At 65.8% G+C, this 55,560-nt stretch carries 51 protein-coding genes and 2 pseudogenes (2 of these 53 running past the window's edge); 25 read left to right on the plus strand and 28 right to left on the minus strand.

Annotated elements, in window-relative coordinates; genetic code table 11:
- From astD to AC1DOQ_RS09855, 6 genes are all read left to right on the plus strand, one after another.
- Positions 1 to 704: the final stretch of a succinylglutamate-semialdehyde dehydrogenase gene (astD, locus tag AC1DOQ_RS09830; protein WP_477362639.1), read on the plus strand. It extends 778 nt beyond the left edge of the window; the window shows 704 of its 1,482 coding nt (coding positions 779-1,482); its start codon lies off the left edge, out of view; its stop codon occupies positions 702 to 704.
- A 16-nt stretch (positions 705 to 720) separates the two neighbouring features.
- Positions 721 to 2,064: an N-succinylarginine dihydrolase gene (gene astB, locus AC1DOQ_RS09835; RefSeq protein ID WP_477362641.1), complete on the plus strand. Its 1,344-nt coding sequence runs from the start codon at positions 721 to 723 to the stop codon at positions 2,062 to 2,064.
- Between the two features lie 198 nt (positions 2,065 to 2,262).
- Positions 2,263 to 6,975, plus strand: coding sequence for an NAD-glutamate dehydrogenase domain-containing protein (locus AC1DOQ_RS09840; RefSeq protein WP_477362643.1), 4,713 nt, complete (start codon positions 2,263 to 2,265; stop codon positions 6,973 to 6,975).
- A gap of 4 nt (positions 6,976 to 6,979) precedes the next feature.
- Entirely contained in the window at positions 6,980 to 7,975 is a 996-nt protein-coding gene (locus tag AC1DOQ_RS09845; protein ID WP_477362645.1) for a succinylglutamate desuccinylase, read from the plus strand.
- A gap of 52 nt (positions 7,976 to 8,027) precedes the next feature.
- Positions 8,028 to 9,143, plus strand: a complete 1,116-nt coding sequence (locus AC1DOQ_RS09850) for an NADH:flavin oxidoreductase/NADH oxidase (RefSeq protein WP_477362647.1) — start codon at positions 8,028 to 8,030, stop codon at positions 9,141 to 9,143.
- Between the two features lie 99 nt (positions 9,144 to 9,242).
- Positions 9,243 to 10,106, plus strand: a complete 864-nt coding sequence (locus AC1DOQ_RS09855) for a head GIN domain-containing protein (RefSeq protein ID WP_477362649.1) — start codon at positions 9,243 to 9,245, stop codon at positions 10,104 to 10,106.
- 75 nt (positions 10,107 to 10,181) lie between these two features.
- On the opposite strand, the gene AC1DOQ_RS09860 is transcribed toward AC1DOQ_RS09855, so the two are convergent.
- Positions 10,182 to 10,928, minus strand: coding sequence for a nidogen-like domain-containing protein (locus AC1DOQ_RS09860; protein WP_477362651.1), 747 nt, complete (start codon positions 10,926 to 10,928; stop codon positions 10,182 to 10,184).
- Between the two features lie 356 nt (positions 10,929 to 11,284).
- Between AC1DOQ_RS09860 and AC1DOQ_RS09865 the strand changes: the two are divergent.
- Positions 11,285 to 12,230, plus strand: a pseudogene (locus AC1DOQ_RS09865) (IS1595 family transposase).
- Positions 12,231 to 12,250: 20 nt separating this feature from the next.
- On the opposite strand, the gene AC1DOQ_RS09870 reads toward AC1DOQ_RS09865, so the two are convergent.
- Both AC1DOQ_RS09870 and AC1DOQ_RS09875 read right to left on the minus strand, forming a co-directional pair.
- The gene (locus tag AC1DOQ_RS09870) at positions 12,251 to 13,423 is read right to left on the minus strand and encodes a globin domain-containing protein (RefSeq protein WP_477362653.1); all 1,173 of its coding nucleotides are present in this window, start codon (positions 13,421 to 13,423) and stop codon (positions 12,251 to 12,253) included.
- An 89-nt stretch (positions 13,424 to 13,512) separates the two neighbouring features.
- Entirely contained in the window at positions 13,513 to 13,992 is a 480-nt protein-coding gene (locus AC1DOQ_RS09875; protein WP_477362655.1) for an RrF2 family transcriptional regulator, read from the minus strand.
- Between the two features lie 161 nt (positions 13,993 to 14,153).
- On the opposite strand from AC1DOQ_RS09875, the gene AC1DOQ_RS09880 reads away from it, so the two are divergent.
- Entirely contained in the window at positions 14,154 to 15,656 is a 1,503-nt protein-coding gene (locus AC1DOQ_RS09880; RefSeq protein WP_477362657.1) for an APC family permease, read from the plus strand.
- 168 nt (positions 15,657 to 15,824) lie between these two features.
- On the opposite strand, the gene AC1DOQ_RS09885 is transcribed toward AC1DOQ_RS09880, so the two are convergent.
- Positions 15,825 to 16,925: an NADH:flavin oxidoreductase/NADH oxidase gene (locus AC1DOQ_RS09885; RefSeq protein WP_477362659.1), complete on the minus strand. Its 1,101-nt coding sequence runs from the start codon at positions 16,923 to 16,925 to the stop codon at positions 15,825 to 15,827.
- 124 nt (positions 16,926 to 17,049) lie between these two features.
- Between AC1DOQ_RS09885 and AC1DOQ_RS09890 the strand changes: the two genes are divergently transcribed.
- Positions 17,050 to 17,322: a GNAT family N-acetyltransferase gene (locus AC1DOQ_RS09890; protein ID WP_477362661.1), complete on the plus strand. Its 273-nt coding sequence runs from the start codon at positions 17,050 to 17,052 to the stop codon at positions 17,320 to 17,322.
- Positions 17,323 to 17,391: 69 nt separating this feature from the next.
- On the opposite strand, the gene AC1DOQ_RS09895 is transcribed toward AC1DOQ_RS09890, so the two are convergent.
- The 3 genes from AC1DOQ_RS09895 to AC1DOQ_RS09905 form a co-directional block, all read right to left on the minus strand.
- Positions 17,392 to 19,560, minus strand: coding sequence for a S46 family peptidase (locus AC1DOQ_RS09895; protein WP_477362663.1), 2,169 nt, complete (start codon positions 19,558 to 19,560; stop codon positions 17,392 to 17,394).
- A gap of 104 nt (positions 19,561 to 19,664) precedes the next feature.
- Positions 19,665 to 20,942, minus strand: a complete 1,278-nt coding sequence (gene cls / locus AC1DOQ_RS09900) for a cardiolipin synthase (RefSeq protein ID WP_477362665.1) — start codon at positions 20,940 to 20,942, stop codon at positions 19,665 to 19,667.
- A gap of 70 nt (positions 20,943 to 21,012) precedes the next feature.
- Positions 21,013 to 21,282: a GlsB/YeaQ/YmgE family stress response membrane protein gene (locus AC1DOQ_RS09905; protein ID WP_036170652.1), complete on the minus strand. Its 270-nt coding sequence runs from the start codon at positions 21,280 to 21,282 to the stop codon at positions 21,013 to 21,015.
- 285 nt (positions 21,283 to 21,567) lie between these two features.
- Between AC1DOQ_RS09905 and AC1DOQ_RS09910 the strand changes: the two genes are divergently transcribed.
- Positions 21,568 to 23,067 carry a hypothetical protein gene (locus tag AC1DOQ_RS09910; RefSeq protein WP_477362667.1) on the plus strand — a complete coding sequence of 500 codons (1,500 nt, stop codon included), beginning with the start codon at positions 21,568 to 21,570 and terminating at the stop codon, positions 23,065 to 23,067.
- Between the two features lie 68 nt (positions 23,068 to 23,135).
- Here the strand turns inward: AC1DOQ_RS09910 and AC1DOQ_RS09915 are convergent, their stop codons facing one another.
- Genes AC1DOQ_RS09915 through AC1DOQ_RS09925 form a run of 3 tightly spaced genes read right to left on the minus strand, consistent with a single transcriptional unit; the run spans position 23,136 to position 24,878 of the window.
- Positions 23,136 to 23,708, minus strand: coding sequence for a YceI family protein (locus AC1DOQ_RS09915; protein WP_477362668.1), 573 nt, complete (start codon positions 23,706 to 23,708; stop codon positions 23,136 to 23,138).
- 50 nt (positions 23,709 to 23,758) lie between these two features.
- Positions 23,759 to 24,307, minus strand: a complete 549-nt coding sequence (locus tag AC1DOQ_RS09920; RefSeq protein ID WP_477362670.1) for a YceI family protein — start codon at positions 24,305 to 24,307, stop codon at positions 23,759 to 23,761.
- A 10-nt stretch (positions 24,308 to 24,317) separates the two neighbouring features.
- Positions 24,318 to 24,878 carry a cytochrome b gene (locus AC1DOQ_RS09925; protein WP_477362672.1) on the minus strand — a complete coding sequence of 187 codons (561 nt, stop codon included), beginning with the start codon at positions 24,876 to 24,878 and terminating at the stop codon, positions 24,318 to 24,320.
- 242 nt (positions 24,879 to 25,120) lie between these two features.
- On the opposite strand from AC1DOQ_RS09925, the gene AC1DOQ_RS09930 reads away from it, so the two are divergent.
- On the plus strand, positions 25,121 to 27,094 hold the full coding sequence (locus AC1DOQ_RS09930; protein WP_477362674.1) for a TOL_0244 family TonB-dependent receptor: 1,974 nt from the start codon (positions 25,121 to 25,123) through the stop codon (positions 27,092 to 27,094).
- Between the two features lie 105 nt (positions 27,095 to 27,199).
- On the opposite strand, the gene purB is transcribed toward AC1DOQ_RS09930, so the two are convergent.
- Positions 27,200 to 28,579: an adenylosuccinate lyase gene (gene purB, locus AC1DOQ_RS09935; RefSeq protein WP_477362676.1), complete on the minus strand. Its 1,380-nt coding sequence runs from the start codon at positions 28,577 to 28,579 to the stop codon at positions 27,200 to 27,202.
- 161 nt (positions 28,580 to 28,740) lie between these two features.
- Between purB and AC1DOQ_RS09940 the strand changes: the two genes are divergently transcribed.
- The gene (locus tag AC1DOQ_RS09940; protein ID WP_477362678.1) at positions 28,741 to 29,358 is read left to right on the plus strand and encodes a glutathione S-transferase N-terminal domain-containing protein; all 618 of its coding nucleotides are present in this window, start codon (positions 28,741 to 28,743) and stop codon (positions 29,356 to 29,358) included.
- Positions 29,355 to 30,338 (plus strand): PfkB family carbohydrate kinase, encoded by a 984-nt coding sequence (locus tag AC1DOQ_RS09945; RefSeq protein ID WP_477362680.1) that lies wholly within the window; start codon positions 29,355 to 29,357, stop codon positions 30,336 to 30,338. Before AC1DOQ_RS09940 ends, AC1DOQ_RS09945 begins: the two co-directional genes overlap by 4 nt.
- On the opposite strand, the gene bfr is transcribed toward AC1DOQ_RS09945, so the two are convergent.
- From bfr to AC1DOQ_RS09960, 3 genes are all read right to left on the minus strand, one after another.
- Positions 30,325 to 30,804 carry a bacterioferritin gene (bfr, locus tag AC1DOQ_RS09950; protein WP_477362682.1) on the minus strand — a complete coding sequence of 160 codons (480 nt, stop codon included), beginning with the start codon at positions 30,802 to 30,804 and terminating at the stop codon, positions 30,325 to 30,327. The two genes, AC1DOQ_RS09945 and bfr, sit on opposite strands and share 14 nt — an antisense overlap.
- 64 nt (positions 30,805 to 30,868) lie before the next feature.
- Complete coding sequence (locus AC1DOQ_RS09955) at positions 30,869 to 31,558, minus strand: PepSY-associated TM helix domain-containing protein (protein ID WP_477362684.1); 690 nt, start codon at positions 31,556 to 31,558, stop codon at positions 30,869 to 30,871.
- A 183-nt stretch (positions 31,559 to 31,741) separates the two neighbouring features.
- Positions 31,742 to 31,960, minus strand: a complete 219-nt coding sequence (locus AC1DOQ_RS09960) for a (2Fe-2S)-binding protein (RefSeq protein WP_477323215.1) — start codon at positions 31,958 to 31,960, stop codon at positions 31,742 to 31,744.
- A 217-nt stretch (positions 31,961 to 32,177) separates the two neighbouring features.
- Between AC1DOQ_RS09960 and AC1DOQ_RS09965 the strand changes: the two genes are divergently transcribed.
- Genes AC1DOQ_RS09965 through AC1DOQ_RS09975 form a run of 3 tightly spaced genes read left to right on the plus strand, consistent with a single transcriptional unit; the run spans position 32,178 to position 34,611 of the window.
- On the plus strand, positions 32,178 to 32,444 hold the full coding sequence (locus AC1DOQ_RS09965) for a FeoA family protein (protein WP_477362686.1): 267 nt from the start codon (positions 32,178 to 32,180) through the stop codon (positions 32,442 to 32,444).
- Between the two features lie 12 nt (positions 32,445 to 32,456).
- Complete coding sequence (feoB, locus tag AC1DOQ_RS09970) at positions 32,457 to 34,349, plus strand: ferrous iron transporter B (protein WP_477362688.1); 1,893 nt, start codon at positions 32,457 to 32,459, stop codon at positions 34,347 to 34,349.
- Position 34,350: 1 nt separating this feature from the next.
- Positions 34,351 to 34,611 carry a DUF6587 family protein gene (locus tag AC1DOQ_RS09975; RefSeq protein ID WP_477362690.1) on the plus strand — a complete coding sequence of 87 codons (261 nt, stop codon included), beginning with the start codon at positions 34,351 to 34,353 and terminating at the stop codon, positions 34,609 to 34,611.
- Positions 34,612 to 34,727: 116 nt separating this feature from the next.
- On the opposite strand, the gene AC1DOQ_RS09980 is transcribed toward AC1DOQ_RS09975, so the two are convergent.
- Positions 34,728 to 35,594 (minus strand): DUF72 domain-containing protein, encoded by an 867-nt coding sequence (locus tag AC1DOQ_RS09980; RefSeq protein WP_477362692.1) that lies wholly within the window; start codon positions 35,592 to 35,594, stop codon positions 34,728 to 34,730.
- A gap of 149 nt (positions 35,595 to 35,743) precedes the next feature.
- On the opposite strand from AC1DOQ_RS09980, the pseudogene AC1DOQ_RS09985 reads away from it, so the two are divergent.
- Positions 35,744 to 35,896 (plus strand): annotated as a pseudogene (locus AC1DOQ_RS09985) (Txe/YoeB family addiction module toxin); the annotation flags it as partial.
- Here AC1DOQ_RS09985 and AC1DOQ_RS09990 read toward each other — a convergent pair.
- Both AC1DOQ_RS09990 and AC1DOQ_RS09995 read right to left on the minus strand, forming a co-directional pair.
- Positions 35,890 to 36,096, minus strand: a complete 207-nt coding sequence (locus AC1DOQ_RS09990) for a hypothetical protein (RefSeq protein ID WP_477362694.1) — start codon at positions 36,094 to 36,096, stop codon at positions 35,890 to 35,892. The pseudogene AC1DOQ_RS09985 and the gene AC1DOQ_RS09990 sit on opposite strands and share 7 nt — an antisense overlap.
- A gap of 97 nt (positions 36,097 to 36,193) precedes the next feature.
- Entirely contained in the window at positions 36,194 to 38,110 is a 1,917-nt protein-coding gene (locus tag AC1DOQ_RS09995; protein ID WP_477362696.1) for a CocE/NonD family hydrolase, read from the minus strand.
- Between the two features lie 118 nt (positions 38,111 to 38,228).
- On the opposite strand from AC1DOQ_RS09995, the gene AC1DOQ_RS10000 reads away from it, so the two are divergent.
- From AC1DOQ_RS10000 to AC1DOQ_RS10010, 3 genes are read left to right on the plus strand one after another with little or no spacing between them, the layout of a single operon-like run.
- A complete protein-coding gene (locus tag AC1DOQ_RS10000) occupies positions 38,229 to 38,900 on the plus strand; it encodes a glutathione S-transferase (RefSeq protein WP_477362698.1) in 672 nt (223 codons plus the stop codon).
- Between the two features lie 6 nt (positions 38,901 to 38,906).
- Positions 38,907 to 39,683: a 5'-3' exonuclease gene (locus tag AC1DOQ_RS10005; RefSeq protein WP_477362700.1), complete on the plus strand. Its 777-nt coding sequence runs from the start codon at positions 38,907 to 38,909 to the stop codon at positions 39,681 to 39,683.
- A gap of 19 nt (positions 39,684 to 39,702) precedes the next feature.
- Positions 39,703 to 40,086: an ANTAR domain-containing response regulator gene (locus AC1DOQ_RS10010; protein ID WP_477362702.1), complete on the plus strand. Its 384-nt coding sequence runs from the start codon at positions 39,703 to 39,705 to the stop codon at positions 40,084 to 40,086.
- Between the two features lie 38 nt (positions 40,087 to 40,124).
- Here AC1DOQ_RS10010 and AC1DOQ_RS10015 read toward each other — a convergent pair whose 3' ends face one another.
- From AC1DOQ_RS10015 to AC1DOQ_RS10030, 4 genes are all read right to left on the minus strand, one after another.
- Positions 40,125 to 41,795 carry a methyl-accepting chemotaxis protein gene (locus tag AC1DOQ_RS10015; protein ID WP_477362704.1) on the minus strand — a complete coding sequence of 557 codons (1,671 nt, stop codon included), beginning with the start codon at positions 41,793 to 41,795 and terminating at the stop codon, positions 40,125 to 40,127.
- A gap of 82 nt (positions 41,796 to 41,877) precedes the next feature.
- Entirely contained in the window at positions 41,878 to 42,354 is a 477-nt protein-coding gene (locus AC1DOQ_RS10020) for a chemotaxis protein CheW (protein WP_477362706.1), read from the minus strand.
- A 155-nt stretch (positions 42,355 to 42,509) separates the two neighbouring features.
- On the minus strand, positions 42,510 to 43,619 hold the full coding sequence (mnmA, locus tag AC1DOQ_RS10025; RefSeq protein WP_477362708.1) for a tRNA 2-thiouridine(34) synthase MnmA: 1,110 nt from the start codon (positions 43,617 to 43,619) through the stop codon (positions 42,510 to 42,512).
- Between the two features lie 2 nt (positions 43,620 to 43,621).
- Entirely contained in the window at positions 43,622 to 44,128 is a 507-nt protein-coding gene (locus AC1DOQ_RS10030; RefSeq protein WP_477362710.1) for an NUDIX hydrolase, read from the minus strand.
- Between the two features lie 257 nt (positions 44,129 to 44,385).
- On the opposite strand from AC1DOQ_RS10030, the gene AC1DOQ_RS10035 reads away from it, so the two are divergent.
- From AC1DOQ_RS10035 to AC1DOQ_RS10045, 3 genes are read left to right on the plus strand one after another with little or no spacing between them, the layout of a single operon-like run.
- Positions 44,386 to 45,507: a Re/Si-specific NAD(P)(+) transhydrogenase subunit alpha gene (locus AC1DOQ_RS10035; RefSeq protein ID WP_477363003.1), complete on the plus strand. Its 1,122-nt coding sequence runs from the start codon at positions 44,386 to 44,388 to the stop codon at positions 45,505 to 45,507.
- A gap of 19 nt (positions 45,508 to 45,526) precedes the next feature.
- Complete coding sequence (locus AC1DOQ_RS10040) at positions 45,527 to 45,880, plus strand: NAD(P) transhydrogenase subunit alpha part 2 (RefSeq protein ID WP_477362712.1); 354 nt, start codon at positions 45,527 to 45,529, stop codon at positions 45,878 to 45,880.
- Complete coding sequence (locus AC1DOQ_RS10045; protein ID WP_477362714.1) at positions 45,877 to 47,334, plus strand: NAD(P)(+) transhydrogenase (Re/Si-specific) subunit beta; 1,458 nt, start codon at positions 45,877 to 45,879, stop codon at positions 47,332 to 47,334. The genes AC1DOQ_RS10040 and AC1DOQ_RS10045 overlap by 4 nt, the downstream gene beginning before the upstream one ends.
- 4 nt (positions 47,335 to 47,338) lie before the next feature.
- Here AC1DOQ_RS10045 and AC1DOQ_RS10050 read toward each other — a convergent pair whose 3' ends face one another.
- From AC1DOQ_RS10050 to AC1DOQ_RS10080, 7 genes are all read right to left on the minus strand, one after another.
- Entirely contained in the window at positions 47,339 to 48,058 is a 720-nt protein-coding gene (locus AC1DOQ_RS10050; RefSeq protein WP_477362716.1) for a class I SAM-dependent methyltransferase, read from the minus strand.
- Position 48,059: 1 nt separating this feature from the next.
- Positions 48,060 to 49,055, minus strand: a complete 996-nt coding sequence (locus AC1DOQ_RS10055; RefSeq protein WP_477362718.1) for a TRAP transporter substrate-binding protein — start codon at positions 49,053 to 49,055, stop codon at positions 48,060 to 48,062.
- 39 nt (positions 49,056 to 49,094) lie between these two features.
- Positions 49,095 to 49,895 (minus strand): HpcH/HpaI aldolase/citrate lyase family protein, encoded by an 801-nt coding sequence (locus tag AC1DOQ_RS10060; RefSeq protein WP_477362720.1) that lies wholly within the window; start codon positions 49,893 to 49,895, stop codon positions 49,095 to 49,097.
- 3 nt (positions 49,896 to 49,898) lie between these two features.
- Entirely contained in the window at positions 49,899 to 51,263 is a 1,365-nt protein-coding gene (locus AC1DOQ_RS10065) for an MmgE/PrpD family protein (RefSeq protein WP_477362722.1), read from the minus strand.
- Positions 51,264 to 51,340: 77 nt separating this feature from the next.
- Positions 51,341 to 52,519 (minus strand): CaiB/BaiF CoA transferase family protein, encoded by a 1,179-nt coding sequence (locus AC1DOQ_RS10070; protein ID WP_477363006.1) that lies wholly within the window; start codon positions 52,517 to 52,519, stop codon positions 51,341 to 51,343.
- Positions 52,520 to 52,544: 25 nt separating this feature from the next.
- Complete coding sequence (locus AC1DOQ_RS10075) at positions 52,545 to 53,708, minus strand: acyl-CoA dehydrogenase family protein (RefSeq protein ID WP_477362724.1); 1,164 nt, start codon at positions 53,706 to 53,708, stop codon at positions 52,545 to 52,547.
- A gap of 27 nt (positions 53,709 to 53,735) precedes the next feature.
- Positions 53,736 to 54,596: an HTD2 family dehydratase gene (locus AC1DOQ_RS10080; RefSeq protein ID WP_477251728.1), complete on the minus strand. Its 861-nt coding sequence runs from the start codon at positions 54,594 to 54,596 to the stop codon at positions 53,736 to 53,738.
- A 207-nt stretch (positions 54,597 to 54,803) separates the two neighbouring features.
- On the opposite strand from AC1DOQ_RS10080, the gene AC1DOQ_RS10085 reads away from it, so the two are divergent.
- Together AC1DOQ_RS10085 and AC1DOQ_RS10090 are read left to right on the plus strand one after the other, a co-directional pair.
- Positions 54,804 to 55,460, plus strand: coding sequence for a class I SAM-dependent methyltransferase (locus tag AC1DOQ_RS10085; RefSeq protein WP_477362726.1), 657 nt, complete (start codon positions 54,804 to 54,806; stop codon positions 55,458 to 55,460).
- A 63-nt stretch (positions 55,461 to 55,523) separates the two neighbouring features.
- Positions 55,524 to 55,560, plus strand: partial view of a hypothetical protein gene (locus tag AC1DOQ_RS10090; protein WP_477362728.1) — the 5' portion only. 290 nt of this gene lie beyond the right edge of the window; the window shows 37 of its 327 coding nt (coding positions 1-37); the start codon lies at positions 55,524 to 55,526; its stop codon lies off the right edge, out of view.

The raw sequence follows: 55,560 nt of genomic DNA on the forward strand, positions 1-55,560 counted from the left end.
ATCAGAAGGAAAAGCTCGATGCCGCCGTCCACCACGCCGTGATGTCGGCCTTCATTTCGGCCGGCCAGCGCTGCACCTGCGCGCGCCGCCTGATCGTGCAGGACACCCCCCAGGGCCAGGCCTTCATCGACCGCCTGGTCGAGGTGGCGGGCAAGCTGGTGGTCGGCCCCTCGAACGCCGATCCGCAACCCTTCATGGGCCCGGTGGTATCGAGCGCGGTGGCCGGGCGCCTGGTCGAAGCCCAGCAGATGATGGAAGCGAAGGGCGGCAAGGTGCTGCTGCGCATGCGCCAGCTGGATCCGGACAACGGCTTCGTCACCGCCGGCATCGTCGACGTCACCGGCGTGCAGGGCATCCCGGACGAGGAATGGTTCGGCCCCCTGTTGCAGATCATCCGCGTGCCCGATTTCGACAGCGCGATCAAGGCCGCCAACGCCACCGAGTTCGGCCTGGCCGCCGCGCTGCTGTCGCCGTCGGAAGAATTGTGGAAGCGCTTTGCCGTCAAGGCCAGGGCCGGCGTGGTGAACTGGAACCGCCCGACCACCGGCGCAGCCAGCTCGGCGCCGTTCGGCGGCGTGGGCAAGTCGGGCAACCACCGCCCGAGTGCCTACTACGCAGCCGACTACTGCGCCTATCCGGTCGCCTCGATCGAAACCTCTGATCTGGAAATGCCGGCCAAACTGTCCCCCGGACTGAGCTTCTAAGACTATGGCGCCTGATATGTTCAATGCCCGCGAATTCAACTTCGACGGCCTGGTAGGGCCTTCGCACAACTACGCCGGCCTCTCCTTCGGCAACGTCGCCTCCTTCAACAACGTGAAGAGCGCGTCGAACCCGAGGCAGGCTGCCCTGCAGGGCCTGGCCAAGATGCGCGAGCTGGCCGCGCGCGGCTTCGCGCAGGCCGTGCTGCCGCCGCAGGCGCGCCCGAACTTCCGCCTGCTGCGCCGCCTTGGTTTCAGCGGCACGGACGCCGACGTGCTGGCCCAGGCCTGGCGCGAAGCGCCGGTGATCCTGGCCTGCGCCTGGTCCGCTTCGCCGATGTGGACCGCGAACGCCGCCACCGTCAGCCCGTCGAGCGACACCGCGGACGGCCGCGTGCACTTCACGGCCGCCAACCTGAACAACAAGCTGCACCGCGCCGAAGAGCACATCCAGTCGACCCGCACCCTGCGCGCGCTGTTCGCGAACAGCGACCGCTTCGTGGTGCACGAGCCGCTGCCGTCGACCCCGGCATTCGGCGACGAGGGCGCGGCCAACCACACCCGCTTCGCCAGCGCCCACGGCGCCGCCGGCGTCGAGTTCTTCGTCTACGGCCGGGTGGAATTCGACCCGTCCGCACCGAGCCCGAAAAAATACCCGGCGCGCCAGACCCTCGAAGCCTCGCAGGCGATCGCCCGCCTGCACGGCCTGGATGCGGCGCGCACCGTGTTCGCTTCGCAGAACCCGGACGTGATCGACCAGGGCGTGTTCCACAACGACGTGATCGCGGTCGGCAACGGCAACGTGCTGTTCTACCACGAGCAGGCCTTTCTGGATGAGACCGCGACCCTGGACGCGCTGCGCCGTGCGCTCGCCAACGTCGACGCCGACCTCGCCGCGGTGCGTGTCGATACCAGCATGGTGCCGGTCGCGGACGCGGTGGCCAGCTACCTGTTCAACAGCCAGCTGCTGTCGAAACCGGATGGCCGCATGGCGCTGGTGGTACCGCACGAATGCCGCGAGAACGCCGCGGTCTCGCGCTACCTGGGCGGGCTGGTCGCGAGCGGCGGCCCGATCGACGAACTGATCGAGTTCGACCTGCGCCAGAGCATGCGCAACGGCGGCGGCCCGGCCTGCCTGCGCCTGCGCGTGGCGCTGACCGACACTGAAGCGGCCGCGATGCACCAGGGCGTGATCATGAGCGAGGAGCTCTACGCGAAACTGGTGCCCTGGGTCGAGCGCCACTACCGCGACCGCGTCGAGCCGAAGGACCTGGCCGACCCGCAGCTGGCGATCGAATGCGCCGCCGCGCTGGAAGAACTGGAGGGCCTGCTCGGCCTGCCCGGATTGTACGACCTGGATTAACGAAGAGTCCCCGAAAATATTGCCGCATGGATACGGAACTGCCTCGCCAGCGTCATTACGGCATGTTCTAATAGCGGATTAGCTTTCGGGATAAGAAAGCAAGAATCTGGATGGGACAACCCCGTCCGCATAAGCCTGAGCACGCGTGGCCACAAGCCGTAGCGGACTCGGCATCAACACTCAGCTTTGGAGAAGCAAATGAATAAAGACATGCCGTCGGACCTGCGTACCCGTACGCTCGCCCTGGTTAACGAGAAAAATGCGGAAAACAAGCCCGCCGAACAGCTCGGTGCGCTGATCGGCGCCTGGCTCGGTTCCCTCGACGACGAGGACCTGGCGGGCGTTTCGCCGGACAGCCTGGCGGCGATCCTGCAGGACGGCTTCGCCCAGGTTGCGCAACGCACCGGCCAGGGCTGCCAGATTGCCCAGATGCGCTACACCGACGGGCGCTGCGGCATGTCGACCGCTCTCCTGATCCTCAACGAGGATATGCCCTACCTGGTCGATTCCTTCGTGATGGCGCTGCGCCGCCAGCGCGTGGTGGCGACCGGTGTGATGAATGCCGTGCTGCCGGTTCGCCGCGACGCGAATGGCGCCGTGGCCGCCGTCGGCGAAGCCGGCGCGCCGCTGGAATCCTATGTACTCTGCCTGCTGGGTGAAGACCTGCCGCAGGAAGAGCTGGCTGCCCTGGTCGAGCGCCTGCAGATGGTGGCGCGCGACGCCGCCGTCGTCCACCGCGACGCCGTCGCCATGGGCGACCGCATGAGCGCCGTGGCCGCCGACGCCGCCGCGCAGGGCACCCCTGCCGGCCAGGAAGTCGCCGCCTTCCTCGAATGGGCAAGGAACGAAGGCTTCGAGCCCTTCGGCTACGCCTACTACTTCGTCAAGCCGGGCGTGCGCGAACTCGAACGCGACATCCCGAGCCGTATCGGCGTGCTGCAGGACACCTCGCACCCGGTCTACGCGACGAGTATCCAGAACATCCCGGGCGACTTCGAGATCCTGTCGAAGCGCGAAGAGACCCTGTCGATCGTGAAGGCCGACGTCGCCGGCACCCTGCACCGCGACCAGCCGCTCGACTTCATCGGCGTGCGCGCCACCGACGCCCAGGGCAACACCATCGGCGAACACTGCTTCATCGGCCTGTTCACCCGCGCCGCCACCTCGACCCCGCTGGCGCGCCTGCCGTTCGCGCGCGGCCGCGTCGCCAAGGTGCTCGGCATTGCCGGCGTGCGCCAGGAAGGCTTCCGCGCCGAGAAATTCCTGGAGATCCTCGAATCGCTGCCGCGCACCGAAGCGCTGGAAGCCGATCCGGAATGGCTGGCCCAGGTCTGCAGCGCCGTGGTCTCGCTGTACAAGCAGCCGCGCGCCAAGGTGTTCGCGCGCCGCGACGTCTACGGCCGCCACCTGAACGTGCTGGTCTACCTGCCGCGCGAGCGCTACAGCGCCGCCGTGGTGGCCGCCCTGGCCCAGGCCCTGAAGGACAGCTCGGGCGCCAGCGACGTGCGCACCCAGACCCTGGTGGCCGATGGCCCGCTGGCCCGCGTCTACCTGATCGCCCAGGCCGCGCGCAATCCGCTCGACCTGGAAACCGACATCCAGCAGCCGCTGCTGTCCGTGCTGGACGGCTGGCATGACCGCTACACCACGCTGACCGATGGCGTCGAAGACGTCCCGACCCGCAACGCGCTGCGCAAGCTGCTGCCGACCCTGCCGGTCAACTACGTCGCCGCCACCGCGCCGGAAGTCGCCTTCCGCGACGTCGCCGCCATCCTCGGCAACGGCAAGCCGAACCACGTATCGGTGCGCATCGAGAGCGATGCCGCGACCGGCGCTTCGCTCCGCCTGTATTCGACCGGCAGCGTGCCTTCGCTGTCGCGCATCCTGCCGGCCCTGCAGAACGCCGGCGTGGCGATCGACCGCGAGCAGGCCTTCGCGATCACCACCACCGACGGCGCCCGCCACTTCGTGACCAGCCTGATCGTCGATGCGGAAAGCGCGGCCAAGCTGGCCAAGCCGGGCATCGCCGAGGTGGCCGAAGAGCTGTTCGCCGCCCTGTTCAACGATGAAGCGGAAGACGGCCGCCTGAACGGCCTGACCATCGAAGGCGGACTGTCGACCCGCGAAGTGCAGCTGGTGCGCGCCTACATCAGCTACTGGCGCCAGGCCGGCAGCAAGTTCTCGACCCGCTACATGGCCGAAACCCTGCGCCTGCGCGCCGGCCTGGTGCGCGAACTGGTGGAAGGCTTCAAGCTGCGCTTCGATCCGAAGCTGGGCGAAGACGAGCGTGCCTCCGGCAACGCCAAGCTGGCCGCGCTGAAGGCCGGCCTGGCCCAGGTCAACCACGCCGACACCGAAGAGATCATGGCCGCCCTGGTCGACCTGGTGATGGCGACCGTGCGTACGAATTACTTCCAGAACGAGGGGGAGAAGATCATCTTCAAGATCGCCACCGCCGACCTGGCGCTGGCCCCGGAACCGCGTCCGTGGCGCGAAATCTATGTGTTCTCGCGCCGCTTCGAAGGCGTGCACCTGCGCGGCGGCCCGGTCGCCCGCGGCGGCCTGCGCTGGTCGGACCGCATGGAAGACTACCGCACCGAAGTGCTGGGCCTGGTGAAGGCGCAGATGGTCAAGAACGCCGTGATCGTGCCGGCCGGCTCGAAGGGCGGCTTCGTCTGCAAGCAGATGCCGAAGGATGCCGCGCGTGAAGTGGTGGCGGCCGAGGGCGAAGCAGTCTACCGCCTGTTCATCTCCAGCCTGCTGGAAGTGACCGACAACCGCGTGCGCGGCGAGATCGTCGCACCGGGCGACACCGTCCGCTACGACCAGGACGACCCGTACCTGGTGGTGGCTGCCGACAAGGGCACCGCGACCTTCTCCGACATCGCCAACAGCATCGCCGTCTCGCGCGGCTTCTGGCTGGGCGACGCCTTCGCCTCGGGCGGCTCGAACGGCTACGACCACAAGAAGATGGGCATCACCGCGAAGGGCGCCTTCGAAGCCGTCAAGCGCCACTTCTACGAGATGGGCCATGACATGAACACCACCCCGATCACCATGGTCGGCGTGGGCGACATGTCGGGCGACGTGTTCGGCAACGGCGTGCTGCTGTCGAACCAGCTGAAACTGGTCGCTGCATTCGACCACCGCCACATCTTCCTGGATCCGACCCCGGACGTCGCCGTTTCCTTCAACGAGCGCAAGCGCATGTTCGCGCTGCCGCGTTCCTCGTGGGAAGACTACGACAAGAGCCTGATCTCGCAGGGCGGCGGCGTGTTCCCGCGCAGCGCCCGCCACATCGAGCTGACCCCGCAGGTCCGCGCCGCGCTGGGCATCGAAGAGACCAGCTTGACGCCGGAAGAGCTGATGCACCGCATCCTGCTGGCGCCGGTCGACCTGTTCTACAACGGCGGCATCGGCACCTACATCAAGGCCTCGACCGAGACCCACGCCCAGGTGCGTGACCGCGCCAACGACAATATCCGCGTCAACGGCAACGAACTGCGCTGCAAGGTCGTGGCGGAAGGCGGCAACCTGGGCGCGACCCAGGCCGGCCGTATCGAGTTCGCCCTGGCTGGCGGCCGCATCTTCACCGATGCGATCGACAACTCGGCAGGCGTGGACTGCTCCGACCACGAAGTCAACATCAAGATCTGGCTGGACACCGAAGTCAACGCCGGCCAGCTGCCGGAAGCGGACCGTAACCGCGTGCTGAACGAGATGACCGGCGCCGTGGAAGAGCTGGTCCTGCGCGACAACAAGCTGCAGACCCACCTGCTGGTGCGCGAAGCCCAGGCCCAGTCGAACAGCGCGGTGGTGGACGGCTATGCCGCCCTGATCGCCAGCCTCGAAGCCGAAGGCGCCGTCTCGCGCGAACTGGAACAGCTGCCGTCCGAGACCGAGCTGCAGCGCCGCAAGGCACTCGGCCAGGGCCTGACCACGCCGGAACTGGCGGTCGTCATCGCCAACGTCAAGAACCGCTTCAAGCGCATCCTGGCAGCCCTGCCGCTGACCGAGCAGCCGTGGGCCGAAACCGTGCTGCGTCCGTACTTCCCGGAACAGCTGGTCGCCACCCGCAAGCCGCTGGCGCACCCGCTGGCCAACGCCATCCTGGCGACCGTGCTGGCCAACGAGTCGGTCAACCGTTGCGGTCCGCTGATGCTGCGCGACCTGGCCCAGGAACACCGCATCGACGACGCCGAAGTGGTCAAGGCCTGGGGCCAGGCTTGGGCCGCCCTGCACCTGGCGCCGGTGTTCGACGCGCTCGACGCCGACGCCCTGAAGGTGCCGCGCGACGTCTCCCAGACCGTCGACGTGCGTACCCGCGTGATGCTGCGCACCGTGATCGAAGGCGTGCTGTCGCTGCCGGCGGAACAAGCCGGCGCCGGCGGCATGGCCGAGCTGTCCAACCTGTTCTCGCAGCCGGAGCAGCTGGCGCGCCTGAACCCGGGCAAGTCGGATGCGGACGCCCACGCCGGCCTGCCGCCGTCCTTCGCGCAGGCATGGAAGGCGGTCGACACGGTCGAATCGCTGGCGGCCTTCCTGTTCGCGGCGGTATCGGTGCAGCGTCCGGGCGGCATGTCGCTGGCCGATTTCCTGCAGGTCGGCATGCTGCTTCGCGCCGAATCCGGCATCGACACGCTGGAGCGCGGCCTGAAGCTGCCGGCCACCAGCAAGTCGCAGGAACAGCTGCGCAACTACGCGATGCAGGCCCTGCGCCGCACCCAGCAGCGCCTGCTGCTGACCGTGCTGGAACGTAGCAAGCAGACCGGCGACATGCAGGCCGCGGTGCAGGAAGTCACCAGCGCCATGGGCCTGACGGGCTTCGCCCAGCCGACCGACCTCGAACAGGCGATGCTGAACGTCTGGTCGCTGTCGGAAGGTTCGAGCCCGGAACGCATCGCGGCTTGATGTCATGAGCTCAGCTTCGTTCGAAGCACTGCCGGAATCGGTACGGGTCCTGGCCCAGGCCGATTTCGGCCAGGTGGCCGGCCTGTTCCGCGACGCCGGCTTCATCGTCGGCCTTCCCGCAAAGGGCGTGCTGACCGTGAAGCATGCGCAGGCCGACGCGGCGCGCGCAAGCGTGCTGCTGTCGGTGGGCGTGCACGGCGACGAGACCGGGCCGATCGAAATGGTCGCGCACCTGGTCGATGCGCTGTCGCGCGCTCCGCGGGAACTGAAGGTGGACCTGATGCTGTGCGTCGGCAGCATCGACGCCATCGCGGTCGGCAAGCGTTTCATCGACGCCGACCTGAACCGCATGTTCCGCCTCGAGCGCGGCGACCTCGCCGGCACCTTCGAGGCGGGCAGGGCCGACACCCTGATCGCCGCGACGCGTGCGTTCTTCGACGGTGCAGGCCCTCGACGCTGGCACCTCGACCTGCACACGGCGATTCGCGCCTCGCGCTATCCGAAGTTCGCGATCGTGCCGGAGTTGATCGAGGAGGGTGCGCGTAACGGCCTGATCGAATGGCTGGGGCAGGGCGGCATCGAAGCCGTCATCATGAACCCGAAGTCGGCCGGCACCTATTCGTACTGGACGGCGGAGCAGCACGGCGCCGCCGCCAGCACGGTGGAGCTGGGCCGCATCGGCACGCTGGGGCAGAACGACCTGTCGCAGTTTGCGGCGATGAGCGCGGCGCTGCATGCGCTGCTGCGCGGGGCGCCCGCGCCAATCGGGCAGGCGCCGCTGGTGTTCAACACCGCCCAGTCGATCATGAAGCTGTCCGATGCCTTCCGCATGAACTTCGGACGCGACACCGAGAACTTCACGCCCCTGAAAAAGGGCGAGGTCATCGCCACCGACGGCGATACCGTCTATACCGTCCAGCACGACGAGGAATTCGTCGTCTTCCCCAATCCGGACGTGCGTGTGGGTCTGCGCGCCGGAATCATGGTGGTGCGCACGTAATTCAATCGTGCGCGCTAGACTACCCCTTTCGACCGAAAGGGGAGTCTTTTTCATGAGCATGCTGTTTTCTCCGATCAAACTGGGCCCGCTGGAGCTGGCCAACCGGATCGCCATCGCGCCGATGTGCCAGTACTCGGCCGACGAAGGCCTGCCGACCGACTGGCACATGATCCACCTGGGCCACCTGGCGCTGTCCGGGGCGGGCCTCCTGATCATCGAGGCGACCGCGGTCACGCCGGAGGGACGCATCTCGCCCGAGGACCTGGGCCTGTGGTCCGACGAGCACGCGGCCGCGCTCGAACCCATCGTCAATGCGATGCGCCGCCATTCGCCAATCAAGATCGCGATCCAGCTCGGCCATGCCGGCCGCAAGGCATCCAGCGAAGTCCCGTGGCAGGGCGGGGCCAACATCCCGCCGGACCACCAGCGCGGCTGGCAGACCGTGGCGCCGTCCGCCATTCCGCATGCGCAGGGCGAGACCGTGCCGCTGGCGCTCGATGCCGACGGCCTGCAGCGCGTGAAGGAAGGTTTTGTCGCCAGCGCCCGCCGCGCCGATGCGCTCGGCCTGGATGCGATCGAGATCCACGGCGCCCACGGCTACCTGCTGCACCAGTTCCTGTCGCCGCTGTCGAACAAGCGCTCCGACGAATACGGCGGCTCGCTCGAGAACCGCATGCGCTTCCCGCTGGAAGTGTTCGATGCGATCCGCGCGGCCGTGTCGCCGGAGATGGTGGTCGGCATGCGCATCTCGGCCACCGACTGGGTCGAGGGCGGCTGGGACCTGGGGCAGAGCCTGGCCTTGTCCGAGGCGCTGGAACAGCGCGGCTGCCAGTTCCTGCACGTCTCGAGCGGCGGGCTGTCGCCGCTGCAGAAGATCCCGGTGGGGCCGGGATACCAGATCGAGTTCGCGGCCCGCATCAAGCAGGAAACCAGCATGCCGGTGATCGGCGTGGGATTGATCACCGAGGCCAAGCAGGCCGAGACCATCATCCAGACCGGCCAGGCCGACATGGTGGCGCTGGCGCGCGCGATGCTGTACGACCCGCGCTGGCCCTGGCATGCGGCGGCCGAACTCGGCGCCAGCGTGAGCGCGCCGCCGCAGTACTGGCGCTCCCAGCCCCACGAGTACAAGAACCTGTTCGGCGATACCCGCCTGGGCCAGCGCTGACGCCGTTCGTTCCGCGTTTCCTGCAGTTTGTCGCATGAGGAGGGCTGGCCAGGGCGCGCCTTGTTAGAGTTCAAACACTACTAACAGAAAGGCCATCCCATGCGTACACTGCTCGCCATCGCCTGCCTCGCCGCCCTCGGCGGCTGCGCCATCGTCGTCGCTCCCGGCGCCGACGGCGACTACCAGGTCCGGACTCCCTTCAACGGCAACACGGTCGACGGCGACGGCGTGGCCGCGCGCGACCAGCGCATGGTCGGCACCGTGAACGGCCTGGACGTGAATGGTTCCTTCGTGGTCGACGTGCGCGTCGGCCCGGCCACCTCGCTGGTGGTGGAAGCCGACAGCAACCTGCTGCCGCTGATCCGCACCGACGTGCGCGGCGACACCCTGAACATCTATGCCGACCGCTCCTACCGCAGCCGCAACCCGGTGCACGTGATCTACACGGTGCCGCGCCTGACCGACCTGAACCAGAACGGCTCCGGCCGCATCACCGTGGAAGGCCTGAGCGGCACGCCGCTGTCCGTGCGCCGCAACGGCTCGGGCTCCGTGAACCTGTCGGGCCAGGTGGCCAGCCTCGAGGCCAGCAGCAACGGTTCCGGCAGCCTCGACGCCTCGCGCCTGCAGAGCGCGAACGCCAGGCTGAACCTGACCGGCTCCGGCCGCCTGGAAGTCGGGCGGGTGGCCGGCGACTACGCGATCGTCAACCTGAACGGCTCGGGCCAGCTGCGCGTGACCGGCACGGTGCGCTCGCTGACGGCACGCGCGAACGGCTCCGGCCACCTCGACCTGGGCATGCTGTCCAGCGACCAGGCCGACCTCTCGTCCTCGGGCTCGGGCGGCATCACCGCCAACGTCCGCCAATCGCTGATCGCCCAGAACGGCGGTTCGGGCGGGATCCGCGTGTACGGCAATCCGGGGCAGCGCTCGGTGAGCGGCAACCACGTGCAGATGTTGAATTAAAAAGGCTGAGTCCTGTGCAAATACAGGACTCAGCCCTTGGCTGCATGGGGAACCCAAGCGGCCAGCCTTGCGGGATTACTGCTTGCGACGGCGGCGCATACCGCCCGCCAATGCGGCACCGCCCATGGCCAGCAGAGCCAGGCTGGCCGGCTCGGGCACGTCGACCGGAATGCCGCCGGCATTCAGGTTGTAATAGCGCGGCGCGCTGTTGCTCAGCGTGTCACCGACCACGAAAGAGGCGAACGCGACTTCCCCCGGGTTCGATGCCGCCAGGCCGTCGCCGAAGCCTGCCGACACGAGACGGGTTTCGCCCACGTCGCCGTAGAAGATGCCGATCTGGGCCAGGCCGCCCTGGGAGGCGAGCTGGTCGGAGCGCAGGAGGATCTGGAAGGTGCTGCGGCGGCTGTAGTCGCCCGAATAATGACCCATGTCGAGCCAGGTGACGACGATCTCGCCTTCGGTCGTGGTGTTGACGTACACGTTGGAGGCGTCGTCGCTGCGCGAGTCCAGGTCGGTGTATAGACCGGCGATCATCGGCGCCACCGTCTGGATGTCCAGCGCCTGGGTCGAATAGCTGCTTTGGCCGGAACCGAAAGTGATGTAGCCGTTGGAGCTGACAAACACTTCCGAATAGGTATTTCCGAAGAAGTTGATCGACTGGCCGGTTCCCGTGAATGCGATCGGTCCGGCATAGCAGTCGTCACAGTTGCTGGGCCCCGGCAGCTGGGTGCCGTAGGTCGAGGTGTACAGGCTGGCCTGTGCCGGGGCCATGGCAGCCAGGCCGAGTGCGGCTGCAAAGGCGGCGCCGAGGATTTTCTTCATGTGTGACTCCCTAGTAGTTGTTTATAAGGCAATCACGATTTAGCAATAAGCATGCCAGAAGAAAATCTTTCAAAAATTCAATGGCTTATATTTTTAACCACGACGCGCTGTAAATATTATCGACAAAGAGTTACTGGCAAATAATGCCACGAAGGGGGCGAGACTGTTGCCAAACAGCATGAACCGGGTCGCGCGTAAAAATGCTGAGTCCTGTGCAATACAGGGCTCAGCCCTCGGCCGCCTTCACGGTGTCATTTCAGGCGGCGGCGTTATCGATGGCGCTGTTCGCGCCAAGTGTGGAATCTATTTCGTAAGCCTGCGGTCCAATGTCGACCTGAACCGTTGACGGAGGGTCCATGCAAGCACGGCAGTTCGAACAGTTCCTGCAACGCCTCACCAGCTTGACCCGGCGGCAACGCGACCGCCTGCTCGAACTGCTGCAATCGGCAGCCGGCCTCGACCGCGTACTTGAGATCGTCGAGCAGCCCGCCGCGCCGCTCTGTTGCCCACACTGCCGAGCCAGCAAACCCTATCGCCACGGTCACGCACATGGACTGCAGCGCTACCGCTGCCGCAGTTGCCGCCGCACCTTCAACCTGCTCAGCGGCACGCCGCTGGCCCGGCTGCGCCACAAGGCGCATTGGCTCGACTACCTCGGCTGCATGCTCGACTCCCGCAGCGTGCGCCGCGCGGCGCGCGAGATCGGCGTGGCCAATGCGACCAGTTTTCGATGGCGTCACCGCTTCCTGGCCTTGAGCAAGGATGACCGCCCGCAGCGCTTGAGCGGTATTGCCGAAGCCGACGAGATGTATGTGCTCGAATCGCACAAAGGATCCAGAAGCCTCGACCGTCCACCGCGAAAGCGGGGCGGCAAGGCGACGAAGCGTGGGATCTCGAACGAGCAGGTGTGCATCCTGGTCGCACGCGATCGCAGCGGCCGGACCATCGATGCCGTGACCGGCAAGGGGAGCGTGAGCAAGCGGCAGCTAGTAGAGCACTTGGGGCCGCGCCTGGAGCGTGACGTGCTGCTGGTGACCGACAGCCATGCCGCCTATCCGGCATTCGCGCGGGAGCTCACATGAGGCCATCAACGCGAGCGCCGGCGAAAGAAGGCGCGGTGCGCTGCACATCCAAAATGTGAACGCGTATCACAGCAGGATACGCGCCTGGCTGCTGCCATTCCGCGGCGTCGCCAGCCGTTACCTGGGCCATTACTTCGGCTGGCGCTGGGCACTGGATGGCCAGCGTATTGCCAGCCCAGACGCCTTTTTGAGAGCGGCGCTGGGCAGGTTCAACACTTAGCGCGAACAGCGCCTTATCGATTACAGCAGGTGATCGAGCAACTCCGGCCCGAACACCTCGCGATGCAGGCGCCCAGCCGGCACACCCAGGTGCAGCAGCGACAGCCACTGCGCCTGCATGAACTTGTGCGGACCGCACAGCCACACTTTCGCTCCCTCGCGCGGCCAGGACGGCAGCTTGTTCACGTCCATGCGGCCTTGCGCATCTTCATAGAAGGTCACCAGCGACAGGTTCGGCATCGCATCCTTCAGCGCGCCCACTTCCTCGCGCAGCGGATGGTGGGTGGCGTCGCGCGCGGCATGGGCGAAGATCACGCGGCGCTGCGGATTCACTTCCGCGATGCGCTTCAGTGCCGAGACCATCGGGGTGATGCCGATGCCGGCCGACAGCAGCACGATCGGCTGCTCGCCTTCGGTGTCGGGGGTGAATTCGCCGAAGGGATGCGAGACCTGCAGGATCGAGCCCACCTGCACGTTCTGGTGCAGCCAGTTCGAGACCATGCCGGCCGGCGTGCCGGCGTCGGCGTCTTCACGCTTGACGGAAATGCGCTGGCTTTGCTTGCCGGGGGCGTCGGACAGGCTGTACTGGCGCAGCTGGTGGCTGCCGTCCGGCAGGTCGACCGCGACGCTGACGTACTGGCCCGCCTGGAAGGCCGGCAACGGCTTGTCGTCGGCCGCGACGAAGCGGAAGGACACCACGTTCTCGCTCTCGCGGACGACTTCCGTGACGCGCATCGGGCGGGTCTCGCCCGGCTGGATGCCGGCGGTGCTATACAGCTCGGCTTCGGCGGCGATCAGCAGCTTGGCCAGCGAGTTGTAGGCTTCCTTCCAGGCGTCCAGCAGCGGCTCGGTGGCGGCGTCGCCGAGGGTCGCGGCGATCGCGCCCAGCAGGTGGCGGCCGACGATCGGGTAGTGCTCGGCGCGGATGCCGACCGAGACGTGCTTGTGGACGATGCGATTGACCACCGGACCCAGCGCGCCAGGATTGCCGATGTTCGCCGCGTAGGCGAACACCGCCGATGCCAGCGACTGCTGCTGCGCCCCGTTTGCCTGGTTGCCCATGTTGAAGATGCGGGTCAGCTCAGGATGCGCGCCCAGCATGTTCTGGTAGAACAGCTTGGTGATGGTCAGGCCGTGTTGGCGCAGGACCGGCACGCTGGCGTCGATATAGGGGCGGGAAGCGTCGGAAATCATGGTTATTCCTTATTGATGCATTTCAAATGCAGATTTAACGTTCAAAAAAATGCCCGCGAAGCGAGCACCTACTTCTCTTCTTGCCAAGTCTATGAGCCAGCCTTGGCTGTCTCACCTTTGCTTCCACTCCAGAACATCCGGTGCATGCGGATCACCTGCTCGCCGGTCGCGCCCGAGGTGGCGTTGGCCAGCGTATAGCGGTCCATCGCCTCGTAGAAGGCACGCATCCCGGCGCGCAGCATGCCGCGCAGCTGGCAGTCGAGCTTGAGGGCGCAATCGGTGCCCTCGCAGTCGACCAGTTCCTCGTCCTCGCCTTCCAGCTTGCGCAGCACCTGGCCGATGGTGAGCAGCGCCGGGTCGGCCGCCAGGCGCAGGCCGCCGTTGCGTCCGCGCGTCGCCGTGATCCAGCCCAGCTTGGCCAGCTGTCCGACCACCTTTACCAGGTGGTTCAGCGGAATGTCGAACTGGGCGCTGATCTCGGCAACCGTCACCGGCTGAGGGCGTTCGCCGGCCCGCTCCAGATAAATGAGCACGCGCAGGCCGATATCGGAAAAGCGGGTGAGGCGCATCGTTTGGTCCTCGTGAAAACCTAGGTATTCTACATAAACCTGCATAAAAAATGCATCTTTAAAGAAATTATTTTTTCTAGGCATTGCAAAATGTTATCCATAAGTGGCCCGCAACTGGCCCTATAATCGCAGGCTTTGGAAGTGCGACCAGAGGAAACGCCGTGAACCAGACATTGGGCCAGAAGCTCTTTAGAACCAAGACGTCCGAGCGCAAGCTCGACGACTCTTCCGTCCATGGCGGTGGGCTCGGCCGCACGCTCGGCCTGTTCCCGCTGACCATGATCGGCGTCGGCGCCACCATCGGTACCGGCATCTTCTTCACCATGGTCGAAGCGGTGCCGAAGGCCGGCCCGGCGGTGGTGCTGTCCTTCCTGCTGGCCGCCATCACTGCCGGCCTGACCGCGCTGTGCTATGCCGAGCTGGCGGACCGCGTGCCGGCGTCCGGCTCGTCCTATTCCTTCGCCTACGCCACCGTCGGCGAATTCGCCGCCTTCGTCGTCGCCGCCTGCCTGCTGCTGGAATACGGCCTGGCCGCCAGCGCCACCGCGATCGGCTGGTCCGACTACCTGAACAACTTCCTGCAGAACGCGATCGGCTGGCAGATCCCGGATGCATTGCGTTCGCCGATGATCGTCTCGGGCAAGAGCGGCGTCGAATTCCACGCCGGGCACATCAACCTGCCGCCGATCCTGCTGGTGGTGATGTGCTGCGTCCTCTTGATCCGCGGCACCAAGGAATCGGCCACGACCAATGCCATCATGGTCTGCATCAAGCTGGCGATCCTGGTGTTCTTCGCCGCGATCGCCCTGACCGGCTTCGACATCAACAACTTCCACCCCTTCTTCGCCGCGAAGGACGGCCACAGCGTGGGCGGCATGGCCGGCGTGACGGCGGCGGCGGGCACCGTGTTCTTCTCCTTCATCGGTATCGACACCATCGCCACCGCCGGCGAGGAAACCCGCAACCCGACCCGCGACGTGCCGCTCGGGATCCTGATCGCCCTCTTGATCGTGACCGTGTTCTACATGCTGGTGGCGATTGCCGCCATGGGCGCCCAGCCGGCCCATATGTTCGAGGGCCAGGAAGCCGGCCTCGCCGTGATCCTGCAGAACGTGACGGGCAAGGCCTGGCCGGCGCTGGTGTTGTCGGGCGGCGCCGTCATCTCCGTGTTCTCGGTGACCCTGGTGACGATCTACGGCCAGACCCGCATCCTGTACGCGATCTCGCGCGACGGCCTGATCCCGAAGACCTTTCAAAAAGTGAACCCGCGCACCCAGTCGCCGGTGGCGAATACCCTGATCGTCTCGGTCGTGGTGGGTATCGTGGCCGGCCTGGTCGACTCCACCTTCCTGTGGGACATGGTGAGCATGGGCACCCTGGTCGCCTTCATGGTCGTCTCGGTGTCGGTGCCGGTCATCCGCCGCAAGCAGCAGGAAGAGGACAGGCGCACCGGCCGTAAAGGGTTCCGCGTGCCTTTCGGTCCCTACCTGGTGCCGGGCCTGTCGATCCTGGCCTGCCTCTACCTGGTGCTGGGCCTGTCGCCGATCACCTATACCGTGTTCGCGGTGTGGATGACGGTGGCGGTCCTGACCTATTTCGGCTATGGGCTGCGCAACAGCCGTTTGAACAAGGCCGGGGCGCAGACGACGGAGTTGACGCACTAAAGCGGTCGTTCCCGCGAAAGCGGGAACCCATGCTGAGCATCAGAAACCGGTGCACAAACAAAAAGCCGCGTACTTGTAAAGGTACGCGGCTTTTTCATTTGCGCTGACTTCGGGCACTCAGCATGGATCCCCGTTTTCACGGGGATGACGGCTCACACGCGCCGTAGCTTACTTCTGCATCCTGTAACGCTCCAGCCAATGCGCATACGGCGCCGGCAGCACCCAGGTCGGGCGGTCGATGCCCAGTTCCTGCGCGGCCTGCAGCGGGTAGTGCGGATTCGCCAGGTGGGCGCGGCCGACCATCACCAGGTCGAGCTGGCCGTCCGCCACCGCGCGCTCCGCCAGCTGCGGGCCGTCGAAGCCCCAGGCCGAGGATACCGGCAGGCCGCTCGCTTCGCGCACGCGCTGGGCCACCGGGCCCAGGAAGGCCGGGCCCCAGGGGATGTCGACGTCGGCGATTGTGAAGCCGACGCTGACGCTCAGCATGTCGAGGCTGCGCGCGCGCATCATGCGGGCCAGCTCGATCGATTCGTTCAGGGTCTGCTCGTCCTTGCCGTCGTACTCGATGACGCCGAAGCGCGCGGTCAGCGGCAGGTGCTGCGGCCAGACTTCGCGCACGGCCTCCAGGGTCTCGAGCAGGAAGCGGCTGCGGCCCGTGAAGTCGCCGCCGTACTGGTCGGTGCGGTGGTTGGTGTGCGCCGAGAAGAAGCTCTGGCCCAGGTAGCCGTGGGCGAAGTGCAGTTCCAGCCACTCGAAGCCGGCGGCCAGCGCGCGCCTGGCTGCGGCCACGAAATCGGCCTTCACGCGGGCGATGTCGTCCAGCGTCATTTCCTTCGGCACCTTCGGCAGGCCGCCACCGTAGGCGATCGCCGACGGCGCGATGGTGTCCCAGCCGTAGGGCGCATCGGACGGGATGTGGTCGTCGCCTTCCCACGGTCGGTTGGCGCTGGCCTTGCGGCCGGCGTGGCCGATCTGGATGCCGGCGACGGCGCCGCCGGCGCGGATGGCAGCGGCGATATGGGCCATGCCCTCGACCTGGGCGTCATTCCACAGGCCGGTGCAGCCCGGCGTGATACGGCCTTCCGGCGATACGGCCGTTGCTTCGACGATCACCAGGCCGGCGCCGCCGCGCGCGATGCCGGCATAGTGAACCTGGTGCCATTCGTTGACGAAGCCGTCGTTGGCGCGGTACTGGCACATCGGCGGCACCGCGATGCGGTTGCGCAGGGTGATGTCCTTGAGCTTGAAAGGGGAGAATAGGGCTGACATGGTATTCCGTAATGAAGGTCTGGCCGCGGTCCATGCCGCGGCGGGGTCATCAGTATAGGCGCGATGCATATATCGTGCTGGCAGGCCCTTCAAGTCGCTCCGACCTTCGTGTAGCATTGACAGGATGACCAGCTTGTTTCCCCACATCCGGCGCGCCGCCGCCGGCGACCGCGACGCCCTGCTCGTCGATCCCGCCCACTTCCGCAAAGGCGCCGGCAAGCGGATGCTGGCCCACGCCCGCGCGCTCAAGGGACCCTTGACGGTGGAGGTCAACGAGCAGAATCCGCAAGGCCTGGCCTTCTACCTGCAGTCCGGCTTCGTGCAGGCGGGACGTTCCGAGCGCGATTCGGCCGGACGGCCCTTCCCGATCCTGCACCTGCGCGAAGAGCGCGCATGAAAAAAGCCACGCGTCTTGCGGCGGCGTGGCTTGTTCGTACGGGGCGCCGCGCGGCGCCCCGGCAGGCGTTTACTTGACGCCCATTTCCTTCAGCAGGTTGTCCGCGTGGTCGACCTTGTCCATGTTCCACAGGATGTAGCGGATGTCGACCTGGATGTCGCGCGTGGCTTCCTTGTTGAAGTCCCAGTCCGAGATGATCGAATCCAGGGTGCCGTCGAAGGCCAGGCCGATCAGCTCGGCCTTCGAGTTCAGCGCAGCCGAACCCGAGTTGCCGCCGGTGATATCCAGGGTTGCCAGGTAGTCGACCGGCACGGTCTTCAGCTTCGGATCGGCGTAGTTGCCGAAGTCCTTGGCGCGGATCGCGGCCAGCTGTTTCTCCGGTGCGTTGAATTCGCCTTCGCCGGTGTGCTTGGCGACCACGCCCTTCACGGTGGTGAAGGCGGTCCAGGAACCGGTGCCGTCGGCGCCGTAGCTGCGGCCCTTGACGTTGCCGAAGGTGACGCGCAGGGTCGAGTTGGCGTCCGGGTAGACGGCCTGGCCGCGGCTGTTCATGTAGGCGATCTTGGCCTTCATGTAGCTGGCGTAGGCCTTCTGGATGTTGCCGCCCAGTTCCTCGTCCTCGGCTTCTTCCTTGCGGTCGGCGTCGTACAGGGCGACGGCGGCCTTGATGAAGGCGTCGTTGCTGGACTGGAAGTCAGCCGGCGACTTGCTCAACCACTGGACGCGGAAGTCCTTGTTCTGCAACTGCGAACCTGCATACAGCTTGTCCAGCGCGGCCTTCAGTTCGGCTTCGCTCATGCCCGGCTTGATGCCCAGCGCGGCGTCGAAGGCGGCGTTGTCGCTGCCCGGCTGGGCGCGGGTTTGCTCCGTATATTGCTTCAGGAAGTTCAGCACCAGCGCCTTGTCGACTTTCTCGTCGTAGGTGCGGTCCTGGCCGGTGATGCTTGACGTCAGGCGCGGCATGTCGCGTTCCTGGAAGCCCGACTTGCGTTCGGCGTCCGGCTTGGTGCGCTCGTTGGCCAGGCGGTACAGGGCGCGTGCCGAGTTCAGGAAGCGCGGGGTCGAGTAGCTCAGGAAGAACTCGCGCTTGACCTTGGCGTCGCGCTCGGCGATCAGCTTCTCGACGGTGTCGATGTCGGCGCCGAATTCGGCCTTGCGCTGCGGGTTGGCGTTGACCCAGGCCTTCAGCGCATTGTGCTCGGCGGTCTTGCGCGCCAGGATGTCGCTGCCTTCGTAGCTGGCGATCATGCCCTTGCGATTCTTGTAGTAGTTGTTGACGCCCGCAACCTGGCCGGCGTACTTCAGCTTGGCGGCCGGATCGTTCTTGGTCTCGCGCTCGATGATCGCCAGGGTCTCGCCCGACGCCTTCACGAAGGCCGGGTAGTTCCAGTCGAAGGTGAACGCCACTTCCGACGGCAGGCGGTGGCGGTTGGTGCGGCCCGGGTAGCCCATGGCCATGATGAAGTCGCCTTCCTTGACGCCTTCCTTGGCGATCTTCAGGAAGTGCTTCGGCTTGTACGGCACGTTATCCTTCGAGAACTCGGCGGCCTTGCCGTCGCGGCTCACGTAGGCGCGGTAGAAGCCGTAGTCGCCGGTGTGGCGCGGCCACATCCAGTTGTCGGTGTCGCCGCCGAATTTGCCGATGCCGACAGCCGGCGCATGCACCAGGCGCACGTCGCGGATTTCCAGTTGCTTGATGCGGTAGAACTCGAGGCCGCCGTAGAAGCTCGGCACGGTGCAGCGGTAGCCGGCGTCTTTTTCGCACTCGGCCACCAGCGCCTTCTGGTTCTTCTCGATCGCGTCGACCCTGGCCTTGCCGGTCAGCTTGGCGACTTCCGGGGTGATCACGCGGTTGGTGACGTTCGCCACTTCCTCGGTCACGAACACGCGGCTGCCCGGCGCGGCCGGCAGTTCCTCGTCCATGGTCTTGGCCAGGAAGCCGTTCGCCAGCAGGTCGCGCTGCGGGGTCGAGTTGATCGCCACGCTGTTGTAGACGCAGTGGTGGTTGGTGATCACCAGGCCCTGCGGCGAGACGAAGGAAGCCGAGCAGCCGCCCAGGCTCACGATCGCGCCCGCCGGGAATTCGGTCAGCTTGGTCAGGGTGGCCGGGTCGAGCTTGAGGCCGGCGGCTTTCAGTTGCTTGGCTACTTGTGGCAGCTGCTGCGGCATCCACATGCCTTCGTCCGCCTGTGCGGCGAAGCTGGTCAGGATGGCGAGCGCGAGTAATGTTTTTTTCATTCGCATCTATCGGTTGTTGAATTGTTGTCCCACGGGCTCCGCAGAGCTCGCGACAGTATGCGTATGCGAAAAACCAGCGTCAACCCATATTTGCCACTTTGTAATTACAGCTGCGCACCGATCAGGTGGGCCAGCTTGCCCGCCGCCTTGTCGTACAACGGCCGGTTTTCCCACTGCTGCAGCGAGACCGGCTTGGCGCGGCGCCAGTCGTCTTCGAAGACCGCTTCCTGCTGTTTGGCGAAGACCGGATCGATGACGTTCAGGTTGGCCTCGTCGTTCAGGCTGAAGGAGCGGCTGTCGAAGTTGGTCGAGCCCACCGACACCAGCAGCGAATCGACCACCAGCGCCTTCACGTGGTACATGGTGGGCTGGTATTCGGCGATCCGGATGCCGGCCGCGAGCAGTTCGCCCCAGCGCTCGCGCGAGGCGGCGCGGACCACGTCCGAATCGATGATCTTGCCGGGCGTGATGATGCGCACGTCGACCCCGCGCTTTGCCGCCGCGACCAGGGCCCGCACCGCCAGGTCGTCCGGCACGAAATACGCGTTCGACAGGTGGATCGTGTGGCGCGCGGCGGTGATCGCCATCAGGTACATCAGGTGCATGCTCTCGCTGCCGCCGGTGATGGAACTGGAAAACATCTGCGCCGCCGACTCGCCTTCGTGCTTCAGGGCCGGGAAGTAGGCATCGCCGTCGAGTATGGTGCCGGTGGCCTTGGTCCAGTTGTCGTTGAACACGGCCTGCATCTGGCCGACCACCGGGCCCTCGACGCGGAAATGGGTGTCGCGCCAGTGGTCCTCGTCCTGGCCGTGGCCGCGCCATTTGTCGGCGATGCCGACGCCGCCCGTAAAGCCGATGCGGCCGTCGACGACCAGCAGCTTGCGGTGGGTGCGGTTGTTCAGCCGCGCCAGCTTCCACCACACCGGCTTGTGGTAGCGGTGCAGTTCGACACCGGCGCTGCGCATCTGCTCCATTTCGGCATTGCTGATCTTCATGCTGCCGATCCAGTCCAGCAGGACGTGGACCTTGACCCCGGCGCGCGCGCGTTCCGACAGCGCGTCCGTGAATTCGCGGCCGATCGAGCCGGACCAGTAGATATAGGTTTCGAAGGTAATGGTGCGCTGCGCCTCGCGGATCGCCTTCAGCATGGCGGGGAAGATCTGGTCGCCGTTCAGCAGGACCTCGACCTTGTTGCCTTCGACCAGGGCCGGGCCGAGCAGCACGCCGAGGGAGCGGCGGAATTGCGGATCGTTGGTGTCGTACTGGCGGGTCAGCTGGGTCTCGATCTGCTTTTCGTTCGGCATGAAGTTGAGCGCCAGCAGGCCGACCACGAGGGTGGCGATGCAGGCGATCAAGGCAACGATGGAGCGACGTATACGCATGGAAATATTTTATACATAAAAAAAACCAACGCTGGAAAGAGCGTTGGTTTTAATTAGCGTACCGCACTGTTTAACGGACGCGGCCGCGACGCAGCAGGTTCACGATGGCCAGCAGGATCACGGCGCCCAGGAAGGAAACGAGCAGCGACGAGACACTGAAGTCATCCGCGTTGATGGTGCCGGAGCCGAACAGCGGGGACAGCAGCCAGCCGCCCAGGAAGGCACCAACGATACCGACCACGACATTGAGAATCATGCCTTGCTCAGCGTCCGTCTTCATGACCATGCTGGCGAGCCAGCCGAGAATACCACCGACGACGATCCAGATAATGAATAACATGTTGATTCCTCCTCAAGTTGGAAAAACATACTCCAGGCCAATTGATTGCCGAGGCCATGGGCAAAGTCTAGTGATGCATACGTACCCGGGTCGGTGCGGCAACGAACGTTAGACGCGCAAAGTGCTGCGGCGTTCTCTTGATGCTCGGAATGTCCAGCCTAGGGTGCGTCAACGAACAGAAGCGAACTGTTGGGCAGGCATATCGTTGCTTCCATTGCAGCACCCGATTTTTAGAAAACACGTATCCAGTACGTGCCTGGCACACCGACCTTGAGAGGACACACTATGAGCATCTTCGATACCGACAAGCAGAACAAACAGAATCGCATGGTCACCGGCCTGTTCCCGGACCGCGCCAGCGCCGAACGCGCCTACAGCGCCATCTCGACACGCGGCTATTCCAAGGATGACGTCAACCTGATGATGTCGGACTCGACCCGCAAGACCCATTTCAACGACACCGAAACCGAGCTGGGCAGCAAAGCGGCTGAAGGCGCCGGCGTCGGCGCAGGTATCGGCGGCACCATCGGCGCCGTGCTGGCCGGCGTGGCCGCGCTGGGCACCACCCTGGTGCTGCCGGGCCTGGGCCTGGTGGTGGCGGGTCCGCTGGCGGCCGGCCTGGCCGGCGCCGGCGCAGGCGGCATCACCGGTGGCCTGATCGGTGCACTGATCGGCGCCGGCATTCCGGAAGAACGCGTCAAGCACTACGAAGAAGGCATCAACCAGGGCGGCATCCTGATGGGCGTGAATCCGCGTTCGGATGACGATGTCGAATACATCCAGCGTTCCTTTACCGATAACGGCGGTTCGCACGTGATCGGCACCGGCGTCGGCGCCCTCGCCGGCGCGGCCGTGGGCGCGGGCATCGGCTCGGTTGCCGGCCCGGTCGGCACCCTGGCGGGCGCCGCGATCGGCGGCATCACCGGCGGCATGGCCGGCAAGGGCGCCGGCGAAGTCGTGAACCCGAAAGCCGGCGACGACCTGGGTGAACACTACATGGCCAAGGGTGTGGGCGCCGGTGCGGGTGCTGCGATGGGCGCTGCCGCGGGTGCGGTGGCCGGACCGATCGGCATGGCGGCCGGCGCGGCGATCGGCGGCCTGGCCGGCGGCGCTGCCGGACGTGGCGCGGGCGAAGTCGTGAATCCGCATGCGGAAGATCGCCTGCATGAACACAACCTGGCACAGGGCACCGGCGCTGYCGGCGGCGCGCTGGCCGGCGCTGCCATCGGCGCCGCGGGCGGCCCGATCGGCGCGGTGGCCGGCGCGGTTGCGGGCGGTATCGCCGGCGACATGGCCGGCAAGGGCGCGGGCGAAGTCGTGAACCYGAAACCGGGCGACCAGCTGCATGAGCACAACCTGGCCGGCGGYGTCGGCGCGGGCGGCGGCGCGGCCACCGGTGCGGCACTGGGCGCGGTCGGCGGTCCGGTCGGCATGGCGGCCGGTGCGGCCATCGGCGGCATCGCCGGCGGCATGGTCGGCAAGGGCGCCGGCCATCTGGTCAATCCGACCGAGGAAGACAACTACTGGCGCACCAACTACCAGACCCAGCCGTACTACTCGCCGGGCTACAGCTACGACGACTACTCGCCGGCCTATGCGCTGGGCTACAACAACGCCCGCCGCTACCCGTCCTACGACCTGGCCGAGCCGCACATGGCCGACGAATGGGATCGCGTAAAGGGCCATTCGCGCCTGTCGTGGGAGCAGGCCAAGTCGGCCAGCCGCGCCGCCTGGGATCGCGTCGAGCGCGCCATGCCGGGTGATTTGGACCGCGACGGCCGTTAATCTTCCTTGAACGATAAAAAACCTCGGGGCCTTGCGGCGCCGAGGTTTTTTTTACGTCCGGTCAAAAATTACTGCTTGACCGCTTCGACCTGGATCGCCAGCTTGACGTCCATATTGAAGCCGAAGGACTCGCCGTAGCTCACGCCGAAGTCGCTGCGCTTGAAGGTGGCCGAGGCGTCGGCGCCGCACACTTCCTTCTTCAGCATCGGGTTCATGATGCACTTGAACTTGTTGATGGTCAGGGTGACCGGCTTGGTCACGCCGTGCAGGGTCAGTTCGCCGTCGACCGATGCCGGGTTGTCGCCGTTGAACACCAGCTTGCCCTTGTAGGTCGCGGTCGGGAACTTGGCGACGTCGAACATCTCCGGCTTCTTGGCGTGCTCGTTCAGCTTGTCGTTACCGAAGTCGATGCTGTTGGCGTCGATGACGATGTCGACCGTGCCGGTCTTGGCCGCGCGGTCCAGCAGGATGCCGCCTTCGCTCTTGTTGAACTTGCCGCGCCAGACCGACAGGCCGCCGAAGTGGTCGGCTTCGAAGCTCGGGTAGGTGTGGGTCGGGTCGATCTTGTAGCTGTCGGCGGCGAAGGCGCTGCTTGCGAATGCCGCGGCCAGGAGGGCGATGCTCAGGTGCTTCAGTTTCATGTGACGGGTTTCCTTCGTTAGTGTGGATGCTGCCTATTAACTTCTGCTAATTAACCCGCGGCGACGCGGAATTTGATGACGATGTCGTCGGCGACGATGCTGGTGTCCTGCCACTCGCCTTCACCGACGTTGAAGACGCGGCGCTTGATCGGCAACTGGCCTTCGAATACCTGTTTGCCGCCCTCGGGCTTCACGTTGAGCGGGAAGCTGACGTCGGCGGTCTTGCCCTTGATGGTCAGCTTGCCGGTGACGGTCAGCTTGCCGGCGCCGGCCGGCTTGATCGAGGACGAGACGAAGGTCGCCTTCGGGAACTGGGCCGAGTTGAACCACTCCTTCTTGGCGATTTCCTTGTTGTAGTCGGCCTGGCCCATGTCGAAGCTGGCGGTGTCGATGTCGACCCGCGCGCTGGCCTTGTCCGGGTGCGCGGCGTCGTAGTCGATCCGGGCGTCGAAGCGTTTGAAACTGGATTCGACCGGCACATCCATCTGCTTGAACACGGCCGAGACGCTGCTGTGGGCGACGTCGGTCTTGAGCGGCGCGGCGTTCGCGACCAGGGCGACGCCGAGGAGGATGCCGGCCAGGGAACGGGTGGTTTTCATGCTTTCTCCTTCAAATGGAACGACCGGGCAGCATGCGGCGCATGGTGCCGTCGCGGTCGAGGATCTGGTGCTTCAGGGCGGCCAGCAGGTGCAGGGCGACCAGGGCCGCCATGGTCATGGTCGACCAGTAATGGACCGGCTTGAAGATGTCGGCCAGGGCCGGATTCTTGGCGTAGAACACCGGCAGCTGGAACAGGCCGAAGTACTTGACCGGCACGCCGGCCGCCAGGGTGTACAGGTAGCCCGAGACGGGCACGGCGAACATGAGCAGGTAGAGCAGGTGGTGCAGGCCATGGGCCGCGCGTTGCTGCCAGGCCGGCATCGACGCCGCGAGCGCCGGCGGACGGTTCTTCAGCCGCCACAGCAGGCGCAGGGCGGCCAGCAGCAGCACGGTCACGCCGGCCCATTTGTGCCAGGAGTAGTAGCGCAGCTTGGTCGGCGAAAAGCCCGGGATGTCCGTCATCACCAGGCCGAGCGTGAAGGCGCCCACGATCAGCACGGCGATCAGCCAGTGAAGTGCGATCGCGGTCGTGGTGTAGCGCTTGTGCTCCTGCCGCTGCTGCTGGTACATGTTTGGCTCCGGAAAATATTCTTGCTGGAACAAGATCTTAACAAAATAGCTGGTGTATTGATTCCATACTTTAACAATTCCATCGGGCGCCAGGAAGCCAGTAGAACGGATAACATTGTTCAGCTGGCGGGACAATCGGAAAAGCCAACCCTCCGATGAGAGCATGGCGAAGGTAAAATGTTGACTTGGCCGATTTATCAATGATAATTGTCGGCCATGAATATTTCCTCGAATACCTTATGATGTCGTCTGTTCCCGGCCGGGCGCCGTTTGCGCTCCGCCTGCCACTCCTTTTGCTGGGCGTGGCCCTGGCCACCTGCGCGCATGCGGACGAACAGTCGAGCGAGCGTAAGGGCGGCGAACGCCAGGCCGAATTCGCCGACCTGTCGATCGAGGAACTGGCGAACATCGAGGTGACGTCGGTGTCCAAGCGGCCCGAGCGCCTGCAGGACGCGCCGGCCTCGGTGTTCGTGATCACCGCCGACGACATCCGCCGCTCCGGCAGCCGCAGCCTGGCCGAAGCGCTGCGCCTGGCGCCCAACCTGGAAGTGGCGCGCTCGAACAACACCGGTTACTACATCTCCGCGCGCGGCATGAACGGCTCCAGCAACAGCCCCGCCAACAAGCTGCTGGTGATGATCGACGGCCGTTCCGTGTATTCGCCGCTGTTCTCGGGCGTGTTCTGGGACGAGCCCGACGTCATGCTGGAAGACATCGAACGCATCGAGGTGATCAGCGGCCCCGGCGGCACGCTGTGGGGCGTGAATGCCGTGAACGGCATCATCAACATCACCACCCGCCATGCGGCCGATACCCGCGGCGACCTGCTGGTGCTGCGCGGCGACAGCGACGGCGCGCAAGCCGCCTTCCGCCACGGCGCGGGCGGACCGGAACACAGCTGGCGCGTGTATGGCAAGGTATTCGGCCTGGGCCATAGCGAGCTCGCCAGCGGCGCGCCGATCGACGACGCCTGGGACCAGGGCCAGGTCGGCTTCCGCTCCGACTGGGAGCACGGCCAGGACCGCTTCAGCCTCAACGGCAACGCCTGGCGCGGTCGCCAGGGCCAGCCGGCGCCGGGCGCCATCGCCGCGCCGGGTGCCAGCGTCGGCGTCGACGACATCATCACGCGCGGCGCCAACCTGACCGGACGCTGGGAACATGCGCTCGAGGACGGCGGCAGTCTCAGCGTCCAGGCCTATTACGACCACCGCTACCGCCAGGTGCCGCCGACCTTCACGGATTCGGTCGACATCGCCGACATCCAGCTCCAGCATTCGCTGCCGACCCTGGGCATGCACAGCATCGTGTGGGGCGGCGAGTACCGCGACAGCTGGGACAAGGTCGACAACAGCCGCTTCGTCGCTTTCCTGCCGGCCAGCGACCGCCAGGCCTGGGCCAGCCTGTTCGCCCAGGACGAGATGGCGCTGCGCGACGACCTGCGCCTGACGGCCGGCGCGCGCTACGAGCACAACCCTTATACCGGCGCCGAATTCCTGCCGACCCTGCGCCTGTCCTGGCGCGTCTCGCCGGCGCACTCGCTGTGGGCCGGCTACTCGCGCACCGTGCGCGCACCGTCGCGCCTGGACGTCGATGCCTTCGTCCCCGGCGCGCCGCCCTATCTGCTGGCCGGCGGTCCGCGGGTGCGCTCCGAAGTGGCGCGCGTGTTCGAACTCGGCTACCGCGCCCAGGTGGGACAGCGGATGTCGTATTCGGTCACGGCCTTCCGCAACCTGTACGACCACTTGCGCACCCAGGACATCACGCCCGCCGGCACGATCGAATTCGGCAATAAGATGGAAGGCCGGGCGCATGGCCTCGAAGCCTGGGGCAGCTACCAGATGAGCGATGCCTGGCGCCTGTCGGGCGGCCTGACGGCGCTGCACGAGCGCTTCACGCTGAAACCCGGCAGCGTCGACGCCGGCAGCGTGGCGACCACCGGCACCGATCCGGCCTACACGGCCCAGCTGCGCTCCAGTTATGCCTTCGACAGCGCGCGCGAGCTGGAAGTGGCGGTGCGCCACGTCGGCGCCACCGGACGGCCCGCAGTGCCGGCCTACAATGCGCTCGACCTGCGCTTCGGCTGGCGTTTCGCACCGGGCATGGAGCTGTCGGTCATCGGCAACAACCTGAACGGCAGCCACGGCGAATACGGCGTGTCCCAGTTTCGCAGCGAAGTGGGGCGCAGCGTCGGCGTGAAGCTGGTGTGGCAGCGGTGATTCGATGACGTCGTCCCCGCGCAGGCGGGGACCCATGCCGAGCAACCTGGACCCCCGCCTTCGCGGGGGTGACGGTGGATATCGCCGGGGTGACGGGAGGGATGCTCAGATCGCCTTGGCCAGCTGGGCCGCCAGGCCGGTGTAGTTGGCCGGGGTCATCGCCAGCAGCAGGTCCTTGGCTTCCTGCGGCATGGCCAGCTTGCCGATGAACTCCTGCAGCGCTTCGCGGGTGATGCCCTTGCCGCGGGTGAGTTCCTTCAGCTGCTCGTACGGGTTCTCGATGCCGTAGCGGCGCATCACGGTCTGCACCGGCTCGGCCAGCACTTCCCAGTTGGCGTCCAGGTCCTGCTCCAGGCGCAGCGGGTTCACTTCCAGCTTGTTCAGGCCGCGCAGGCAACTGTCGTAAGCCAGCAGGGCGTAGCCGAAGCCGACGCCGATATTGCGCAGGACGGTCGAGTCGGTCAGGTCACGCTGCATGCGCGAGACCGGCAGCTTGTCGGCCATGTGGCGCAGCACCGAATTGGCCAGGCCCAGGTTGCCTTCCGAGTTTTCGAAGTCGATCGGGTTGACCTTGTGCGGCATGGTCGACGAACCGATTTCGCCGGCCTTCAGCTTCTGCTTGAAGTAACCCAGCGAGACATAGGTCCAGATGTCGCGGTTCAGGTCGAGCAGGATGGTGTTGGTGCGCGAGATCGCGTCGAACAGTTCGGCCATGTAGTCGTGCGGCTCGATCTGGATGGTGTAGGGGTTGAAGGTCAGGCCCAGGCGCTGTTCGATCACGTTCTTGCTGAATGCCGGCCAGTCGAAGCCCGGGTAGGCCGACAGGTGCGCGTTGTAGTTGCCGACCGCGCCATTCATCTTGCCGAGGATCTCGACGCCTTCGATGCGCTTGACGGCGCGCTGCAGGCGCGCGACCACGTTGGCGAATTCCTTGCCGAGGGTGGTCGGGCTGGCGGTCTGGCCGTGGGTGCGCGACAGCATCGGCAGGTCGGCGTTGACGTGGGCGATCTCGGTCAGCCTGGCGATGATGGCTTGCAGGGCCGGCAGCATCACGCCGTCGCGGGCCGCTTTCAGCATCATGCCGTGCGAGGTGTTGTTGATGTCTTCCGAGGTGCAGGCGAAGTGGATGAACTCGCTGGCCGCGACCAGTTCCGGCACGTCCTTGACCTTTTCCTTCAGCCAGTACTCGACGGCCTTGACGTCGTGGTTGGTGACGGCTTCGATTTCCTTGATGCGGGCGGCATCAAGGTCCGAGAAGCCGGCGGCCAGCTTGTCGAGCAGGGCGTTCGCCTCGGGCGAGAACGGCTTGAGTTCGGCAAAGCCGGCCTGCGACAGCGCCTGCAGCCAGGCGATCTCCACCTTCACGCGGTGGTGCATGAAGCCGGCTTCCGACAGGATCGGGCGCAGCTTGTCGGTCTTGGCGGCGTAGCGGCCGTCCAGCGGGGACAGGGCCGACAGGGTGGAGGAGGAGGCGGTAGAGGTCATGGCGGGCGGGGATGAGTGCAAAAGCGCGATTTTACCATCGGCAGCCTGCGCGAACCGGCTTTGTCAAGCCGAATGTGGACAGCGTTGCACGCCTTTCCCACGCCATTATCCGGTCATTGCCCGATGCTATACTGTCAGTCGGTCCCCTAATCTGAGCATTTATGAAACTCATCGGTTCCGTCACGAGTCCTTATGTGCGCAAGGTGCGCGTCGTGTTGGCAGAGAAGAAGCTCGACTATGTGTTCGAGCTCGACAACGTCTGGTCGGCGGATACGAAGATCAGCGCCACCAACCCGCTCGGCAAGGTGCCCTGCCTGGTGATGGAAGACGGCAGCCCGATGTACGATTCGCGCGTGATCGCCGAGTACCTGGACACGCTGACCCCGGTGTGCAAATTGTTGCCTGCCAACAGCCGCGACCGCGCCGACGTCAAGGTCTGGGAAGCGCTGGCCGACGGCGTCGGCGATGCCGCCGTGCTGGCCTACCTGGAGCGTACCCAGCGGCCCGCCGAGCTGCAGAGCCAGGCCTGGATCGAGCGCCAGATGGGCAAGGTCGGCAAGGGCCTGCAGGTCATGTCCGACAACCTCGGCGAGCAGCCGTTCTGCATGGGGATCCACTACACCCTGGCCGACGTCGCGGTCGGCTGCGTGCTGGGCTGGCTGTCCTTGCGCTTCCCCGCCATCGACTGGCGCGGCGAGCACCCGAACCTGGCGCGCCTGTTCGACAAGCTGTCCGAACGCCAGTCCTTCAAGGACACCGTGCCGGTCATCGCCTCGTGAGCGCCGCAACAAGCGCATCCGCCCCGACCACGGTCGTGTTCGGCGAAGCCCTGGTCGACGAATTCCCGACCGAGCAGGTGGTGGGCGGCGCGCCCTTCAACGTCGCGCGCCACCTGGCCGCCTTCATGGCGCCGAACCTGATGATCACCCGCATCGGCCGCGACCGCAACGGCCAGGCCGTGCGCGGGGAGTTCGAGCGTTTCGCGATGAGCGACGCCGGCCTGCAGCACGACCCGATGGAGGAAACCGGCCGCGTGGTGGTCGAAAGGAGCGGCCAGGGCCACCGCTTCCGCATCCTGCCGCGCCAGGCCTACGACTTCATCGACGCCGCCGCGGCCGCCGCCAGCCTGGCGAACGCCGATGCCGGCATCGTCTATTTCGGCACCCAGGCCCAGCGCGAGGAACGCTCGCGCGCCGCCCTGGCCGCCGTGCTCGAGGCGACGCCGGCCAAACGCTACCTCGACCTCAACCTGCGTCCCGGCCAGTACGAGGAGGGCACCGTCACGCGCTCGCTCGAGGCAGCCGACATCGTCAAGGTCAATGAAGACGAGTTGCAGGCGTTGTTCCAGTGGTATTTCCAGATCGGCCCGAACGATGCGCCGCTGGCCACCGAGGAAGTGCACGCGGCCTGCCGCGCGCTGATGGACCGCTTTGGGCTGGAAACCCTGATCGTGACCCTGGGCCACCGCGGCTCGGTGGTGTTCCTGGCGGACGGCGGCCTGATCGCCAACCGCGACAACCCGGCGCCGCCCTTCGTGATCGACACGGTGGGGGCGGGCGACGCCTTCTCGGCGATCTTCCTGCTGGGCCGCATGCGCGGTTGGCCGCTCGAGCTGACCCTGGCGCGCGCCAACGAATTCGCCGGCGCGATCTGCGCGGTCGCCGGCGCGGTGCCGCGCGACCTGAACTTCTACGACAAATGGGTCACGCGCTGGCGCGACCCGGCTGCCGCTGTCCCGGGAGCTTTCAGCCCTCGCTAGGGTCCATTTGGCTTTGCAGATAGTTCTGGATACCCACCTTGACGATCAGGTCGAGCTGGGTTTCCAGCCACTCGATGTGCTCCTCGGTGTCTTCGAGGATGTCCAGCAGCAGGTCGCGCGAGACGTAGTCGCGCACGGTCTCGCAGGCGGCGATGCCGTCCTTGATGGTCTGCTGGGCGGCGCGCTCGAGCTTGAGGTCGCATTCCAGCATTTCCTGGGTCGACTCGCCGATCAGCAGCTTGTGCAGGGCCTGCAGGTTGGGCAGGCCGTCCAGCATCAGGATGCGGTCGATCAGCCGGTCCGCATGCTTCATCTCGCCGATCGACTCGTCGTATTCCTTCTTGCCGAGACGGGTGAAGCCCCAGTGCTTGTACATGCGCGCATGCAGGAAGTACTGGTTGACCGCGGTGAGTTCGTTGGTCAGCTGCGCATTGAGCGCGCGGATGATGTTCGGATCGCCCTTCATGGAGTGCCCTTGTTTATTGTTGACGTGATATCGGCATCATAGCAAACCGCGGGGCCCGCTATGCTTATATCGATGCCAGCGCCACACCGCCGGCCAGCAGCAGCGAGATCGAGGCGATCGCGATGCCCACCGTGCGCCTGCGGTTGGTGAGCGTCCACAACACCACCCCGGACAGCGACAGCAGGATGATCGAACCGGCAAGCGTGTCCACCAGCAGGATCCAGCCCACGCTCATGCCCACGCCCTTGTGCAGGTTGGTGAGGGTGGCGAAGACATTGTTCTCGGTACGCTTCAGGGTCACGTAGTTGTTGCCGACCCAGTACTCGGCCGCTACCGCGCCGGAGGGGGACGTAAAACTGGCGCTCCAGCGCGCCGGCTGGACCAGGCTGCGGTCGCCCCAGGCCACGGTGCGCGCCGGATCGAGTTTCACGCGCGCCGGATCGGGGTCGAGCTTGAGCGAGGATTTCAGCCAGGCGGCCAGCGCCTGCGGGTCGGCCGGGGCCGGGTCGGGCAGGGGTAGCTGCACCGTGCTTTCCTGGGTTTGCGCGGCGGGAATCTTCAGCACCGCGCGGTGGTTCAGCAGGATGCCGGTGCCGCCGAACAGCAGGCCGAGCACGGCGCCCCACAGGCCGATCCAGCCATGCATCTTGCGCAGCCACCTGACGGCGACGGCGCGGCGCGAAGGCGTGGGCGGCGGTTGAACCGTAAACGGGGGCGGCGGCGTCCTCGGATTGCGAAACGGGATGACGGGCATAAGACAGGCGAGATGGCTGCTTCGGAAGCACCATGTTATCAGGACGCGCCGCGCACCGGCCGCTTCGCGCATCGATATGTGTGCGGCAATCCCGCGCTTTGCTGCGAGGTCATGGCGCTTGTAAAACTGGACCGGCGTCGCTGGCGCCGCAGGCGCGGCGACGGCCGGGACGATTCGGAAAAATCAGGCGGCCAGGCCGGCGACCGGGGTGCGCCGCAGCTCGGTGACCGTGGTGGTCGATTCCAGGTGTTCGTTCATCACTTCGCGGGCATAGCTGACGCATTTGCCGCAGCAGGTGCCGACGCCGAGCTCTTTGTACAGGTCGGACATCGAGGTCAGGCCCATTTCGACGGCCTGGCGGATTTCACGGTCGGAGATGTTGTTGCAGACGCAAACGATCATGGTCTTTATTCCGGTGTTGTTTGAGGTATAATGCGAATCATTCTCATTATGTTTTGTATTCTCCTGAAATCGAAGCCTGAATGCAAGCGTTTTGTCGCGTAATCGAAGCAGAGTGAACCGAAGTAGACAAATCGCAAATAGAAATAATTCGCATTTAGGTTTATGATGCTCACATGTCTCATCAGCGCTGCAGCCGAATTCGATTGGAAGCGACATCATGACTCTTGCACCGACCCTGACCACGCTCGACGCCTTGAAGGCGGGCCAGAGCGCCACCGTGATCCATCTCGCGCCCAGCCACGGGCATGGCGGCGATGGCGCCGACGTGTCGCGCCGCCTGATGGAGCTCGGCTTCGTCCCCGGCGAACGGATCCGCATGCTGAAGGGCGGCCTGCTGGGCGGCCCGCTGGCAGTCAAGGTCGGCCAATCCACTTTCGCCCTGCGCCGTTTCGAAGCGGCGCTGATCTCGATCCAGCCGGAATAAGGCCATATATACATGGGAGCAGTAGAACAGCAGGTCCAGGCAGCGGCCAGGACGCCGCTCATCGCCCTGCTGGGTAATCCGAACTGCGGCAAGACGGCGCTGTTCAACCGGCTCACCGGCGCGCGCCAGAAGGTCGCGAACTACGCCGGCGTCACCATCGAACGCAAGGAAGGCAGCTTCACCCTGCCGGGCGGCCGCGCCATCCGCGTGCTCGACCTGCCGGGCGCCTACAGCCTGTCCGCCCACACCCCCGACGAAGCCATCACGCGCGACGTGGTAGCCGGCCTGCGCGCCGGCGAACAGGCGCCGGACGCCGTGGTCTGCGTCGTCAACGCCACCAACCTGCGCCTGAACCTGCGCCTGGTGCTCGAGATCCAGCGCCTGGGCCTGCCGATGGTGCTGGCCCTGAACATGGTCGACGTCGCCAACAAGCGCGGCATCGAGATCGACACCAAAAAGCTGTCGCAGGAGCTGGGCATGCCGGTGGTCGAGACCGTGGCCGTGCAGTCGGGCGGCGAGAAGTCCCTGCTGACAGCGCTCGAAGCGCTGTCCTTCGGCGCGCCGGCCAGGCCGCGCGCCCTGAACGCGATCGACGCCGTGCCGGTCGAGGAGACCCAGCGCGAGGTGCGCCGCATCATCGAGGCCTGCGTCAGCTTCGACAAGGACACCGGTAACCTCTCCGAGCAGATCGACCAGGTCGTGCTGCATCCGGTGCTGGGCCCGGTGATCCTGGCCGCGCTGATGTTCCTGGTGTTCCAGGCCGTGTTCAGCTGGGCCGCGGTGCCGATGGACTTGATCAAGAACGGCGTCGAAGGACTCGGCACCTGGATCGGTTCCAGCATGGCCGAAGGCCCGCTGCGCAGCCTGATCGTCGAGGGCATCTTCGGCGGCGTCGGCAGCGTGCTGGTATTCCTGCCGCAGATCCTGATCCTGTTCTTCTTCATCCTGATCCTCGAGGATTGCGGCTACCTGCCGCGCGCGGCCTTCCTGCTCGACCGCCTGATGGGCGGCGTCGGCCTGTCCGGACGCGCCTTCATCCCGCTGCTGTCCTCCTTCGCCTGCGCGATCCCCGGCGTGATGGCGGCGCGCACGATCCAGAACCCGCGCGACCGCCTGGTGACGATCATGATCGCGCCGCTGATGACCTGTTCGGCGCGCCTGCCGGTGTATGCGCTGGTGATCGCGGCCTTCATCCCGAACCGCCAGCTGGGCGCCGGCATCAACCTGCAGGGCCTGGTGCTGTTCCTGCTGTACGCGGCCGGCATCGTCAGCGCGATGGGCGTGGCCTGGTTCTTCAAGCGCGCCGCGCGCGCCAAGGGGCAGCACCCGCTGATGCTGGAGCTGCCGGCCTACCACTGGCCGCACCTGCAGAACCTGGCGCTGGGCCTGTGGGAACGCGCGAAGATCTTCCTGACCCGCGTCGGCACCGTGATCCTGACCCTGATGGTGCTGGTCTGGTTCCTGTCGAGCTTCCCGGGCGCGCCGGAAGGGGCGACCCATCCGCCGATCTACTACAGCGTGGCCGGCATGCTGGGACGCGCGCTGGCGGTGGTCTTCGAGCCGATCGGCTTCGGCTGGCAGATCTGCATCGCGCTGGTGCCCGGCATGGCCGCGCGCGAAGTCGCGGTCGGCGCCCTCGGCACCGTCTACGCACTGTCCAGCAGCGGCGACGACGTCGCCAACTCGCTGGCGCCGCTGATCGCCCACTCCTGGAGCCTGGCGACCGCGCTGTCGCTGCTGGCCTGGTACGTGTTCGCGCCGCAGTGCCTGTCGACCCTGTCCGTCGTGCGCCGCGAGACCGGCAGCATCCGCTACGCCTTCCTGATGGCCGGCTACATGTTCGCGCTGGCCTACACGGCTTCCTTCATCACCTACCACGTCGCGCGCTGGGCGCTGGGGAGCTGAGATGGTCCAGTACCTGATCGTCGGCCTCATCGTGCTGCTCGCGGCGCTGTACGCGGCGGGCAAATACCTGCCGCTGTCCTGGCGCCGCAAGATCGTCTACAAGTTCTCGGACGGCTCCGGCCGCGGCCTGCTGGCGCGCTGGCTCGACAAGGATGCGGGCTGCGGCAGCGGCTGCGATACCTGCGGGACCTGCGAAACGGAACCGATGCCGGAGAAGGATGCGCAGGGACGCAAGATCATTCAGGTGCATGTGAAGCGCTAGATCCGTCGTTCCGTTTCCTCCCGTCGTTCCCGCGAAAGCGGGAACCCATGCTGAACCTCGGAATAAGTCGAATACCGATTCAGCTGGACGATTGCCGGAGCCTCGGTATGACGCTTCTAGGCTAACAATGCCATCAAGCGCTTCGCATCGAAAGGCGCCCGCACCTTGATGTCGTTGTCGAAGTAGCAGTACACATCCCGGCCCCCGGCCTTCGGCGGCGCCACCTCCGACACCAGCCGCGCATCCTCCGGCTGTTCCCCTGCGCTCCACGAGCGTATCTTTTCCGCCCAGCGCTCCAGCGAATCGTCCTCGTAACCGCTCGCATACAGCTCATGCTCGCCGTGCAGGCGGATGTAGACGAAGTCCGCGGTGACGTCTTCCCAGTCCGGCCACTTGCCCGCGGTGTCCGCCACCACCAGCGCCACCTTGTACCGGCGCAGCAGGGCGATGAAGGCCTCGTCGCGGAAGCTCTCGTGGCGCACCTCGACCGCGTGGCGCAGCGGGCGCACGGCGTCGATCTCCAGCAGCGCACGCCCCTCCATCCTGGCATCGTGGCGGCGCGCGATGGCCAGCGCCTGGCCGGTGTCGCGCGGCAGCAGGGACAGGAAGTGCCCGATCTTGTCGGGATCGAAGCGCAGCTGCGGCGGGAACTGCCACAGGATCGGCCCGAGCTTCTCGCGCAGCGCGAACACGCCCGAGGCCAGCACGTTCGCCAGCGGCGTCTCGATCCCGCGCAGCTTGAGCATGTGGGTGATGAAGCGGTTGCCCTTCACCGCGAACACGAAGCCGGGCGGCGTGGCCGCATACCAGGCCGCATAGCTCGCGGGCCGCTGCAGCGCATAGAAGGAACCGTTGATCTCGATGGTGCGGAGGAAGCGCGATGCGTAATCCAGTTCGCGCGCCTGGACCAGCCCCGGCGGATAGAACACCCCGCGCCAGGGTTCGTAACGCCAGCCCGAGATGCCGATGTAAATCTTGCCCATGCCTGCGATGGTAGGGCGGGCAGCGGTGGCACTCGGTGCGTTGACGAACCGTGATCGGGCTCGCTTGCGGTCCAGGCCATGTGCGCTGTACTTTGACTTGTACTATATATTGTACAAGTCAATGGTATTGTGGAGATAGCAAGGACGCGCAGGGAAGCCCGTTCGAAGGGATCGGCAAGCCCGAGGCCCTGAAACACAGCCTGAGCGGCTGCTGGTCGCGCCGGATCGACGAGACCAAGCGCCTGGTCTACGAAGTGCAGGATGAAGAGCTTGTCATCATCTCCTGCCGCTACCATTACTGACGGACCAAGCACGCAAACTTCGCAGACCGCCGGCGCCACAAACCCACGGCCCCAAGCCCCGCCGCCAGCATCGCCCACGCAGGCGCCTCCGGCACCGGCGTCACCGGCGAGGTCGAGACCATGCTGAGGACCGTGCCCTCGGTCCAGTACAGGTGGTGCTCGGTGGTGGTAGAGGGATCGAACCGGTATTCGTAGCTCATCTTGCCGGGCTCAGCCTACACGTGTTTGTTAAGAAAGTCCTGTCCGCTTGACACAATGTCGCCGGCCGGCCACAAGCGCTGGCCGGCTCGGCAGTGCTTATTTCCCAGCCGAAACGACCGGCAGCTCGATCGCGCTTTCCATGCCCGGCGCGTGGTAGACGCGCTGGGTCGCCTTGCGGAAGTCGCCCGCCTTGGCATGGAAGATGTTGGGCACGAAGGTCTGCGGATTGCGGTCGTACAGCGGGAACCAGCTGGACTGGATCTGCACCATGATGCGGTGGCCGGGCAGGAAGACGTGGTCGACGTTCGGCAGCGCGAAGCGGTAGCGTTCGGCCTTGTTGGCCGGGATGGCCGCCGGTTTGTCGAAGCCCTGGCGGTAGCGGCCGCGCAGGATGTCCATCGCGATCGGCAGCTGGTAGCCGCCCATTTCGGGCTGGGCCGCGACCTCGTCCGGATACACGTCGATCAGCTTGACCACCCAGTCGCTGTCGGTGCCGGACGTCGACGCGAACAGGTTCACCATCGGCTCGCCGGCCAGCTCCAGGGGTTTGCTCAGCGGTTCGCTCACATAGGTCAGCACGTCCGGGCGGTCGGAATACGAACGCTGGTCGGTCACCAGCCAGGGCTTCCAGACCGTGCCTTCGCCCATGCGCACCGGACGCGGCACGAAGGGCACCGGTTTCGCCGGATCGGACACGTATTCGTCGAAGGCCGCACCCTTGGCGTCGCCCTTCTCGAATCCGAGCGCGAAGCCCGGCTTCAGGTACAGCGCGGTCGAACTCGGGACCAGCGGCCACTGCTCCAGCCGGCGCCAGCGGTTCACGCCGGTCTGGTAGCTCCACACGGGCGGGGTATCGAAGGCCGGCGCGCCATCCTTCAGGTACTGGTTAAAGAAGGGCAGCATGACTTCGCGGCGGAACTGGCGGGCGGTGTCGCCGGTGAATTTCAGGGCGCCCAGCGAGGAACCATCGTAGTTCACGCCGCTGTGGCGCCACGGGCCGACCACCAGCGAATTCAGCTTGTTGTCCTTGTCCTTCGGCTCCACCGCCGCATAGGTCGCGTAGGCGCCGTAGATGTCTTCCTGGTCCCAGCGGCCGACCACGGTCATGGTCGGCACCGTCAGGGGTTTCTTCGCCAGGATGCGGTCCAGCGCCTGCTCCTGCCAGTAGCTGTCGTAGGCCGGGTGCTCGAAGATTTTCTTCGTGAAGTTCAGCTGGTCGACACCGTAGATGTGGGCGTAGTCCGCGGTCGAACCGGCGCGCAGGAAGGCGTCGTAGTCGTCGTAGATGCCGGTGACGATCTCCTCGCCCTTGCCGCGCGCCGAGTTCTGGCCGGCGATATACGCCAGGTTGGTGTTGCGGAAGGCGCCGTTGTGGAACCAGTCGTCGCCGCGCCAGCCGTCGACCATGGGGCTCATCGGCACCGCCGCCTTCAGCGCCGGGTGCGGTTCGGCCAGCGCCATCAGTACCGTGAAGCCCTCGTAGGACGAGCCGACCATGCCGACCTTGCCGTTCGATTCCTTGACGTTCTTGACCAGCCAGTCGATGGTGTCCCAGGCATCGGTGCTGTGGTCGACCTGGGTGTTGTTCAGCGGGCCGCGTACCGGCCGCGTCATCACGTAGTCGCCTTCCGAGCCGTACTTGCCGCGCACGTCCTGGAACACGCGGATATAGCCGTTCTCGATGAAGGCGTCGTCGCCGTCGCCCAGCAGCGAGGCGATGTGCGGGCTCTTCATGCGGGCAGTGCGGCCGGAGGCGTTATACGGCGTGCGGGTCAGCATGATCGGCGCGTGACTGACGCCCTTCGGGATCACGATCACGGTGTGCAGCTTGACGCCGTCGCGCATCGGGATCATCACCTCCTGCTTCAGGTAGTCGGCATTCGGGAGCGTGATGGAGAATTTGTCGGACGGGATGTCGGGCGCCATCGCCGGCGTCTGCGCCAGGGCCGTGCCGCCGAGTGCGGCGAGCAGCAGCGAAAGAATGGACAGGGACGGCAGGCTGGGGCGCGGCATCGAGGGTCTCCTAGATTGTTAAAAGTTGCATTCAAGCATATTACCCAAGCGGGGAGCGGTACGCAATTGCGAGGCAAAATGTTAAGCTAGCGCTATTTTCCCCGACCACGGCCCGCCGATGATCATCGTTCACCACCTGAACAACTCCCGCTCCCAGCGCATCCTGTGGCTGCTGGAGGAACTCGGCCTGGCGTACGAGATCAAGAAATACCAGCGCGACCCGAAGACGATGCTGGCGCCGCCGGACCTGCGCGCCGTGCACCCGCTGGGAAAATCGCCGGTGATCCAGGATGGCGACACCATCGTGGCCGAGTCCGGCGCCATCATCGACTACCTGGTCGGGCGTTACGGCAACGGCCGCCTGGAACCGAAGCCCGATACGCCCGAGCGCCTGCGCTACACCTATTTCCTGCACTATGCGGAAGGGTCGGCGATGCCGCCGCTGCTGCTCAAGCTGGTGTTCGACCGCGTCGAGAGTGCGCCCGCCCCCTTCTTCGTGCGCCCGATCGCGCGCGCCATCGCCAACCGGGTCAAGGACAGCTTCGTGCTGCCGCAGATCCGCCAGCACCTGGCCTTCCTCGAGGGCGAGCTGGCGGAGCGCGACTGGTTTGCCGGCGACGCGTTCACGGCGGCCGACATCCAGGTCAGCTTCCCGTTGGAAGCGGCGTCCGCGCGCGGTGGACTGGACGGCAAGTATCCGAAGCTGAGCGGCTTCCTCGAACGCATCCACGCACGTCCGGCCTACCGGCGTGCGCTCGAACGGGGCGGCAAGTACGATTTCGTCAAGTAAGAGAGTATGGCAAAGCTGCTGGCCATCGATGGCCTGAACATCGTCCGCCGGGTCTACGAGGCCAGTCCGGAGCCGGACTCCGACCTGAAGGCCAGCATCGCCCTGCGCCACGCCTTCTCGTCCTTCCGCAACCTGCTGGAGGCGCATTCGCCGACCCACGTGCTGGCGGCCTTCGACTACGGCGGCCAGACCTGGCGCCACGCCCTGTACCCGCGCTACCGCGAGGGACGGGCGCCGATGCCCTCGGACCTGCGCAATGCGCTGCCGGAATTCCACGAGCGCCTGCGCGCGGCCGGCCTGTACGTGCTCATGATTCCCGAGGTCGAGGCCGACGACGTGATCGCCACCGGCGTCATGCGCTGGCTGTCGGAGGGCAGGGGAGACGCGGTGGTCGCCACCACCGACAAGGACCTGCACACCCTGATCGCCCATGGCGCCCTGGTGTGGGACCATTTCAAGGGCGAGTGGCATGACGACGCCTGGGTGCGCAACAAGTTCGGCGTGGCGCCCGAGCGCATCCACGACCTGCTGGCGCTGATGGGCGACCCGACCGACGGCGTGCCGGGCGTCTCGAAGGTCGGCATGAAGACCGCGGCGCGCCTGCTGAACGCCTACGGCGACCTGGACGCGGTGATGGCCGGCGCCGGCATCCTCAAGACCCCGCTGGGCGAGCGCCTGCGCGCCGAGCGCGAGATCCTCGAGGTCTCGCGCAAGCTGGTCGACCTGAAGACCGACGTCAAGTTGGGAGTGAGCTGGAAGATGCTGGCGTGGGACGCCAACTGAGGAAGGACAGGAAAACCATATGCTCAAGGCAGTGATTGTCGATTCGAACGCGATCTCGCGCGGCCTGCTCAACACCGTGCTGACCGACGGCGGCTACGAGGTGGCCGGCCAGACCCATACCAGCCTGCTCGGCTACGCACTGGCGCAGAAGCACCGCCCGCACATCTTCTGCATCGCGCGCGAGCAGGTCGAGGACGGCAACGACGTGGTCGAGCAGCTGCGCACCCATCTGCCGAAAACACTGATCTTCATGGTCTCCGGCACCCTCGACGCACCCGCGGTGCAGGCCGCGCTGACGCGCGGGGTGCAGGGCTTCATCGTCAAGCCCTTCAAGGCGGAGACCGTGCTGCGGACCATTCGCACTACGGTGCTGAATATCGTCAGGCAGCATCGGGGCGCCTGAACGTCGTAGAGAAGCCGCGGGGGCGACGGACGTTCTTATTAAAACGCTTCCCACTCCGCCGCCACCGGCGCCTTGCGCTGCGCCGGTTTGGCCGCCTGCGCCAGCTTCGGCGCTTCGACGCGCTTCACCGGCCTGGAAGGCGTCGGCGCCACGGCCTGCGCCGTGCCCTCCACCTTGAACACACTCACCGCCTGCGCCAGGCGCGCTGCCTGGTCCTGCATCGCTTCGGCGGCGGCCGAGGTCTGCTCGACCAGTGCCGCGTTCTGCTGGGTGACTTCATCCATCTGCGCGATCGCCCGGTTGATCTGCTCGATGCCGCTGCTCTGCTCGTGGCTGGCGGCGGTGATTTCGCTCATGATGTCGGTCACGCGGCGCACGCCGTCGACGATCTCGCGCATGGTGCTGCCGGCTTCGCCGACCAGCTTGCTGCCGTTCTCGACCTTGCCGGTCGAATCCACGATCAGGGCCTTGATCTCGCGCGCCGCCGCGGCGGAGCGCTGGGCCAGGTTGCGGACTTCGCCGGCGACGACCGCGAAGCCGCGGCCTTGCTCGCCGGCGCGCGCCGCTTCCACCGCCGCGTTCAGCGCCAGGATATTGGTCTGGAAGGCGATGCCGTCGATGACGCCGATGATGTCGGCGATCTTGCCGGAGGCATCGTGGATCTCGCGCATGGTACCGACCACCTGCTCGATCACGGCGCCGCCGCGCGCCGCCACGTTCGAGGCCGATTCCGCCAGCACGTTGGCCTGGCGCGCGTTGTCGGCGTTTTGCTTGACGGTCGAGGTCAGCTCTTCCATCGAAGACGCGGTCTCTTCCAGCGAGCTGGCCTGCTGCTCGGTGCGCGAGGACAGGTCCAGGCTGCCGGCCGCCACTTCGCCCGAGGCGGTGGTGATGGTGTCGGTGCCGCTGCGCACGGTCCGCACGGTGCGCGCCAGGCTTTCGTTCATCGCCTTCAGGGCCTGCAGCAGCTGGCCCATCTCGTCGTGGGTGGTCACCTCGATGCGGCTGGTGAGATCGCCGGCGGCGACGGTATTCGCCACTTCCAGCGCACGCGCGACCGGCACCGCGATCGCTACCGAGATGCGCCAGGCGATTAGACCCGCCGCCGCCAGGATGGCCAGGCCCAGGCCGATCATCAGCGTGCGGGTTTCCGAGTAGGTGAGTTCGGCGTTTTCGCTGGCCGCCGCGACGGCCGTCTTCTGCAGCTTGATCTGCTCGTTCAGGACCTTCTTGTAGGCCAGCAGCAGGGGGCGGAATTCGCTGGTCAGGTAAGCCTTGGCGCCATCGATGTCGCCGGCGCCGATGCGCTTGAGCAGCTCGTCCTGGTCCTTGACGAACTTGGCGTTGTGCTCGGCGCTCCGGTTGGCCAGCTCGCGCTCCGCGCCAGCGGTGGTCTCGGCATGGTAGTCGTCGAGGATGGACTGGATCGCGGCGCGCGCCTTCATCACGTTGGCGGTCTGCAGCTTGCGGTCGGCCGGATCGTCGTTGAGCATCTGGTTGCGCAGCGCCACCGAGATGTTGTTGGTCTGGTCGAGGATCGAGGTTGCTGCTTCGATCTTCGGCATGCGTTGCTGCACGATGTCACGGGCACCCTGGTTGACGCGGCCGAGCATGGTCACGGCCAGCACGAGAACGACGACCAGCATGGCGCAGATGACGCCAAAGCCCAGCGCAAGGCGAGTGCGCAGTTTGAGATTACTGAAATTCATGATGTTGTTGGAGGTGAAGCGGGGTCAAACGAGATGAAGCAGACAGCCGCGGCGCAGACCGCCGCCGCGGGAGGCAGTGCTATCAGGCGGCGGACCGTGCGGCGGCGAGCAGGCCCATGTCTTCGGAGCTGAGCAGCTTGTCGATGTCGAGCAGGATCAGCATGCGCTCGCCGACGGTGCCCAGGCCTTGCAGGTATTCCGCGGCGACGCTGGCACCCAGGTCCGGCGCGGCCTTGATCTGGTCCGGCGTCAGGGTCACGACGTCCGACACGCTGTCGACCACCATGCCGATCGTGTGGCCGTTGATGTTCAGGACGATCACCACGGTGAACGCATCGTAGGTCGGGTTGCCGACATTGAACTTGATGCGCATGTCGACGATCGGCACGATGATGCCGCGCAGGTTGACCACGCCCTTCAGGTAGTCCGGCGCGCTGGCGATGCGGGTGACGTTGTCGTAGCCGCGGATTTCCTGGACCTTGAGGATGCTGAGCGCATATTCTTCCGCGCCGAGCCGGAACGACAGCACTTCTGTCGTGTTGTTGGTGTCTTCAGCCATTGCTGCTCCTATATGCAAAATTTTGCCGTGCGGCAACATTAGTGAAGATTACGATATTTCGGCGCGCAGTTCGATGAAGAAATGGCAAGCGCGGCTAAAAATCGTGAAATTTTGCGGAAGGATGCAACAGTTGATTGGGACGACGTGCGTGAGTGTCAGGCCGCGGAGGCCGAATCGATAATCCCCCCACCCAAACAGACATCCCCGTCATACAGCACGGCCGACTGCCCGGGCGTCACCGCCCATTGCGGCTCGTCGAAGCGCAGGGTGAAGCGGTCCAGGCCTTCCGGCGCCACGCTGCAGGCCACGTCGGCCTGGCGGTAGCGGGTCTTGGCGGACAGTGCGCGCGGGGCAGGCGGTTCGCCGGCGATCCAGCTGGCCTGGCCCGCGCCCAGTTCTGCCGACAGCAGCCACGGGTGGTCGTGGCCCTGCACGATGTAGAGGGTGTTGCTGGCGATGTCTTTTCGCGCCACGAACCACGGCTCGCTGGTGCCGTCCGCGTTCTTGTGCGACTTCAGGCCGCCGATGCCGATGCCCTTGCGCTGGCCCAGGGTGTAGAAGGACAGGCCGACGTGTTCGCCCACGGTCTGGCCGTTGTCCAGCTTGATCGGGCCCGGCTTGTGCTGCAGGTAGCGGCCCAGGAATTCGCGGAAGGGGCGCTCGCCGATGAAGCAGATGCCGGTCGAGTCCTTCTTGGCCGCGTTCGGCAGCTGCAGCTTCTCGGCGATCTTGCGGACCTCGGTCTTGGGAATCTCGCCCAGCGGGAACAGGGCTTTCGAGAGCTGCGCCTGGTTCAGGCGATGCAGGAAGTAGCTCTGGTCCTTGGTCGAATCGAAGGCCTTCAGCAGCTCGAACCTGCCGCTGCCGGTATTTTCGCGCACGCGCGCATAGTGGCCGGTCGCGATCAGGTCGGCGCCCAGCTTCATGGCGTGGTCGAGGAAGGCCTTGAACTTGATCTCGGCGTTGCACAGCACGTCCGGGTTCGGGGTGCGGCCGGCCTGGTACTCGCGCAGGAATTCCGCGAACACGCGGTCCTTATATTCGGCGGCAAAGTTGACGGCTTCGATGTCGACGCCGACCACGTCGGCCACGCTGGCCGCGTCGATCCAGTCCTGGCGCGTCGAGCAGTATTCGGAATCGTCGTCGTCTTCCCAGTTCTTCATGAACAGGCCGACGACTTCGTAGCCCTGTTCCTTCAGCATCCAGGCCGCGACCGAGGAGTCGACGCCGCCCGACATCCCGATCACGACTTTTTTCTTGCTCATGCTTACGTTACGTCCGGTTTGATTGAGAGACCGCCATCGAAAACCGTATGGTCGGTGTACAGCAGGTCGAGCGCGCTGCGCTTGCCGGCCAGGTAGTCGTCCACGCACTTCAGCACGATCGGGCTGCGGTGGCGATCCTGGCAGGCCGCCAGTTCGTCGCGCGTCATCCACAAGGTGCGCAGGATGCCGTCGTCGAGCGGCCGGTCGTACTGCCTGCCCGGCCTGCCGCAGAAGGTGAAGCGCAGGTAGGTGACGTCGGTGCCGCGCGACTTCGAGTGGTAGCGCGAGATGTACATGCCGACCAGCGCCTCGGGGACGAATTCGTGGGCGGTTTCTTCCATGGCCTCGCGGATCACCGCCTGTTCGAGCGATTCGAACGGATCGAGGTGGCCGGCCGGCTGGTTCAGCCGGATGCCGTCGCTGGTTTCCTCTTCGATCAGCAGAAAGCGGCCGTCATCGCGCTGAATGATCGCAGCGACGGTCACTGATGGTCTGAAGGTATGGGTCATGCGCGTCCTTGTAATGTGCCGACATTTTACCTTGATGGCACAGCCATTGCTTGCACGCACGCTGCATTGCAACAGTTCTGGTCGGGCTTTTTGCTTGATTTGATACAAAAAACGGCGGGATATCCCTAGGTCTGTAACACGTTGGGCAGCAAAATTGCCGATCTGTTTACGAAATACCACTGATCGGTATTGACAACTGCTCATGTCCGGTTTTGCGTGCTAGATTCTAGACAGTTTATCAATTTTACGGAGGCATGATGAAGATTGGTGTGCCGGCCGAAACCAGGCCAGGTGAGACACGCGTCGCAGCAACGCCCGAAACCGTCAAGAAGCTGGCAGCCCAGCACGAAGTCATCGTGCAGTCCGGCGCCGGCTTGCATGCTTCCGTAACCGACGAGGCCTATGCCGCCGCCGGCGCCCGCATCGGCAGCGCCCAGGAGGCCTTCCAGGCCGAGCTGGTGCTGAAGGTGCGCGCCCCGAACGCGGACGAGCGCACCCTGATGGCCCCGGGCGCCGCGCTGATCGGCATGCTGAACCCTTTCGATACCGAGAACCTGGCGGCGATGGCCGACAAGCGCCTCACCGCCTTCGCCCTGGAGGCCGCGCCGCGCATCACGCGCGCGCAGTCGATGGACGTGCTGTCGAGTCAAGCCAACATCGCCGGTTACAAAGCCGTGATGCTGGCCGCGAACGCCTATCAACGCTTCATGCCGATGCTGATGACGGCCGCCGGCACGGTCAAGGCGGCGCGTGTGCTGATCATGGGCGTGGGCGTGGCCGGCCTGCAGGCGATCGCCACCGCCAAGCGCCTGGGCGCCGTGATCGAGGCCTCCGACGTGCGCCCGCCGGTCAAGGAGCAGGTGGAGTCGCTGGGCGCCAAATTCATCGACGTCCCTTTCCTGACCGACGAAGAGAAGGAGATCGCGGTAGGAGCGGGCGGCTATGCACGCCCGATGCCGGCCGACTGGATGCGCCGCCAGGGCGAGCTGGTGCACGAACGCGCGAAGCTGGCCGACATCGTCATCACCACCGCCCTGATCCCGGGCCGCAAGGCGCCGGTGCTGATCCCGGAAGACACGGTGCGGGCCATGAAGCCGGGCTCCGTCATCGTCGACATGGCGATCGAGCAGGGCGGCAACTGCCCGCTGACGGAACTCGGCAAGACCGTGATCAAGCATGGGGTGACCATCATCGGCGAACCCAACCTGCCGGCCCTGGTGGCCGCCGATGCCTCGGCCCTGTACGCGCGCAACGTGCTCGACTTCCTGAAGCTCATCGTCGACAAGGAAGGCAGGCTCGCCATCGACCGCGAGGACGAGATCGTGCGCGCCGTGATGGTGTGTGCGGATGCTCAGGTCCTTCGAAATAATGCTGCGTAAATAAGTGGAGGAACGGAACATGGAAATCAGTCACACGATCATCAACCTGATCATCTTCGTGCTGGCGATCTACGTCGGCTACCACGTGGTGTGGACCGTCACGCCGGCCCTGCACACGCCGCTGATGGCGGTGACGAATGCGGTGTCGGCCATCATCATCGTCGGCGCCATGCTGGCGGCCGGCCTCACCGAGGGCCTTACCGGCCAGGTGGCGGGCACCATCGCGGTGGCGCTGGCGGCCGTCAATGTGTTCGGCGGCTTCCTGGTCACCCAGCGCATGCTGGAGATGTTCAAGAAGAAGGAGCCGAAGGCAGGCAAGGCCGTCGCGGCCGACAAGGCCGGCAATGGTATCGGCGCCAAGGAGGCCGCATGAATTTCATCAGCATGAATGTGGTGACCTTGCTGTACCTGGTGGCGTCGGTATGCTTCATCCAGGCCTTGAAAGGGCTGTCCTCGCCGTCTTCGGCGCGCATGGGCAATGCCTTCGGCATGACCGGCATGGCGATCGCCGTGGTGACCACGATCGCCCTGATGTTCAAGCTGCAGGAGCATATCCGCACGGGCGGCATGGGCTTCGGCCTGGTGCTGCTGGGCGTGGTGGTCGGCGGCGCGATCGGCACCGTTGCCGCGCGCCGGGTCGAGATGACCAAGATGCCGGAACTGGTGGCCGCCATGCACTCCCTCATCGGCCTGGCCGCGGTCTGCATCGCGATCGCCGCCGTGTCCGAGCCCTGGGCCTTCAATATCGCCGAACGCGGCGCCGCGCTCCCCTTCGGCAACCGACTGGAACTGTTCATCGGCACCTTCGTGGGTGCCGTCACCTTCTCGGGCTCGGTGATCGCGTTCGGCAAGCTGGCCGGCAAATATAAATTCCGCCTGTTCCAGGGCGCGCCGGTGCGCTATCCGGGCCAGCACATCATCAACCTGCTGGTGGCGATCGCCATCATCGCGCTGGGCCTCGTGTTCTGCTTCTCGGACGGCACAGCGCCTGCCTGGACGCCCTACATCGTGATGGCCTTGCTGTCCTTCGTCCTGGGCGTGCTGATCATCATCCCGATCGGTGGCGCCGACATGCCGGTGGTGGTGTCGATGCTGAATTCCTATTCGGGCTGGGCGGCGGCAGGCATCGGCTTTTCGCTGAACAACTCGATGCTGATCATCGCCGGCTCGCTGGTGGGGTCGAGCGGCGCCATCCTCTCGTACATCATGTGCAAGGCGATGAACCGCTCCTTCTTCAACGTGATCCTGGGCGGCTTCGGCGGCGAGGCGGCGGCCGACAGCGGCGGCGCTGCGAAGGAGCAGCGTCCGGTCAAATCCGGCTCGCCCGAGGACGCCGCCTTCATCCTGCAGAACGCGGAATCCGTGATCATCGTGCCCGGCTACGGCCTGGCGGTGGCGCGCGCCCAGCACTCGGTGAAGGAACTGGCCGAGAAGCTGACCGAGCACGGCGTGCAGGTGCGCTACGCGATCCACCCGGTGGCGGGCCGCATGCCCGGCCACATGAACGTGCTGCTGGCCGAGGCCGAAGTGCCCTACGACCAGGTGGCCGAGATGGAAGACATCAACGGCGAGTTCGGCCAGACCGACGTGGTGCTGGTGCTGGGCGCGAACGACGTGGTGAACCCGGCCGCCAAGGACCCGAAATCGCCGATCGCCGGCATGCCGATCCTGGAAGCCTACAAAGCCAAGAGCATCATCGTCAACAAGCGCTCGATGGCCTCCGGTTATGCGGGCCTGGACAACGACCTGTTCTACCAGCCGAACACGATGATGGTGTTCGGCGATGCGAAGAAGGTGATCGAGTCCATGGTCAAGGCGGTCGACTGAACGATCACGCCTTGCGCAGCAGGTCGACCCGGAACGGGGCCAGGAAGTTCGCCCCGTCCGGTCCCAGGTGGGCTTCGAATGCCGACTGCACCTGCGCGTACAGCGCGGGCGACAGGCGATGCTCGGTATGCGTCACCTGGATCACCTTCTGCTCGAAGTCGGCAAAGCTCCGGTACTTCACCTTTGCGCGGAAGAAGGTCTGGGACAGCAGCTCGAACGAGCCCTCGTCCACGGCCGCACGGGTCGCCTCGAAGGCGGCCGCGCGCACTTTCTCTTCATTGTGGAACAGGCGCAGGATCTCGTTGTAGTCGCCGCCGAACACCGGTTCCGAGATGTACACCAGGCCACCGGGCGCCAGCACCCGGTGCATCTCGGCGAAGGCCTGGCCCAGCAGGTCCAGCGGTACGTGGTGCAGGGACTTGAACAGGAAGACCACATCCACGCTGGCATCCGGCGCGGGAATCTGCTCCGCCCCGCCCAGCGCGAAACGCACGCCGGGCAGGTCGTCGACCAGCAGGTTCCTGTCGTGCTGGATGCGGTCGACCTCCAAGGCCAGGATGGCGGCGAAGCGGCCGCCGGCGGCAAGCAGCCGGGTCTGGCGCCCGGTGCCGCAGCCCAGTTCCAGCGCCCGCGCCGGCGTCGACGCCAGCGGCAGGGCGTCGAGCAGCACCCGTTCGTCCAGCACGGGCCCGCCGTCCGCGTCGGCGATTCGCATCGGCGTCATCTTATTTACCCGCCACGGCCTTTTCGACCGCCTCCAGTGCCTCCTTGCCGACCCGGCTTTCCATCTGCTTGTACACCGGCGCCATCGCCTTGCGCCAGGTTTCGCGCTCGGCCGGGGTCAGGGTGTAGACCGTGGTCTTGCCGCTGGCCTTGATCGCTTCGACTGCCTTGTCGTTTTCTTCCTGGGCGATGTCGTTGGTGTACTTGGTGGCATCAAGCATCGCCCCCTCGAGCTTGGTGCGGATGTCGGCCGGCAGGCCGTCCCAGAACTTCTTGTTGACGATGACCGCGTAGCCGATATAGCCGTGGTTGGAAATCGTCATGTCCTTCTGCACCTCGTGCATCTTCTGGGTGTAGATGTTCGACGGCGTGTTCTCGTTGCCGTCGACGACGCCGGTCTGCATCGCCTGGTAGACCTCGGAGAAGGCCATCACCTGCGGGTTGGCGCCGAGCGCGCGGAACTGGGCGTCCAGCACCTTCGAGCTCTGGATGCGCATCTTGAGGCCGCGGAAGTCGGCCGGCGTGTGCAGCGGCTTGTTGGCGGTCATGTCCTTGAAGCCGTTATCCCAATAGGCCAGGCCATGAACGCCCTTGGGCTCCAGCTTGGCGAAGAACCACTTGCCCACCGGGCCGTTGGTGACGCGATACAGCGCTTGCTTGTCAGGGAAAATGAAGGGCATGTCGAAGGCTTCGAATTCCTTCACGCCCAGCGGGCCGAACTTGGCCAGCGAGGGCGCCAGCATCTGGACCGATCCCAGCTGCAGCGCTTCCATTTCCTCCTTGTCCTTGTACAGCGTGCTGTTCGGGTAGACCTCGACCTTGACCCGGCCGCCCGTCGCCTTTTCCGCCAGCTCCTTGAAGCGCAGCGCACCCTTGCCCTTCGGCGTGTCGTTGGCGACCACGTGGCTGAACTTGATGACGATCGGCGCCTGGGCATAGGCGCCGGCGCTGGCGAAGGTGGCTGCGAACAGTACCGCGTGCATGATCTTGAATTTCATCTTGTCTCCTTTGTCGTTGAAATAGGAACAGCTGGGTTGTTACTTGCGCCGCCGTGCTTCTTCGAGCATGTGCTGCGCAATCATGATGACCGGCCGGTCGACCATCTTGCCGTCGAGGGCCCCCGCGCCGCCCTGCGCCGCCTCGGCCGCGGCGACCACGCGCCCGGCCCAGTCCAGCTCCGCGGCGGTCGGCGCGAAAGCCTGGTGCACGGGAGCGACCTGTCTCGGATGGATGCACAGCTTGCCGCCAAAGCCTAGCGCGCGGGCCCGCAGGGTGTCGCCGTGTACGCGGGCGGGATCGTCGAAGCTGGTGGTCACGCCATCGACCGGCGCCGCGATGCCCGCCACGCGCGAGGCCAGCACCAGCTGGGAGCGCGCATGCAGCAGGGTCTCGTGGCTTTCCTGGATGTTCAGGTCGAGGCTGAAGTCGATCGAGCCGAAGACCAGGCGCTGCACGCGCGGCATGCGCGCCAGCGCGGCGGCGTTCCACAATCCGAGGCCGCTTTCGATCAAGGGCAGGATGGCGGCGGCGCCGGCGGCGTCGAGCCTGGCCAGGGATGCCTCGTGTTCGGCCTTGGGCAGCACGATGCCGGCCACGCCGGGCACGGCGCAGAGCACGAGATCGTCCTCGAACCAGGCACTGTCGGCGCCGTTGATGCGCACCAGCACCGGCTGCTGCGGCGACAGCCAGGCCGCCAGCGCATCGCGCGCCGCCTGCTTGTCGGCGGCCGGCACCGCATCCTCGAGGTCGACGATCACCGCATCGGCGCCGGCGGCACAGGCTTTGTCGAAGCGTTCCGGGCGGTTGCCCGGTACGAACAGATAGGAGCGCGCCAGCATGCTTCAGTCCTGGCCGGAGAGCAGGAAGCCGACCCGTTCGGCATCGGCCAGCGCCCAGATGCGGTCGAAGGCGGCGCGCATCTCGGCCGGGCTGGCGGCATCGGCAAAGCCGGCCAGGCGCAGGGCCTTGCTTTCCAGCTCCTCGCGCGACAAGGTGTTGCCCGGGTCGCCCTTCGGCTCGTCGACCCGGCCTTCCAGCCTGCGTCCATCGATGGTATGCACCGTCACCTTGCCGATCCAGCGCGCCGGATAGGCGCGGTCGACTTCCCCGTCCAGCACCATCCCGACCTTGTTGCGGAAGGCGGCGATGCGCGGATCGTTGTAGAAGCTCTCGAATTCCTGCAGGCCCGCACTGCCGAATTCGGCGATCAGGCCGAGCACCGTCCCCATCGAGAACTTCGCCTGGTGCACGGTGCGCGGATCGACCACCGGCCCCAGCACGTCGATGGCGCCCTGGTGCACGCGCGCCGTCACGCCCGCGATGTCCTGCGGCCGCAGCGCGTGGGCATTCACCACCTGCAGCAAGGCGTCGGCGGCCGGATGGGTGTGGCGGCAGGAGGCGTGGAACTTGAACGAGGTTTCGGCCAGGGTCCAGCGCTGGCCGAGTTGGTCGGTCAGTTTGGCGGGATCGGCATCGCGCGACATGCCGGCGGCCATGCCCTGGGCGCCTTCCAGGATGCGGCTGGCGCCCGTGAAGCCGCCCTGCGCCAGGTAGGCCGCCGTCAGGCCGCCGGCGGCCGCGTGGGCGGTGTGCAGCTGCTTCGAATCGGCGGCGTCGCGCAGGAATTCCCACAGCCCGGCGGCCTGGGTGCCGGCCGAGCCGAAGGCGTGCAGCATCTGTTCGGGGTTCAGGCCCAGCAGGTGACCGGCGGCAGCGGCGGCGGCCAGGGTGCCGGCGGTGCCGGTCGTATGAAAAATCTTGTAGTGCGAGCGGCCGAGGAATTCGCCGACCCGGATCCCGACTTCGTAGCCGGCCACCGACGCCGTCAGCAGATCGCGTCCGCTTGCCTGAATCGCCTGCGCGACCGCCAGTGCCGCCGGGAACACCACCGCGGCCGGATGGAAGACCGAGCCATTGTGCACGTCGTCCTGTTCGGCGAAGTGGGAGGAGGCGGCGTTGACCATCGCGGCGAACAGCGGCGTGGTACGGCGGCGCGCGAACAGCACCTCGCTGGCGCCATCCTGCGGCCCCATCTGCCGCGCGAAGGTGTCGATGACCTGGACCGGACGGCCGGTCTTGCCGGCCAGGGCCGAGCCGAACCAGTCGAGGAAGAGGTCTTCGGCGCGCCTGATTACCGGGGCCGGGATGTCTTCGAAGCGCAGGTTGGCGGCGAAGGTGGCTAGTTGCTGGCTGGGGTGTTCGTTCATTGAAATCGTCTCCTCTTGTCGTTTGCGTGCATGGCTGCGGAACCAAGCTGGGGCCCCGGCTTCGCGGGGACGACGGCTCAGATAGCGCGTTCTTCGCGCAACGCTGCAATCCGCCCCGCGTCGTAACCCAACTCCGCCAGGATCGCCTCCGTATGCGCCCCAAGCGCCGGAATCGGATCCATGCGCGCATTCCACTCCTCGGGCACCCCGGGCGGCTTCAGGGCGGGCAGGGGGCCGGCGGGCGTCGCCACCTCCGACCAGCGGCCGCGCGCCTTCAGCTGCGGGTGCTCCCACATGTCGTGCATGGTGTTGACGTGGGCGTTCGCGATCGGCGCCGCTTCCAGCTTGTCGATCACCTGCTCGGCCGTGAACCGGGAGAACACGTCGACGATGATGGCGCGCAGTTCGCCGCGGGCGGCGGTGCGCGCCGCGTTCGAGTTGAAGCGCGGGTCGCTCGCCAGCTCGGGCATGCCGAGCACCTTCGTGCAGAACAGCGCCCATTCGCGCTCGTTCTGCAGGCCCAGCATGACCACCCGGCCGTCGCCGGCGGGGAAGGGACCGTAGGGGTAGATGGTGGCGTGGGCGGCGCCGGCGCGCGGCGGCGGCGAGGCGCCATCCATCGCGTAGTAGAGCGGAAAGCTCATCCACTCCATCATGGTTTCCAGCATCGAGACGTCGATGTGGCTGCCCTTGCCGGTGCGGCCGCGCCGGATCAGCGCCGCCAGGATGTTCGAGTAGGCGTACATGCCGGCCGAGATGTCGGCGATCGAGCAGCCCGCCTTGGCCGGCTCGTCCGGCGTGCCGGTCACCGACAGGAAGCCCGACTCGCTCTGGATCAGCAGGTCGTAGGCCTTCTTGTCGCGGTAGGGGCCGTCGGCGCCGTAGCCGGAGATGTCGCAGACGATCAGGCGCGGGAAGCGTTCGGACAGCGCCTCGTAGGACAGGCCGAGGCGGCTTGCCGCGCCGGGCGCCAGGTTCTGCACCAGCACGTCGGCTTCTGCCAGCAGCTTGTCGAGGATGGCGCCGGCTTCCTCGTGCTTGACGTCGAGCGTCAGGCTCTCCTTGGAGCGGTTGGTCCACACGAAGTGCGAGGCCAGGCCGCGCGCGCGGCTGTCGTAGGCGCGCGCGAAGTCGCCCACGCCGGGGCGTTCGATCTTGATGACGCGTGCACCGAGGTCGGCCAGCTGGCGCGTGCAGAAGGGCGCGGCGATCGCGTGCTCGAGCGTGACGACGGTGACGCCGTCCAGCGGGCGCAGGGTGGAATCATTCATGGTCGCCTCCTCAGAACGAACGCGGCATGCCGAGCACGTGCTCGCCGATGTAGGCGAGGATCAGGTTGGTCGAGATCGGCGCCACCTGGTACAGGCGGGTCTCGCGGAACTTGCGCTCGACGTCGTATTCGGCGGCGAAGCCGAAGCCGCCGTGGAACTGCAGGCAGGCGTTGGCCGCTTCCCAGGAGGCGTCCGCGGCCAGCATCTTGGCCATGTTCGCCTCGGCGCCGCAGGGCTGGTGGGCGTCGAACAGGGCGCAGGCCTTGTAGCGCATCAGGTTGGCCGCTTCGACGTTCACATAGGCTTTCGCGATCGGGAACTGGACGCCCTGGTTCTGGCCGATCGGGCGGCCGAACACTTCGCGCTCGCTCACGTACCTGGTCACCTTGTCGATGAACCAGTAGCCGTCGCCGATGCACTCGGCCGCGATCAGGGTGCGCTCGGCGTTCAGGCCGTCGAGGATGTACTTGAAGCCCTTGCCCTCTTCGCCGATCAGGTTCTCGGCCGGGATTTCCAGGTTCTCGAAGAACAGCTCGTTGGTCTCGTGGTTCACCATGTTGAGGATCGGCTGCACGGACAGGCCGCGGCCGATCGCCTCGCGCAGGTCGACCACGAAGATCGACATGCCCTCGGATTTCTTCGTGACTTCCGACAGCGGCGTGGTGCGCGCCAGCAGGATCATCAGGTCGGAGTGCTGGATGCGCGAGATCCACACCTTCTGGCCGTTGATGACGTACTTGTCGCCCTTGCGCACGGCCGTGGTCTTGATCCTGGTGGTGTCGGTGCCGGTGGTCGGTTCCGTCACCGCCATCGACTGCAGGCGCAGCTCGCCGCTGGCGATCTTCGGCAGGTAGCGTTCCTTCTGCGCCTTCGAACCATGGCGCAGCAGCGTGCCCATGTTGTACATCTGGCCGTGGCAGGCGCCCGAGTTGCCGCCGGCGCGGTTGATCTCTTCCATGATGACCGAGGCCTCGGTCAGGCCCAGCCCGGAGCCGCCGTATTCCTCGGGAATCAGGGCCGCCAGCCAGCCGGCCTGGGTCAGCGCGGTGACGAAATCTTCCGGATAGGCGCGCGCCTCGTCGACCTTGCGGAAGTACTCGGCGGGGAATTCGGCGCACAGGGCGCGCACCGCTTCGCGGATGTCCTGGTAATCGTGGTTCTGTTGAATCGACATGGTGGTGGTCCAGTATGAATCAGGCAATCAGGCGATTACGGCGTCGGCCTGCATGGCCAGCTCGCCGCGGATGTTCTTCGCCCACAGGCGCACGGTGCGGCCGTCGGGTTCAAGGCTGCCGCACACCGTGAAGGGCTCGATGTCGAACAGCGGGCCGACGGCGCGGAAGGAGAAGGAAGCGATGCGTGCCTGCGGCAGGTTGCGCTGCACGAGGTCGACCAGGAGGGTCGCGATCAGCGGGCCGTGCACGATCAGGCCGGGATAGCCTTCGACCTCGGTCACGTAGCTGCGGTCGTAGTGGATGCGGTGGCCGTTGAAGGTCAGCGCCGAGTAGCGGAACAGCAGCACCGGATCGGGGGCGATGCTGCGTTCCCAGTCGGCTTCCACCGGCGCCATCTTCGGCGCCGGCGCGGCGGCACCCGGCTGCGGCATTTCCCGGTAGACGATGTCGTGTTCTTCGGTGATGCACACGGCGCCCTCCTGCGCCAGCTCGTGGCGCACGGTGACGAACACCAGCGGGCCGGTGGCGCCATGCTTGCTGCTCACGCTCTTCACCTGCGAGCTGCGGGTGGCTTCGCCTTCGACCCGCAGCGGCCGGCTGAACGTCAGGCGGCCGCCGGCCCACATGCGGCGCGGCAGCGGCACCGGCGGCAGGAAGCCGCCGCGCTGCGGGTGGCCGTCGGGACCGAGCTCGGACTGCGGCGCGGCGTGCCAGAAGTAGGCCCAGTGCCAGAGCGGCGGCAGGCCGGCGCCCGTGTCGAAGCGGTCCGGACGGTCGAGCGTGGCCGCCAGCGCGTTGGCGGTGACGGCGTTGACGCGCGCGCCGACGGTTTCGGTCTTGCCGACCCACTGCTGGAGCAGGGAGTCATCGAAGGCATCGGAGGTCATGGTGGTGCGTGGCTCTCTATTGACGAGTGCCCAGTCTGGACCTCATGCCAATTCGGCACAATCGATGCTTTTGGAAGGGGGGCTACGGTTTCGGTGAAGGGTGGTTTGCCAGGTGGGCAATGCAGCGCTTACACTGGAAAAATTATCAATAGACTGCGATCGCCCAAAAGCAGGCAGCGGTGCGGAGTAAAAGACGGAGCAGACAGCATGGAAAGTCTCAGCATGGATCGCATGACGGCCAAGTTTTATGAAAGCTACGTGCAACATGGCACGGTCGATTCAGAAGCGCCGCACAGCGCTATCTCGAAGTATTTTCATGTTGCTTTCAAAGCAGGCGACAAGGTACTGGACGTGGGATCGGGTTCCGGCCGAGACTTGGCGGTTTTATTAAAAAATGGCGTTGACGCCTATGGCATCGAACCCAACGGCTCGATGCGAACATACTCGTTGACGAAACATCCCGAGTTAATGGGGCGCGTGCACCCTGGCCTGCTACCTATAACCCGCGTGCCGTTCGGTGGAAGTTTCGACGGGGTGCTATGCAGCGCAGTGTTAATGCATGTTCACGAGGACTGTTTTGTGGAATCCTGGAAATCCATTTTGAAGGTCCTTAAGCCGAGCGGAAAGGTACTATTCTCATTGCCTTCGATGCCCCCTTCTTTACTTCGAGATCGCCGTGATAACGATGGCCGTTTTTTTGAAAACCACCCCTCTAACGTTGTCGGCTCTCTTCTGACATCTCTCGGTTTTAGGGAAATAGACCTTGGCCTGGAAGCCACTTCCATACATGCCGGTATAACTTGGACCATTTCCCTGTTCGAGTTAACGGCAGCTAGGCTTGGCGGCAGGCACCACACCACGTGAGCTCCGATGGCCAAAGGCAGACGGCCAACCTTGGTTTGATTGAAGGGACCGACAAGCGTGAAAATGGATTTGTTCAAGTGGTGCAACGGCTTTGCCTGTG

Source organism: Massilia sp. 01N417, from assembly GCF_056399645.1.

Bases quoted from the DNA above. Each gene is read 5' to 3' on its own strand.
- astB (WP_477362641.1), top strand. From the start codon at position 721: ATGTTCAATGCCCGCGAATTCAACTTCGACGGCCTGGTAGGGCCTTCG.
- AC1DOQ_RS09840 (WP_477362643.1), top strand. From the start codon at position 2,263: ATGAATAAAGACATGCCGTCGGACCTGCGTACCCGTACGCTCGCCCTG.
- AC1DOQ_RS09845 (WP_477362645.1), top strand. From the start codon at position 6,980: ATGAGCTCAGCTTCGTTCGAAGCACTGCCGGAATCGGTACGGGTCCTG.
- AC1DOQ_RS09850 (WP_477362647.1), top strand. From the start codon at position 8,028: ATGAGCATGCTGTTTTCTCCGATCAAACTGGGCCCGCTGGAGCTGGCC.
- AC1DOQ_RS09855 (WP_477362649.1), top strand. From the start codon at position 9,243: ATGCGTACACTGCTCGCCATCGCCTGCCTCGCCGCCCTCGGCGGCTGC.
- AC1DOQ_RS09860 (WP_477362651.1), bottom strand. From the start codon at position 10,928: ATGAAGAAAATCCTCGGCGCCGCCTTTGCAGCCGCACTCGGCCTGGCT.
- AC1DOQ_RS09870 (WP_477362653.1), bottom strand. From the start codon at position 13,423: ATGATTTCCGACGCTTCCCGCCCCTATATCGACGCCAGCGTGCCGGTC.
- AC1DOQ_RS09875 (WP_477362655.1), bottom strand. From the start codon at position 13,992: ATGCGCCTCACCCGCTTTTCCGATATCGGCCTGCGCGTGCTCATTTAT.
- AC1DOQ_RS09885 (WP_477362659.1), bottom strand. From the start codon at position 16,925: ATGTCAGCCCTATTCTCCCCTTTCAAGCTCAAGGACATCACCCTGCGC.
- AC1DOQ_RS09890 (WP_477362661.1), top strand. From the start codon at position 17,050: ATGACCAGCTTGTTTCCCCACATCCGGCGCGCCGCCGCCGGCGACCGC.
- AC1DOQ_RS09895 (WP_477362663.1), bottom strand. From the start codon at position 19,560: ATGAAAAAAACATTACTCGCGCTCGCCATCCTGACCAGCTTCGCCGCA.
- cls (WP_477362665.1), bottom strand. From the start codon at position 20,942: ATGCGTATACGTCGCTCCATCGTTGCCTTGATCGCCTGCATCGCCACC.
- AC1DOQ_RS09905 (WP_036170652.1), bottom strand. From the start codon at position 21,282: ATGTTATTCATTATCTGGATCGTCGTCGGTGGTATTCTCGGCTGGCTC.
- AC1DOQ_RS09915 (WP_477362668.1), bottom strand. From the start codon at position 23,708: ATGAAACTGAAGCACCTGAGCATCGCCCTCCTGGCCGCGGCATTCGCA.
- AC1DOQ_RS09920 (WP_477362670.1), bottom strand. From the start codon at position 24,307: ATGAAAACCACCCGTTCCCTGGCCGGCATCCTCCTCGGCGTCGCCCTG.
- AC1DOQ_RS09925 (WP_477362672.1), bottom strand. From the start codon at position 24,878: ATGTACCAGCAGCAGCGGCAGGAGCACAAGCGCTACACCACGACCGCG.
- AC1DOQ_RS09930 (WP_477362674.1), top strand. From the start codon at position 25,121: ATGTCGTCTGTTCCCGGCCGGGCGCCGTTTGCGCTCCGCCTGCCACTC.
- purB (WP_477362676.1), bottom strand. From the start codon at position 28,579: ATGACCTCTACCGCCTCCTCCTCCACCCTGTCGGCCCTGTCCCCGCTG.
- AC1DOQ_RS09940 (WP_477362678.1), top strand. From the start codon at position 28,741: ATGAAACTCATCGGTTCCGTCACGAGTCCTTATGTGCGCAAGGTGCGC.
- bfr (WP_477362682.1), bottom strand. From the start codon at position 30,804: ATGAAGGGCGATCCGAACATCATCCGCGCGCTCAATGCGCAGCTGACC.
- AC1DOQ_RS09955 (WP_477362684.1), bottom strand. From the start codon at position 31,558: ATGCCCGTCATCCCGTTTCGCAATCCGAGGACGCCGCCGCCCCCGTTT.
- AC1DOQ_RS09960 (WP_477323215.1), bottom strand. From the start codon at position 31,960: ATGATCGTTTGCGTCTGCAACAACATCTCCGACCGTGAAATCCGCCAG.
- AC1DOQ_RS09965 (WP_477362686.1), top strand. From the start codon at position 32,178: ATGACTCTTGCACCGACCCTGACCACGCTCGACGCCTTGAAGGCGGGC.
- feoB (WP_477362688.1), top strand. From the start codon at position 32,457: ATGGGAGCAGTAGAACAGCAGGTCCAGGCAGCGGCCAGGACGCCGCTC.
- AC1DOQ_RS09975 (WP_477362690.1), top strand. From the start codon at position 34,351: ATGGTCCAGTACCTGATCGTCGGCCTCATCGTGCTGCTCGCGGCGCTG.
- AC1DOQ_RS09980 (WP_477362692.1), bottom strand. From the start codon at position 35,594: ATGGGCAAGATTTACATCGGCATCTCGGGCTGGCGTTACGAACCCTGG.
- AC1DOQ_RS09990 (WP_477362694.1), bottom strand. From the start codon at position 36,096: ATGAGCTACGAATACCGGTTCGATCCCTCTACCACCACCGAGCACCAC.
- AC1DOQ_RS09995 (WP_477362696.1), bottom strand. From the start codon at position 38,110: ATGCCGCGCCCCAGCCTGCCGTCCCTGTCCATTCTTTCGCTGCTGCTC.
- AC1DOQ_RS10000 (WP_477362698.1), top strand. From the start codon at position 38,229: ATGATCATCGTTCACCACCTGAACAACTCCCGCTCCCAGCGCATCCTG.
- AC1DOQ_RS10005 (WP_477362700.1), top strand. From the start codon at position 38,907: ATGGCAAAGCTGCTGGCCATCGATGGCCTGAACATCGTCCGCCGGGTC.
- AC1DOQ_RS10010 (WP_477362702.1), top strand. From the start codon at position 39,703: ATGCTCAAGGCAGTGATTGTCGATTCGAACGCGATCTCGCGCGGCCTG.
- AC1DOQ_RS10015 (WP_477362704.1), bottom strand. From the start codon at position 41,795: ATGAATTTCAGTAATCTCAAACTGCGCACTCGCCTTGCGCTGGGCTTT.
- AC1DOQ_RS10020 (WP_477362706.1), bottom strand. From the start codon at position 42,354: ATGGCTGAAGACACCAACAACACGACAGAAGTGCTGTCGTTCCGGCTC.
- mnmA (WP_477362708.1), bottom strand. From the start codon at position 43,619: ATGAGCAAGAAAAAAGTCGTGATCGGGATGTCGGGCGGCGTCGACTCC.
- AC1DOQ_RS10030 (WP_477362710.1), bottom strand. From the start codon at position 44,128: ATGACCCATACCTTCAGACCATCAGTGACCGTCGCTGCGATCATTCAG.
- AC1DOQ_RS10035 (WP_477363003.1), top strand. From the start codon at position 44,386: ATGAAGATTGGTGTGCCGGCCGAAACCAGGCCAGGTGAGACACGCGTC.
- AC1DOQ_RS10040 (WP_477362712.1), top strand. From the start codon at position 45,527: ATGGAAATCAGTCACACGATCATCAACCTGATCATCTTCGTGCTGGCG.
- AC1DOQ_RS10045 (WP_477362714.1), top strand. From the start codon at position 45,877: ATGAATTTCATCAGCATGAATGTGGTGACCTTGCTGTACCTGGTGGCG.
- AC1DOQ_RS10050 (WP_477362716.1), bottom strand. From the start codon at position 48,058: ATGACGCCGATGCGAATCGCCGACGCGGACGGCGGGCCCGTGCTGGAC.
- AC1DOQ_RS10055 (WP_477362718.1), bottom strand. From the start codon at position 49,055: ATGAAATTCAAGATCATGCACGCGGTACTGTTCGCAGCCACCTTCGCC.
- AC1DOQ_RS10060 (WP_477362720.1), bottom strand. From the start codon at position 49,895: ATGCTGGCGCGCTCCTATCTGTTCGTACCGGGCAACCGCCCGGAACGC.
- AC1DOQ_RS10065 (WP_477362722.1), bottom strand. From the start codon at position 51,263: ATGAACGAACACCCCAGCCAGCAACTAGCCACCTTCGCCGCCAACCTG.
- AC1DOQ_RS10075 (WP_477362724.1), bottom strand. From the start codon at position 53,708: ATGTCGATTCAACAGAACCACGATTACCAGGACATCCGCGAAGCGGTG.
- AC1DOQ_RS10080 (WP_477251728.1), bottom strand. From the start codon at position 54,596: ATGACCTCCGATGCCTTCGATGACTCCCTGCTCCAGCAGTGGGTCGGC.
- AC1DOQ_RS10085 (WP_477362726.1), top strand. From the start codon at position 54,804: ATGGAAAGTCTCAGCATGGATCGCATGACGGCCAAGTTTTATGAAAGC.